The sequence below is a fragment of the Terrabacter terrigena genome, assembly GCF_042676085.1.
Lineage (GTDB): Bacteria > Actinomycetota > Actinomycetes > Actinomycetales > Dermatophilaceae > Terrabacter > Terrabacter terrigena.
On the sequence record NZ_JBHTKH010000003.1, the window covers coordinates 1 to 55,477 of the forward strand.

General features: G+C 71.6%; 56 protein-coding genes, 1 pseudogene and 1 riboswitch (1 of these 58 cut by a window edge). Of the genes and pseudogenes, 29 read left to right on the plus strand and 28 right to left on the minus strand.

What is annotated here, in order from left to right; translation table 11 throughout:
* Positions 1-275: 275 nt before the first annotated feature.
* Both ACFQ2V_RS05885 and ACFQ2V_RS05890 read right to left on the minus strand, forming a co-directional pair.
* A complete protein-coding gene (locus tag ACFQ2V_RS05885; RefSeq protein WP_386051631.1) occupies positions 276-1,508 on the minus strand; it encodes a hypothetical protein in 1,233 nt (410 codons plus the stop codon).
* Positions 1,509-1,710: 202 nt separating this feature from the next.
* Positions 1,711-1,974 (minus strand): annotated as a pseudogene (locus ACFQ2V_RS05890) (ABC transporter permease subunit); the annotation flags it as partial.
* Positions 1,975-2,141: 167 nt separating this feature from the next.
* Between ACFQ2V_RS05890 and ACFQ2V_RS05895 the strand changes: the two are divergent.
* The 5 genes from ACFQ2V_RS05895 to ACFQ2V_RS05915 all read left to right on the plus strand — a co-directional run bounded on the left by ACFQ2V_RS05895 (position 2,142) and on the right by ACFQ2V_RS05915 (position 5,585).
* Complete coding sequence (locus tag ACFQ2V_RS05895) at positions 2,142-2,288, plus strand: hypothetical protein (protein WP_386051632.1); 147 nt, start codon at positions 2,142-2,144, stop codon at positions 2,286-2,288.
* Positions 2,282-2,539, plus strand: coding sequence for a hypothetical protein (locus ACFQ2V_RS05900; protein WP_386051634.1), 258 nt, complete (start codon positions 2,282-2,284; stop codon positions 2,537-2,539). Before ACFQ2V_RS05895 ends, ACFQ2V_RS05900 begins: the two co-directional genes overlap by 7 nt.
* A 59-nt stretch (positions 2,540-2,598) precedes the next feature.
* A complete protein-coding gene (gene pafA / locus ACFQ2V_RS05905; RefSeq protein ID WP_386051636.1) occupies positions 2,599-3,990 on the plus strand; it encodes a Pup--protein ligase in 1,392 nt (463 codons plus the stop codon).
* Positions 3,991-4,107: 117 nt separating this feature from the next.
* Positions 4,108-5,100, plus strand: coding sequence for an FKBP-type peptidyl-prolyl cis-trans isomerase (locus ACFQ2V_RS05910; RefSeq protein ID WP_386051638.1), 993 nt, complete (start codon positions 4,108-4,110; stop codon positions 5,098-5,100).
* Between the two features lie 98 nt (positions 5,101-5,198).
* Positions 5,199-5,585 carry an FKBP-type peptidyl-prolyl cis-trans isomerase gene (locus tag ACFQ2V_RS05915; protein WP_386051640.1) on the plus strand — a complete coding sequence of 129 codons (387 nt, stop codon included), beginning with the start codon at positions 5,199-5,201 and terminating at the stop codon, positions 5,583-5,585.
* Between the two features lie 5 nt (positions 5,586-5,590).
* On the opposite strand, the gene ACFQ2V_RS05920 is transcribed toward ACFQ2V_RS05915, so the two are convergent.
* Positions 5,591-6,700, minus strand: coding sequence for a DUF3866 family protein (locus ACFQ2V_RS05920; RefSeq protein WP_386051643.1), 1,110 nt, complete (start codon positions 6,698-6,700; stop codon positions 5,591-5,593).
* A gap of 76 nt (positions 6,701-6,776) precedes the next feature.
* Between ACFQ2V_RS05920 and ACFQ2V_RS05925 the strand changes: the two genes are divergently transcribed.
* From ACFQ2V_RS05925 to ACFQ2V_RS05955, 7 genes are all read left to right on the plus strand, one after another.
* The gene (locus tag ACFQ2V_RS05925; RefSeq protein ID WP_386051644.1) at positions 6,777-7,796 is read left to right on the plus strand and encodes a helix-turn-helix transcriptional regulator; all 1,020 of its coding nucleotides are present in this window, start codon (positions 6,777-6,779) and stop codon (positions 7,794-7,796) included.
* A complete protein-coding gene (locus ACFQ2V_RS05930) occupies positions 7,793-8,785 on the plus strand; it encodes a helix-turn-helix transcriptional regulator (protein WP_386051645.1) in 993 nt (330 codons plus the stop codon). The genes ACFQ2V_RS05925 and ACFQ2V_RS05930 overlap by 4 nt, the downstream gene beginning before the upstream one ends.
* A gap of 133 nt (positions 8,786-8,918) precedes the next feature.
* Positions 8,919-9,293: a Sec-independent protein translocase subunit TatA gene (gene tatA, locus ACFQ2V_RS05935; RefSeq protein ID WP_386051648.1), complete on the plus strand. Its 375-nt coding sequence runs from the start codon at positions 8,919-8,921 to the stop codon at positions 9,291-9,293.
* A gap of 56 nt (positions 9,294-9,349) precedes the next feature.
* Positions 9,350-10,156: a twin-arginine translocase subunit TatC gene (gene tatC / locus ACFQ2V_RS05940; RefSeq protein WP_386051649.1), complete on the plus strand. Its 807-nt coding sequence runs from the start codon at positions 9,350-9,352 to the stop codon at positions 10,154-10,156.
* Positions 10,157-10,165: 9 nt separating this feature from the next.
* Positions 10,166-11,071 (plus strand): diacylglycerol/lipid kinase family protein, encoded by a 906-nt coding sequence (locus ACFQ2V_RS05945; RefSeq protein WP_386051651.1) that lies wholly within the window; start codon positions 10,166-10,168, stop codon positions 11,069-11,071.
* Positions 11,068-13,932, plus strand: a complete 2,865-nt coding sequence (locus ACFQ2V_RS05950) for a DEAD/DEAH box helicase (RefSeq protein WP_386051653.1) — start codon at positions 11,068-11,070, stop codon at positions 13,930-13,932. The genes ACFQ2V_RS05945 and ACFQ2V_RS05950 overlap by 4 nt, the downstream gene beginning before the upstream one ends.
* Before the next feature lie 247 nt (positions 13,933-14,179).
* The gene (locus tag ACFQ2V_RS05955; protein WP_020144233.1) at positions 14,180-14,380 is read left to right on the plus strand and encodes a cold-shock protein; all 201 of its coding nucleotides are present in this window, start codon (positions 14,180-14,182) and stop codon (positions 14,378-14,380) included.
* Positions 14,381-14,555: 175 nt separating this feature from the next.
* Here ACFQ2V_RS05955 and ACFQ2V_RS05960 read toward each other — a convergent pair whose 3' ends face one another.
* Positions 14,556-14,780: a hypothetical protein gene (locus ACFQ2V_RS05960; protein WP_386051654.1), complete on the minus strand. Its 225-nt coding sequence runs from the start codon at positions 14,778-14,780 to the stop codon at positions 14,556-14,558.
* Positions 14,781-14,882: 102 nt separating this feature from the next.
* Complete coding sequence (locus tag ACFQ2V_RS05965) at positions 14,883-15,824, minus strand: 5'-3' exonuclease (RefSeq protein ID WP_386051656.1); 942 nt, start codon at positions 15,822-15,824, stop codon at positions 14,883-14,885.
* Between the two features lie 116 nt (positions 15,825-15,940).
* On the opposite strand from ACFQ2V_RS05965, the gene ACFQ2V_RS05970 reads away from it, so the two are divergent.
* Entirely contained in the window at positions 15,941-16,399 is a 459-nt protein-coding gene (locus ACFQ2V_RS05970) for an Lrp/AsnC family transcriptional regulator (RefSeq protein ID WP_386051659.1), read from the plus strand.
* 30 nt (positions 16,400-16,429) lie between these two features.
* Here the strand turns inward: ACFQ2V_RS05970 and ACFQ2V_RS05975 are convergent, their stop codons facing one another.
* The 5 genes from ACFQ2V_RS05975 to ACFQ2V_RS05995 form a co-directional block, all read right to left on the minus strand.
* Positions 16,430-17,365, minus strand: coding sequence for a threonine/serine dehydratase (locus ACFQ2V_RS05975; protein WP_386051661.1), 936 nt, complete (start codon positions 17,363-17,365; stop codon positions 16,430-16,432).
* 116 nt (positions 17,366-17,481) lie between these two features.
* A complete protein-coding gene (locus tag ACFQ2V_RS05980; RefSeq protein ID WP_386051663.1) occupies positions 17,482-18,774 on the minus strand; it encodes a multidrug effflux MFS transporter in 1,293 nt (430 codons plus the stop codon).
* Positions 18,771-19,265 carry a Cys-tRNA(Pro) deacylase gene (gene ybaK / locus ACFQ2V_RS05985; RefSeq protein ID WP_386051664.1) on the minus strand — a complete coding sequence of 165 codons (495 nt, stop codon included), beginning with the start codon at positions 19,263-19,265 and terminating at the stop codon, positions 18,771-18,773. The genes ACFQ2V_RS05980 and ybaK overlap by 4 nt, the downstream gene beginning before the upstream one ends.
* Positions 19,265-19,885, minus strand: coding sequence for a TetR/AcrR family transcriptional regulator (locus tag ACFQ2V_RS05990; RefSeq protein WP_386051667.1), 621 nt, complete (start codon positions 19,883-19,885; stop codon positions 19,265-19,267). The genes ybaK and ACFQ2V_RS05990 overlap by 1 nt, the downstream gene beginning before the upstream one ends.
* 80 nt (positions 19,886-19,965) lie before the next feature.
* Complete coding sequence (locus ACFQ2V_RS05995) at positions 19,966-21,408, minus strand: KamA family radical SAM protein (RefSeq protein WP_386051670.1); 1,443 nt, start codon at positions 21,406-21,408, stop codon at positions 19,966-19,968.
* A gap of 90 nt (positions 21,409-21,498) precedes the next feature.
* Here ACFQ2V_RS05995 and kdd point away from each other — a divergent pair, with 90 nt between their 5' ends.
* Genes kdd through ACFQ2V_RS06030 form a run of 7 tightly spaced genes read left to right on the plus strand, consistent with a single transcriptional unit; the run spans position 21,499 to position 28,310 of the window.
* Positions 21,499-22,611, plus strand: coding sequence for an L-erythro-3,5-diaminohexanoate dehydrogenase (gene kdd / locus ACFQ2V_RS06000; RefSeq protein ID WP_386051672.1), 1,113 nt, complete (start codon positions 21,499-21,501; stop codon positions 22,609-22,611).
* Positions 22,608-24,221, plus strand: coding sequence for a lysine 5,6-aminomutase subunit alpha (kamD, locus tag ACFQ2V_RS06005; RefSeq protein ID WP_386051674.1), 1,614 nt, complete (start codon positions 22,608-22,610; stop codon positions 24,219-24,221). The genes kdd and kamD overlap by 4 nt, the downstream gene beginning before the upstream one ends.
* Positions 24,218-25,009 (plus strand): lysine 5,6-aminomutase subunit beta, encoded by a 792-nt coding sequence (gene kamE, locus ACFQ2V_RS06010; RefSeq protein WP_386051676.1) that lies wholly within the window; start codon positions 24,218-24,220, stop codon positions 25,007-25,009. The genes kamD and kamE overlap by 4 nt, the downstream gene beginning before the upstream one ends.
* Entirely contained in the window at positions 25,006-25,401 is a 396-nt protein-coding gene (kal, locus tag ACFQ2V_RS06015; RefSeq protein WP_386051678.1) for a 3-aminobutyryl-CoA ammonia lyase, read from the plus strand. The genes kamE and kal overlap by 4 nt, the downstream gene beginning before the upstream one ends.
* 38 nt (positions 25,402-25,439) lie before the next feature.
* Positions 25,440-27,005 (plus strand): apolipoprotein N-acyltransferase, encoded by a 1,566-nt coding sequence (gene lnt, locus ACFQ2V_RS06020; protein WP_386051680.1) that lies wholly within the window; start codon positions 25,440-25,442, stop codon positions 27,003-27,005.
* Complete coding sequence (locus ACFQ2V_RS06025; RefSeq protein WP_386051682.1) at positions 26,986-27,777, plus strand: polyprenol monophosphomannose synthase; 792 nt, start codon at positions 26,986-26,988, stop codon at positions 27,775-27,777. The genes lnt and ACFQ2V_RS06025 overlap by 20 nt, the downstream gene beginning before the upstream one ends.
* Complete coding sequence (locus tag ACFQ2V_RS06030) at positions 27,774-28,310, plus strand: FxsA family protein (protein WP_386051684.1); 537 nt, start codon at positions 27,774-27,776, stop codon at positions 28,308-28,310. The genes ACFQ2V_RS06025 and ACFQ2V_RS06030 overlap by 4 nt, the downstream gene beginning before the upstream one ends.
* 177 nt (positions 28,311-28,487) lie before the next feature.
* Here the strand turns inward: ACFQ2V_RS06030 and ACFQ2V_RS06035 are convergent, their stop codons facing one another.
* Together ACFQ2V_RS06035 and ACFQ2V_RS06040 are read right to left on the minus strand one after the other, a co-directional pair.
* Positions 28,488-28,847, minus strand: coding sequence for an RNA polymerase-binding protein RbpA (locus tag ACFQ2V_RS06035; protein ID WP_386051686.1), 360 nt, complete (start codon positions 28,845-28,847; stop codon positions 28,488-28,490).
* Positions 28,848-28,965: 118 nt separating this feature from the next.
* On the minus strand, positions 28,966-30,342 hold the full coding sequence (locus ACFQ2V_RS06040) for an MFS transporter (RefSeq protein ID WP_386051688.1): 1,377 nt from the start codon (positions 30,340-30,342) through the stop codon (positions 28,966-28,968).
* 223 nt (positions 30,343-30,565) lie between these two features.
* Between ACFQ2V_RS06040 and ACFQ2V_RS06045 the strand changes: the two genes are divergently transcribed.
* From ACFQ2V_RS06045 to ACFQ2V_RS06065, 5 genes are all read left to right on the plus strand, one after another.
* Entirely contained in the window at positions 30,566-31,066 is a 501-nt protein-coding gene (locus tag ACFQ2V_RS06045) for a MarR family winged helix-turn-helix transcriptional regulator (protein WP_386051689.1), read from the plus strand.
* A 99-nt stretch (positions 31,067-31,165) separates the two neighbouring features.
* On the plus strand, positions 31,166-32,038 hold the full coding sequence (locus ACFQ2V_RS06050; protein WP_386051691.1) for a phosphotransferase: 873 nt from the start codon (positions 31,166-31,168) through the stop codon (positions 32,036-32,038).
* Between the two features lie 100 nt (positions 32,039-32,138).
* Positions 32,139-33,350, plus strand: coding sequence for a methyltransferase domain-containing protein (locus ACFQ2V_RS06055; protein ID WP_386051692.1), 1,212 nt, complete (start codon positions 32,139-32,141; stop codon positions 33,348-33,350).
* Complete coding sequence (locus tag ACFQ2V_RS06060; protein ID WP_386051694.1) at positions 33,347-33,478, plus strand: mycothiol transferase; 132 nt, start codon at positions 33,347-33,349, stop codon at positions 33,476-33,478. Before ACFQ2V_RS06055 ends, ACFQ2V_RS06060 begins: the two co-directional genes overlap by 4 nt.
* A complete protein-coding gene (locus ACFQ2V_RS06065) occupies positions 33,471-34,628 on the plus strand; it encodes a DUF2332 domain-containing protein (protein ID WP_386051695.1) in 1,158 nt (385 codons plus the stop codon). The genes ACFQ2V_RS06060 and ACFQ2V_RS06065 overlap by 8 nt, the downstream gene beginning before the upstream one ends.
* Before the next feature lie 82 nt (positions 34,629-34,710).
* Here ACFQ2V_RS06065 and ACFQ2V_RS06070 read toward each other — a convergent pair whose 3' ends face one another.
* From ACFQ2V_RS06070 to ACFQ2V_RS06080, 3 genes are read right to left on the minus strand one after another with little or no spacing between them, the layout of a single operon-like run.
* Positions 34,711-35,898, minus strand: coding sequence for a Fic family protein (locus ACFQ2V_RS06070; protein WP_386051697.1), 1,188 nt, complete (start codon positions 35,896-35,898; stop codon positions 34,711-34,713).
* A gap of 60 nt (positions 35,899-35,958) precedes the next feature.
* Positions 35,959-37,971 carry an alpha-amylase family protein gene (locus ACFQ2V_RS06075; RefSeq protein ID WP_386051699.1) on the minus strand — a complete coding sequence of 671 codons (2,013 nt, stop codon included), beginning with the start codon at positions 37,969-37,971 and terminating at the stop codon, positions 35,959-35,961.
* 57 nt (positions 37,972-38,028) lie between these two features.
* Positions 38,029-38,649: an L-threonylcarbamoyladenylate synthase gene (locus ACFQ2V_RS06080; protein WP_386051701.1), complete on the minus strand. Its 621-nt coding sequence runs from the start codon at positions 38,647-38,649 to the stop codon at positions 38,029-38,031.
* Between the two features lie 25 nt (positions 38,650-38,674).
* On the opposite strand from ACFQ2V_RS06080, the gene ACFQ2V_RS06085 reads away from it, so the two are divergent.
* On the plus strand, positions 38,675-39,091 hold the full coding sequence (locus tag ACFQ2V_RS06085; RefSeq protein ID WP_386051703.1) for a GNAT family N-acetyltransferase: 417 nt from the start codon (positions 38,675-38,677) through the stop codon (positions 39,089-39,091).
* The gene (gene lhgO / locus ACFQ2V_RS06090; protein WP_386051704.1) at positions 39,088-40,287 is read left to right on the plus strand and encodes an L-2-hydroxyglutarate oxidase; all 1,200 of its coding nucleotides are present in this window, start codon (positions 39,088-39,090) and stop codon (positions 40,285-40,287) included. Before ACFQ2V_RS06085 ends, lhgO begins: the two co-directional genes overlap by 4 nt.
* 59 nt (positions 40,288-40,346) lie before the next feature.
* Here the strand turns inward: lhgO and ACFQ2V_RS06095 are convergent, their stop codons facing one another.
* From ACFQ2V_RS06095 to ACFQ2V_RS06110, 4 genes are all read right to left on the minus strand, one after another.
* Complete coding sequence (locus tag ACFQ2V_RS06095; protein WP_386051705.1) at positions 40,347-41,546, minus strand: Mbeg1-like protein; 1,200 nt, start codon at positions 41,544-41,546, stop codon at positions 40,347-40,349.
* A gap of 30 nt (positions 41,547-41,576) precedes the next feature.
* Complete coding sequence (locus ACFQ2V_RS06100; protein WP_386051707.1) at positions 41,577-42,905, minus strand: APC family permease; 1,329 nt, start codon at positions 42,903-42,905, stop codon at positions 41,577-41,579.
* An 85-nt stretch (positions 42,906-42,990) separates the two neighbouring features.
* On the minus strand, positions 42,991-43,620 hold the full coding sequence (locus ACFQ2V_RS06105; RefSeq protein WP_386051709.1) for a CE1759 family FMN reductase: 630 nt from the start codon (positions 43,618-43,620) through the stop codon (positions 42,991-42,993).
* Complete coding sequence (locus ACFQ2V_RS06110; RefSeq protein ID WP_386051711.1) at positions 43,617-44,789, minus strand: LLM class flavin-dependent oxidoreductase; 1,173 nt, start codon at positions 44,787-44,789, stop codon at positions 43,617-43,619. Before ACFQ2V_RS06110 ends, ACFQ2V_RS06105 begins: the two co-directional genes overlap by 4 nt.
* 86 nt (positions 44,790-44,875) lie before the next feature.
* Between ACFQ2V_RS06110 and ACFQ2V_RS06115 the strand changes: the two genes are divergently transcribed.
* On the plus strand, positions 44,876-45,646 hold the full coding sequence (locus tag ACFQ2V_RS06115; RefSeq protein WP_386051713.1) for a TrmH family RNA methyltransferase: 771 nt from the start codon (positions 44,876-44,878) through the stop codon (positions 45,644-45,646).
* A 116-nt stretch (positions 45,647-45,762) separates the two neighbouring features.
* Here ACFQ2V_RS06115 and ACFQ2V_RS06120 read toward each other — a convergent pair whose 3' ends face one another.
* Both ACFQ2V_RS06120 and ACFQ2V_RS06125 read right to left on the minus strand, forming a co-directional pair.
* Positions 45,763-46,305, minus strand: coding sequence for a DUF1697 domain-containing protein (locus ACFQ2V_RS06120; RefSeq protein ID WP_386051715.1), 543 nt, complete (start codon positions 46,303-46,305; stop codon positions 45,763-45,765).
* A 34-nt stretch (positions 46,306-46,339) separates the two neighbouring features.
* The gene (locus ACFQ2V_RS06125) at positions 46,340-47,224 is read right to left on the minus strand and encodes a PhzF family phenazine biosynthesis protein (protein ID WP_386051716.1); all 885 of its coding nucleotides are present in this window, start codon (positions 47,222-47,224) and stop codon (positions 46,340-46,342) included.
* Between the two features lie 65 nt (positions 47,225-47,289).
* Here ACFQ2V_RS06125 and ACFQ2V_RS06130 point away from each other — a divergent pair, with 65 nt between their 5' ends.
* The gene (locus ACFQ2V_RS06130; RefSeq protein WP_386052040.1) at positions 47,290-47,916 is read left to right on the plus strand and encodes a histidine phosphatase family protein; all 627 of its coding nucleotides are present in this window, start codon (positions 47,290-47,292) and stop codon (positions 47,914-47,916) included.
* A gap of 98 nt (positions 47,917-48,014) precedes the next feature.
* Here the strand turns inward: ACFQ2V_RS06130 and ACFQ2V_RS06135 are convergent, their stop codons facing one another.
* The 7 genes from ACFQ2V_RS06135 to gcvH all read right to left on the minus strand — a co-directional run.
* Positions 48,015-49,502, minus strand: coding sequence for a glutamate--cysteine ligase (locus ACFQ2V_RS06135; RefSeq protein ID WP_386051718.1), 1,488 nt, complete (start codon positions 49,500-49,502; stop codon positions 48,015-48,017).
* Positions 49,503-49,556: 54 nt separating this feature from the next.
* Complete coding sequence (gene gcvP / locus ACFQ2V_RS06140) at positions 49,557-52,484, minus strand: aminomethyl-transferring glycine dehydrogenase (RefSeq protein ID WP_386051720.1); 2,928 nt, start codon at positions 52,482-52,484, stop codon at positions 49,557-49,559.
* 77 nt (positions 52,485-52,561) lie between these two features.
* Positions 52,562-52,661: riboswitch (glycine riboswitch) on the minus strand.
* Positions 52,662-52,782: 121 nt separating this feature from the next.
* Positions 52,783-53,364: a MerR family transcriptional regulator gene (locus ACFQ2V_RS06145; RefSeq protein WP_386051722.1), complete on the minus strand. Its 582-nt coding sequence runs from the start codon at positions 53,362-53,364 to the stop codon at positions 52,783-52,785.
* Between the two features lie 206 nt (positions 53,365-53,570).
* Positions 53,571-54,092 carry a bifunctional nuclease family protein gene (locus tag ACFQ2V_RS06150; RefSeq protein ID WP_386051724.1) on the minus strand — a complete coding sequence of 174 codons (522 nt, stop codon included), beginning with the start codon at positions 54,090-54,092 and terminating at the stop codon, positions 53,571-53,573.
* A 41-nt stretch (positions 54,093-54,133) separates the two neighbouring features.
* Positions 54,134-54,883: a transcriptional regulator FtsR gene (gene ftsR, locus ACFQ2V_RS06155; RefSeq protein ID WP_386051725.1), complete on the minus strand. Its 750-nt coding sequence runs from the start codon at positions 54,881-54,883 to the stop codon at positions 54,134-54,136.
* Complete coding sequence (locus tag ACFQ2V_RS06160; protein ID WP_386051726.1) at positions 54,880-55,344, minus strand: FHA domain-containing protein; 465 nt, start codon at positions 55,342-55,344, stop codon at positions 54,880-54,882. Before ACFQ2V_RS06160 ends, ftsR begins: the two co-directional genes overlap by 4 nt.
* A gap of 104 nt (positions 55,345-55,448) precedes the next feature.
* Positions 55,449-55,477, minus strand: partial view of a glycine cleavage system protein GcvH gene (gcvH, locus tag ACFQ2V_RS06165; RefSeq protein WP_386051727.1) — the 3' end only. It continues 361 nt past the right edge of the window; only the last 29 of its 390 coding nucleotides appear in the window; its start codon lies beyond the right edge, outside the window; the stop codon is at positions 55,449-55,451.

The following is a 55,477-nucleotide window of genomic DNA, read 5'->3' on the forward strand; positions in this document are numbered from 1 at the left end:
CAACCACCACCGGCCCCACTCAGCGATCGGGAAAGTCGCACCCATCACCAGGCTGGACAACCTGGCTGGACATCACACCTAGGCGTACGCCGCTGGGACGTTCCCCGCAGGGGTGGGCGCCACCGTCAGCCCGACGTGGTGCAGCACCACGCGCCGGTGACGGGAAGCCCCACCTGTGACGGAGCGCGTCACGCCGGAGCACGACGGAGGCCGCCCACCTCTTCAGGTGGGCGGCCTCCGTCGTGCGGTTCGGCTGCTCGGTGGTCGAAGGCTTCTCAGCGGCGCGTCGAGCCGACCTTGTCGTCGGCCGGCTTGCGCTGGTAGTAGGACGAGCCGTTCGAGCGTGCGTCGGACGCCTCGTCGTCGGAGGTGTCGTCAGCACCCTCGCCGGTGTCGCCGACCTCGTCGGCTACCTCGTTGCGATGGTGGGCGTCCGCGTCGTCGGCACCGGACTCGTCGTCGGCGGTGTCCGCCTCGTCGCCGGTGGCCCCACCGGACGCCTGGGCGGGAGCGCCGTCAGCCCCGACCGCCGGGAGCGTCTGGGTCGCGTCGGCCGCCGGTGCGGGCTGGGCCGGCTTGTCGGGGGCGCCGAGGGACTCCATGAGCGCTCCGCCGCCGAGCGTGGCGAGCATCTGGCGGACGTTGCCGAGCTGGGCCGTGATGGCGTCACGCTGGGCCGAGGCGGCCGCGAGCTCGCGGTCGGACTCCTCGCGCAGGCGCGAGGCGTGGTCGCGGGCCTCGGAGATGATCTGGTCGGCCTGCGTCTGCGCGTTCTCGAGCAGGCGCTCGGCCCGGGCCCGCATCTCGTGGGCGTCGTGCTCGGCCCGCTCGGTCAGCTGGCGCAGACGCGACTCGCCCTCACCGAGGGCGGCCTCCTGCTGCTGCCGACGAACCTCGAACTCCAGGTCGGCGGCCTCGCGCCGGGCGGCGAGCTTCACCTCGAGCTCCGCGGAGGCGGTGGAGGCCTTGAGACGGTGTGCCTCGAACTCGGCGGCGGCCTCCTGGCGCTGGGCAGCGGTGACGCTCTGCGCCTCGGCGACGATGGCCTGGGCCTCACGGTTGGCCTGGGCGATGATCCGCACGGACTCCTCGTCGGCACGGGAGCGGGCCTGCTCCGCGTAGGTGCCGGTGGTCGCCTTGAGCTCGTTGGCGGCACGGTGGGCGCGCTCGCGGATCTCGTCGGCGTCGGCGCTCGCCCGTTGGCGCATGTCGGCGGCCTCCTCGTCGGCGAGCGAGAGGATCTGGCCGATGCGCTCACCGAGGTCGGTGAACGTCTGCGCGGCGGTCGGGCTGCTGTTCTTCTTGAGGTCGGCCATCACGCGCGACTGCTGCCCCAGCTGGCCCCGCAGGTCGGTCAGGGCGGCATTGAGCTTGGTCAGCTCGACGCTGCGCTCGGCGGCATCCTTCTTGGCTGCCTGGAGGATGCGGTTCTGCGACTCGATGAAGGCGTCGACCTCCTCGGGCTCGTAGCCGCGGCGGGAGGACTTGAAGTGCGGTCTGTCGATCATTTCCGTCCAATGCAGGGGAGGGTGTGGGGGCCAGCCGTGAGGGATCAGCAGCAACCATTGTGGCAGCCACATTCTCGTGCCACACCGGTGCGTCGGGCCAGTCCGAAGCGCGAGACCCTCCGTGCGCAGAGGCCGTCTCCGGACCCGCACCCCGCCGCCGCCCACCTCGGCGCAGGGACGCTCCGTGCAGTCGCACGCGCGGGTCGAGGACGGCATACGCGATGTCGACCACGATGTTCGCCGCCACGACGGCAGAGGACGCGAAGAGCACGATCCCGATGATGACGGGCAGGTCCTGCTGGTTGATCGCGTCGATGGCGGTCTTGCCGAACCCGGGGAGCGAGAACACGGTCTCGGTGACCACGACCCCGCCGAGGAGGGCGCCTACGTCGATGCCGAACTGGGTGACGACCGGCGTCAGGGCGGCCCTCTGCGCGTGCCGAAGGATGACCCGGCGCTCGCTGATCCCCTTCGCCCGTCACGAACGACTGGCCGGGGTCGTCGGCGAGGGCGGCGTAGCCGCCCGCCGGGAAGACGGCGACGCCGGCCAGGGTCAGCCGGAAGTAGAGGAAGTAGAGGAGCAGCAGGCCCAGCAGGAAGGTGGGCATCGAGTTGAAGAACAGGCTGGCTGCCGTGAGGGTCCGGTCGACGACCGACCGCGGACGGACGGCCGACACCACGCCGAGCAGGAGCCAGATGATCGCGCCACCGACGACGACCGACAGCGTGATCGGCAGGGCCGAGCCCATGATCGTGGTCACCGGCACCTTGTGGTGGTAGTCGAGCCCGAGGTCGACACGCAGGCCGGCACCGCCCGGGTGGCGGTGCCACCCGGCTTCGACCGGCTCTCGATGGCGGTGCGGCAGCTGGCCATGGCGCAGCTCGTCTTCACCATCACCGCCGACACGCTGGCCGACGAGGTGCAGCTGGTGAGCGGGGGCCGGGTCGTCGCCGTGCCCGACGCCCACGGTGAGCTCGTCACGCATCCGGTGAGCCGCCAGGACTACGCCGACCTCGCGCCGTCGGGATGACACGCGCGACCTGGTGGGCGACTCCGACCAGATGCGGACCGGCCGCCTAGAGTTGTTTCATGGAGCGGCGGATCTTCGGGATCGAGAACGAGTACGGCGTCACCTGCACCACGCAGGGCCAGCGGCGCCTCACTCCTGACGAGGTCGCCCGCTACCTCTTCCGCCGGGTCGTGGCGTGGGGCCGCTCGAGCAACGTCTTCCTCGGCAACGGCGCGCGGCTCTACCTCGACGTGGGCTCGCACCCCGAGTACGCCACTGCCGAGTGCGACTCGGTGCGCGAGCTGGTGATCCAGGACAAGGCGGGCGAGCGCATCCTCGAGGGGCTCGTCGAGGACGCACAGGGCCGGCTGCGCGACGACGGGGTGGAGGGCGAGATCTTCGTGTTCAAGAACAACACCGACTCCGCCGGCAACTCCTACGGCTGCCACGAGAACTACCTCTACGGCCGCACGGGTGACTTCCAGCGCGTGTCGGACATGTTCATCCCGTTCCTCATCAGCCGCCAGATCACCTGCGGTGCGGGCAAGGTCGTCGCGACCGCGCACGGTGCGAGCTTCGCCGTGAGCCAGCGCGCCGACCACATCTGGGAGGGCGTGTCGTCGGCGACGACCCGCAGCCGACCGATCATCAACACCCGCGACGAGCCGCACGCCGACGCCGAGAAGTACCGCAGGCTGCACGTCATCGTGGGCGACTCCAACATGTCCGAGACGACCAACCTCCTCAAGGTCGGCAGCGCCGACCTCGTGCTGCGCATGATCGAGGCCGGCGTCGTGATGCGCGACCTGTCGATGGAGAACCCCATCCGCGCCATCCGCACGATGAGCCACGACCCGTCGGGGCGGGCGACGGTGCGGCTCAACAACGGCCGCGAGATCTCGGCCCTCGAGATGCAGCGCGAGTACCTCGACAAGGCCATCGAGTTCGTCGACCGCGAGGGCGTGAACAGCCCCGACACCAAGCAGGTCATCGACCTGTGGGGCCGCGCCCTCGACGCCATCGGCAGCGGAGACCTCGACGCCATCGACACCGAGATCGACTGGGTGATCAAGTACCGGCTCATCGAGCGCTACCGCGAGCGCCACGGCCTCGCCCTCACCGATGCGCGGGTGCAGCAGCTCGACCTCGCCTACCACGACATCAACCGGCGTCGAGGTCTCTTCTACCTGCTGCAGCGCCACGCTCGCACAGCGCGTGTGGCGTCCGACGTCGAGATCTTCGAGGCGAAGGTGCGTCCGCCCCAGACGACCCGCGCGAAGCTTCGCGGTGACTTCGTCCGGGCCGCGCAGGCGCACGGTCGCGACTTCACGGTCGACTGGGTGCACCTCAAGCTCAACGACCAGGCCCAGCGCACGGTGCTGTGCAAGGACCCCTTCCGGGCCGTCGACGAGCGCGTCGAGCGCCTGATGGAGACCATCGACCGCTCGCCGACCGTGCAGCGACCCCTCTGACCGAGGGCACCCGACCTGTCAGTGCGCTGTGAACCGTCCACAAGGGCGGGCGTTACAGTGGCCGGGATTTGCCCAGCGGGACCTCCACACCCGCCCCCCCGACCGAAAGTCTCCCCTGTGCGTCCCAACCGTCCGGCCGCCCGCACGGCCGCTGCCCTGATCGCTGCCCTCGGGCTGACCACCGTCGCCGCCTGCGGCTCGAGCTCGACCGGCTCCAGCGGCTCGGCGACCACCGCTCCCGCCGCGGCCGCGCTTGCGGGAGTGACCGCCACCGGCGCGGTCGACCTCCAGACCGGGCCCAAGGTGGTGCTCGGCAAGACACCGATCAGCTCCAAGACGGTCGAGCACAAGGTGCTGACGCCCGGCACGGGCAAGGCGGCCACGAAGGCCGACACGGTGAGCCTGCGCGCCCGCATCTACAACGGCACGAGCGGCAAGCTCCTCGACGACGGCTACGCCGCCGGCCGCAAGGCGGAGGGTTACCGCCTGGGTCGCGCCGACCTCATCGCCGGCTTCACGGAGGGGCTCGTCGGCGCCACCAAGGGCGGACGCATCGCCTTCACCATCCCGCCCGACAAGGGCTTCGGCTCGGCCGGCAACCAGCAGCTCGGCGTCAAGGGCACCGACACGATCGTGGTCGTCGCCGACATCGCCGACGTGCACACCCCGCTGGCCAGGATCGACGGCACGCAGACCGCCGCGCCCGCCGGGCTCCCGACGGTCGAGTTCAAGAACGGCCCGACGAAGGAGCCGACCGTCACGGTGCCGAAGTCCGCGGCCCCGACGACGACGCGGCAGGCGACCCTCATCCAGGGCACCGGGGCGACGGTCCAGCAGGGCCAGACGATCAGCGCGCAGTACCACGGCGTCCTCTGGAAGGACGGCAGCGTCTTCGACTCGTCCTGGAAGCGTGGCGCCTCCGCCGACTTCCCCATCGGGGTCGGCGGCGTCATCCCGGGCTGGGACAAGACGCTCGTGGGCAAGAAGGTCGGCAGCCGCGTGCTGCTCGTCATCCCGCCCAAGGACGGCTACGGCACGGCCGGCAGCCCGCCCAAGATCTCGGGCAAGGACACCCTGGTCTTCGTCGTCGACATCCTCGACGCCTACTGACCGACCGCACGGTAGCTGCCAGGCCGAACCCGTGCCCGGCCGCTGGTACGCAGCAGTAGCACGCACACGAACCACCCACCAACGAAGGGACACGCAGCATGGCACTCGACCCGGACCGCACGAAGCCCGAGATCGACTTCCCGGAGGGCGACGCCCCCGCAGACCTCGTCGTCGAGGACCTCATCGAGGGTGACGGCCGTGAGGCGAAGGCGGGCGACACGGTCAGCGCCCACTACGTTGGTGTCGCGCACTCGACCGGTGAGGAGTTCGACTCGTCGTGGAACCGCGGGGCGCCGCTCGACTTCCGCCTCGGCGTCGGCATGGTCATCTCCGGCTGGGACAAGGGCATCGAGGGCATGAAGGTCGGTGGCCGGCGCAAGCTGACCATCCCGTCACACCTCGCGTACGGCGAGCGCGGCGCCGGTGGCGCCATCAAGCCCGGCGAGACGCTCATCTTCGTCGTGGACCTCGACGACGTCCGATAAGGACGTCAGGCTGGACGGACGAGCCCGGCGGCATACCGCCCCGCGACGGCCGCGCCGAGGAAACCGGCGCGGTCGTCGTCGTATCCGCGGCCCATCGTGCGCAGTGGCACCGGGCTGGTGCGCAGTGCGGGCTCGAGCCCTTCGCACGACACCTCGTGCAGGCGCAGCCGGCCGCCGCTCGACGTGCACAGCTCGCGGGCCTGCATGAGGACCCGGGCCCCGATCTCCGCGAGCTCGCCCTCGAGGAGCGGAACCGGCACGTCCGCCGGCACGAGCGACACCCGGCCGTATGCCGTGAGGCTGTGGTGCGAGACGCCGTAGTGGCGTTCGCGGGGGTCGGCCTGCGAGATGCGCAGCGAGCAGACGGCGCGGCCGCCGAGCGTCGCGGCGGCGTTGACCGCCTCACCGGCCGACGTGCCGGAGAAGCCCCAGCGGGTGCCGGTGCCGAGGTTGCCCGGCCCCTGCGCCACGACCACGACGTCGGCCCCGACGACGTGGTGGGCGGCGAGCAGCCCGGTGTGGACGTTGACGGCCTCGAGGTCGCCGCCGAAGGCCTGGCCCACCGTGATCGAGGCGGCCAGCCATCCCGCTTCGCGCAGGCGCGCCACCGTGCGGGAGAAGTCGATGGGCAGGGCGCCGCCGTCGGTCATGACGTAGCCGACACGGAGAGCCGGGTCGGTCTCGCGGATGCCGGCGAGGATCGCGGGGAGGGCCGAGTGCAGGTCGGCGACAACGACCGGCAGTGCGGCCAGGTCGTCCGCTTCGGCGAGCACCGCGTGGTGCGCGCTGTCCTGCTCGTCGACGCCGAGCACCATGGTCTGGCTCGGCGTGTAGCGGGCCTTGACGACGTGGCCGGGCACGCGGCTCACGTCGTCGACCGGGTCGGGGAGGGCCTCGGGCGCCGCGACCACGATCGCGAGGCCACCGGTGCCCAGCCCCCGCTCGAGCGCGGTCGTGTTGAGCAGCACCTCGGTGCCGACCTCCAGGGCACCGACGACGTCGACGTAGCCGAGCGCGCGCACGACGTCGGCGGAGGCGAGCCGCACGGCGTACTCGACGGCACCCGCCCAGCGTGACCGCACCTCGACGACGACACCCCGGCGCCACTGGATCATGTCGTGACCCTATCGATCGCATGTTCGGGTAGCGTCGGACTGCCCGCCCGCGCCGCCGCCTCCCAGGAAGGTCTCGATGAGTCCTGCGTCTGCCTCGGCCGACAAGACCGAACGGCTGCTGAACCTCATCCTCGCGCTCAAGTCGGCGCGACGACCGGTCTCGAAGCAGAAGATCCGCGAGTCGCTGCCCGCCTACGCCGCGGCCACCTCCGACGAGGCGTTCGACCGGATGTTCGAGCGCGACAAGGACGAGCTGCGCGAGATGGGGATCCCGATCTCGACGACCGTCATCGACGTACTCTTCGACGACGAGGTCGGCTACCGCATCGACTCGAGCGAGACCACTCTGCCCGCCATCAGCTTCGAGCCCGACGAGGTCGCGGCGCTGGCCCTCGCGGCCCGGGCCTGGTCTACGGCGAGCATCTCCGGTGCCGCGTCGGCCGGCCTGCGCAAGCTGCGTCTCGCGGGCGTCGAGATCGACGAGTCCGTCGCGGCCGGTGCCGAGCCCCGCATCCGCACCAAGGAGCCGGCGTTCGAGGCCGTGCACGCCGCCGTTTCGGCCCTGCAGCCGATCACCTTCGACTACCGCAGGAACGACGGCGAGCTGTCCACGCGCCACGTCCAGCCGTGGGCCCTGAAGAACTGGCACGGGCGCTGGTACCTCACGGCGTTCGACGTCGACCGCGGCGACGAGCGCGCCTTCCGCCTCAGCCGCTTCGAGGGCACGGTCCGTCGCAAGGGGCGGCCGGGGTCGTACGCCGTCCCGTCAGACCACGTGCCGGAGGTCGCCCTCGAGGCCCAGCCGCCCGAGCCCGTCGGCACCGCGGTGATCAGGGTGCGCCACGGCCGCGGCCACACCCTGCGCCGCAACGCGAGCCGCACGACCGAGCTCGACGAGCGCTGGGCCGAGATCGAGGTGCCCTACCAGCGCGGCACCACCGAGCGCGACGTCGTCGCCCTGGGCACCCACGCCGTGGCGGTCTCGCCTGCCGAGCTCGTCACCGGGGTGCGCGCTGCACTGCAGGCCGTCGCCGACGCGCACGGCGGCAACGCCGACGCCGCGACCCACAGCGATGCGACCGGAGGGCCCGCATGAGCGACACCCGACGGCCGGCCCCGCGCCGCGCACCCGAGACCGCGACGCAGCGCCTCGGACGCCTGCTCGACATGGTGCCCTGGCTGCTGCAGCACCGGGGCGTGCCGATTGCCGACGCGGCGAGCGAGTTCGGCGTCAGCGAGGACCAGGTGGTCGAGGACCTCGAGCTGCTCTTCGTGTGCGGCACGCCCGGCTACGGGCACGCCGAGCTCATCGACGCGCAGTGGGACAGCGGGCACATCTACCTCGACAACGCCGACGACATCGCCGCACCCATGCGCCTGTCCCGCGACGAGGCCGTCACGCTCACCGCCGGGCTCCAGGCGCTCGGGTCGACCCTCGTCGGGTCCGACGTCGCCGAGCGCACGCTCCAGAAGATCCGCGACGCCGCGGGCGGCGCGGTCGACGAGCCGACGGGGCGCATCGACCTCGACCTCGACGACGGCAGCCAGCATCCCGCCATGGCCCCGCTCAAGGACGCCTTCTCGCGTGGCCGCCGCGTGCACCTGCGCTACTACGTGGCGACCCGTGACGAGTCGACCGAGCGCGACGTCGACATCATGCGCATCCTCAACCTCGACTCGCAGTGGTACGTCGAGGGCTACTGCCACCGCGCCCGGGGCGTCCGGCTGTTCCGGCTCGACCGCATCGAGGAGGTGAGCGTGCTCGACGCCGACGGCACTCCGCCGGCCGGAGCCACGCCACGTGACCTCGACGACGTCTTCGTGCCTGGGGAGAACGACCTCACGGTGGTGCTCGACGCCAGTCGGTGGGCCGCCTGGATCGCCGACTACTACCCCAACGAGGGCGTCGAACGGCGGTCCGACGGCTCGCTGCGGGTCACCCTCAAGGTCGCCGACCCGGCGCTCGTGCGCCGCCTCGTGCTGCGCCTCGGGGGAGAGGTCCGCGTCGTGGAGCCGCGAGAGCTGGCCGACGCGGTGGTCGATGAGGCCCGGTCGGCCCTCGCCGCGTACGACTCCGTCCACTGACTGGGCACAGGTAGTCCCGTCCGGGCGTCCCGGGGGTGACGTTCATCCCACGCACGTATGCTGGACACCTGCAGCACCGAGGCTGCAACCAGACGGTCCGTCCCGGGCCGGCTTTCGACGAGGAGACATCACCATGCCCAACCTGGGTGCCCCCGAACTCATCATCATCGCGGTCGTGCTCATCGCCCTGTTCGGCTGGAAGAAGCTCCCCGACATGGCTCGTAGCCTCGGCCGCTCCGCGCGCGTCTTCAAGTCCGAGGTCGACGAGCTGAAGAAGGACGGCAAGCCCGCTTCGAGCGACGCCTCCCAGAGCACGGTCCAGGGCCAGGCCTACGACGCCGACGCCGAGCGCCGGGCCGCTGACCGCCGCGAGGCCGACGCCCGTCTCGCCGACGCCGAGCGCCGGGCCGCGGAGGCCCGCGCCGAGGCCGACCGGCTGCGCGCCGCCGGCCCCTCCGGCAGCGCGGGCGGCACCGAGAGCGACGTCCGTCGCGACACGACGCTCTGATCGTCGGCATCGCCACCCGCGCCACCTTGCTCGACCTCGTGCACGGACTCATCTGAATGCCCTCACTCCGACGCCAGCGTGATCCCGAAGGCCGGATGTCGCTCGGCGACCACCTCCGCGAGCTGCGCAACCGCATCACCATCAGCGCGATCGCCATCGTCATCGGTGGTGTCGTGGGGTGGGTCAACTACAACCGCGTCATCGACGCGCTCACGCGGCCCCTCAAGGAGCTCCAGAAGGGGCGCGAGGGCGTCGTCAACATCAACTTCAACGGGATGACCGACGCGTTCGCGCTGCAGCTGACGACCTCGCTCTTCGTGGGGCTGATCCTCGCCTCGCCGGTCTGGCTCTCGCAGATCTGGGGCTTCATCGTCCCCGGCCTGACGAAGAAGGAGAAGCTCGTCGCGCGGCTCTTCGTCGTGGCGGCGGTGCCGCTGTTCCTCGCCGGGTGCTTCTTCGCCTTCATCATGGTGCCGAAGGCGGTCGCGGTGCTCCTCGGCTTCACCCCCGAGGGCGCGTACAACCTCCAGGACGGCGCCCAGTACCTCAACTTCGTCCTCAAGTTCATCGTCGCGTTCGGCTGCGCGTTCCTGCTGCCGGTCTTCCTCGTCGCGCTCAACCTGGTGGGCGTCCTGTCGGGCCAGGCGATGCTCAAGGGCTGGCGACCGGCCGTCATGATCATCCTGGTGTTCGCGGCGATCATGACGCCGACCCCCGACGCCTACACGATGCTCTTCCTCGCGAGCCCGATGGTGCTGCTCTACTTCGCGTCGGTCGGCCTGGCGTTCATCTTCGACCGCCGCAAGGAGGAGCACAAGCCCGACTGGCTGGACGTCCCCGACGACCGGCCGTCCCCCCTGTAGGTTTCGGGTGTGCCCCAACGCGTCGCCCTGATCGTCAACCCCACGTCGGGCAAGGGCGTCGGGCGCGAGCTGGGCGCGCAGACGCGACGGCTGCTGCGCGACGCGGGCCACGACGTCGTCGACGTCTCGGGCGACACCTACCGGCAGGCTCGTTCGCAGGCACTGACGGCCGTCGCCGAGGGCGTCGACACCGTGCTGGTCGTCGGCGGCGACGGCATGGTCCACCTGGGCGTCAACGTGTGCGCCGGCTCGGCCTCGCGCCTCGCAGTGGTGGCGGCGGGAACGGGCAACGACTTCGCCCGCAACCTCGGCCTGCCGGTGCGTGACGCGAGGGCCGCCGTCGCCCTGCTCGACGTGGGGTGCACCCGCGCGGTCGACCTCGGGCGGGTGAGCCACGGCGTCGCGGGCGAGAAATGGTTCGGGGGCGTGCTCGGTGCCGGGTTCGATGCCGTCGTCAACGCGCGGGCCCAGCGCATGACATGGCCGCGGGGCCAGATGCGCTACAACCTCGCGGTGCTTCGCGAGCTGCCCGTCTTCCGGCCCATCCCGTACGCCATCGAGCTCGACGGGCACCGCATCGAGACCCGCGCCATGCTGGTCGCCGTGGCCAACACGACGTCGTTCGGTGGTGGCATGCGGGTCTGTCCCGACGCCGACGTGGCCGACGGGCTCTTCGACGTCATGATCGTCCACGCGCTGTCGGTCGTGGCCTTCCTGCGGGTCTTCCCGAAGGTCTACTCCGGCTCGCACACCACCCATCCGGCCGTCGAGATCCATCGCGCACGGCGAGTTCGCTTGGAGGCGAGCGGTATCCACTCACAAGCCGATGGCGAGTCGTTCGCCGAGCTGCCCATCGACGCCGAGGTCGTTCCCGGTGCCCTCCGTGTCGTGACGCCCTTCGAGGTGCTCACATGATGCCCTCGTGGCCGCGCCTGTCCGAGTTCGCGGGTCAGTTCGACTTCCCCCTCGACGACTTCCAGACCGAGGCCTGCCGGGCCGTCGAGGAGGGGCGCGGTGTCCTGGTGGCCGCGCCGACCGGCGCGGGCAAGACCATCGTCGGCGAGTTCGCCGTGCACATGGCCATCGCCACCGGCCGCAAGGCCTTCTACACGACGCCGATCAAGGCGTTGTCCAACCAGAAGTACACCGACCTGGTGCGCAGGCACGGCGCGGACCAGGTCGGTCTGCTGACGGGTGACGCCTCCATCAACGGGGAGGCGCCGATCGTCGTCATGACGACCGAGGTCCTCCGCAACATGATGTATGCCGGCTCGACGACGTTGCGCGGCCTCGGCTGGGTCGTCATGGACGAGGTCCACTACCTTGCCGACCGGTTCCGCGGCGCCGTGTGGGAGGAGGTCATCATCCACCTGCCGCCCGACGTCAGCGTCGTCTCGCTGTCTGCCACGGTGAGCAACGCGGAGGAGTTCGGTGCGTGGCTCGGCGAGGTGCGTGGTGACACCGAGGTCATCGTCTCCGAGCACCGACCCGTGCCTCTCTGGCAGCACATGATGGTCGGGCAGACCCTCTTCGACCTGTTCGTCGAGGAGCGTGACGCCGACGCGGCAGACGAGCACTTCCGGGCGAGCCCGTCGCACTACTCCGTCAGCGTGAACCCCGATCTCGTGCACGCCATCCGTGGCACGGAGGGCCGGGGGGCGTGGGACTCGCACTGGGTGAGCAACCGGGGTGGCCGCGACAAGGGCCGGCCCAAGGGCAAGGGCGGACGTGGTGGTGGCCGTGGCCGCGACGACTGGTCCGGCCGGGGTCGGCGGGGGAGCGACGCCTCAGGAGGCCGTGGCCCCGGGGGCGGCGACGGTGGCCGTGGCTTCGCCCGTGGGGGGCGGCCCGGCGGCGGAGCGACCCGCGCCGAGGTCATCGAGCGGCTCGAGCGCGAGGGGCTGCTGCCGGCGATCACCTTCATCTTCAGTCGTGCCGGCTGTGATGCAGCGGTGGGCCAGCTGCTCTCGAGCGGCATGCGGCTGGTGCCGGAGGCCGACGGCGAGGCGAACCGCCGCGTCGTCGAGGAGCGCATCCAAGGGCTCGCCGAGGAGGACCTCTCGGTGCTCGGTTACTGGGACTTCGTCGACGGCATCTCGCGTGGCTTCGCCGCGCACCACGCCGGCATGCTGCCGACGTTCCGCGAGATCGTCGAAGAGCTCTTCACGGCTGGGCGCATCCGCGCCGTCTTCGCCACCGAGACGCTGGCGCTGGGCATCAACATGCCGGCCCGCACCGTCGTGCTGGAGAAGCTGGTCAAGTTCAACGGCGAGAACCACGTCGACATCTCGCCTGCCGAGTACACCCAGCTGACCGGGCGCGCCGGGCGCCGTGGCATCGACGTCGAGGGCCACGCCGTCGTCATCTGGAACCGCGGGCTCGACCCGGCGGGCGTCGCCGGCCTGGCCTCGACACGCACCTACCCGCTGCGCTCCAGCTTCCGCCCGACCTACAACATGGCGGTCAACCTGGTGCGCCAGTTCGGCCGCGAGAGCGCGCGCGAGATCCTCGAGACGTCGTTCGCCCAGTTCCAGGCCGACCGCGCGGTCGTCGGCTTCGTCCGCACCGTGCGGCGCAACGAGGAGGCCCTCGCCGGCTACGCCGAGCAGATGAGCTGCCACCTCGGCGACTTCTCCGAGTACGCCGCCATCCGCGACGAGATCCGGCACATCGAGAAGGAGGGCGCCAAGGCGCGCTCCGCGTCGGCCCGCGCCGCGGCGGCGATCTCACTGGAATCGCTGCGGATCGGCGACATCGTGCGCATCCCGGCCGGACGGCACAGCGGGCTCGCCGTCGTCGTCATGCCGAACCGGGGCGGCAAGGGTGAGGCAGCCTCACCGGCCGTCGTCACCGAGGACCACCAGCTGCGCCGCCTGACCCTCCACGACGTTCCGACGGCGATCGAGCCGCTGGGGTCGATGCGCGTGCCGAAGCAGTTCAACGCCCGCAACCCCAAGGCCCGTCGCGACCTCGCGGCCACCCTGCGGGCCACGATGCCGCACGACCCGCCGCCCCGGCACCGCACGGCCGAGCCCGACCCGTCGGACGCTCACCTCGACGAGCTGCGGCGGCGGATGAAGGCGCACCCGTGCCACCGCTGCCCCGACCGAGAGAACCACGCGCGCTGGGCCGAGCGCTGGTGGCGGCTGCGGCGCGAGACCGACGGCCTCCAGCGCAAGATCGACGGGCGCACCAACTCCGTCGCCAAGACCTTCGACCGCATCTGCGACCTGCTCGTCGAGATGGGCTACCTCGGCGACGGCGGCGAGTCGGTCACGCCACACGGCGACCGTCTGCGCCAGCTCTACACCGAGAAGGACCTCCTGGCAGCCGAGTGCCTGCGTGAGGGCACGTGGCGGCGCCTCGACGGCCCGTCGCTCGCGGCGGTCGTCTCGACGCTCGTGCACGAGCCGAGGCGCGAGGAGGGGGGCCTGACTCCCCGGTGGCCCAACGACGACGTGCGCGAGGCGTACGACCGGATGGTCACGATCTGGTCCGACCTCGAGGACGCCGAGGGCGCCCTCGCGCTTCCCCGCACCGGTATGCCGGACGGCGGGATCGCCTGGGCGATGCACCGTTGGGCGAGCGGGCAGCGGCTCGAGGACGTCCTGCGCGGCACCGACCTGGCGGCGGGTGACTTCGTGCGGCGGTGCAAGCAGGTCATCGACCTGCTCGGGCAGCTGACCGACGCGGCCGACCCCGACCTCGCGTCGACGGCACGGAAGGCGAGCGACGGGGTGCTGCGCGGCGTCGTCGCGGCCGACCGGCTCGACTAGACGGCCGCCCGGACGGTGGCTGCGTGGGCTCGGCGCCGGCGCGATGCCGGTCGGGCTGGGACGCGAATCGTCGTTCGTGGGGGCGGTCGGCTAGTCTTGGGGGACCGTCGACGTTTTGGTGCTCGTGTTCGCACGCTCGCAGGAACGACCAGCGAGCGCAGTTTCTTCAGGTTTGAAGGGTTGCGTCCTTTTCGACACGGGGTCGCCCGACCGGGTGGCCTCAATCCCCAACCTGAAGGAGCCAGTCATGGCGCAGGGTACTGTCAAGTGGTTCAACTCGGAGAAGGGCTTCGGCTTCATCGCCCCCACCGAGGGTCCGGACGTGTTCGTCCACTACTCGGAGATCACGGGCAACGGCTACCGCAGCCTCGAGGAGAACCAGGCCGTCGAGTTCGACGTCGAGCAGGGCCCCAAGGGCCCGCAGGCGATGCGCGTTCGCGCACTCTGACCTCCCCGGACCTCGGTCCGCGCACGAAGGCCGGCCCCCAGCTGGGGGCCGGCCTTCGTCGTGTTCGGGCGGCTGTCGCGACGGGCGGTGGGCGGGCCGTTCCCAGGCCGGCAGCGGCCATCAGAGGCCGACCGGAGCAGTCGGAGCAGTCAGCAGTCAGAGCCGTCAGAGCAGGTCAGAGGCGCGTCAGGCGCTCGAACGGGCTGTTGACCCGGACGACACCGGACTCGAACTTCAGCGTCACGGTCGAGGCGCTCGATGCGACGACGACCCCGAGGCCGTGTCGCAGGTGGGAGACACGGTCACCGACGGCGAACTCCTCGATGTCGGGCGCGGGAGCCGGTCTGAACGGGCTGCTCGCGAGATGGCGACGGCGGTCGGGGGTTCCGTGGGTGGGCACCCTCCAGTATGCGCCCTCGCCGGGCCCTCGCGGCGCGCGGGTGGGCCCGAGCCCCCGGCCGGGCGGCTCCTCCAGCCGTGCTGAGCCGTCTCCGGTGGTCGTTCAGTCGATGCCGAGGGCCGAGATCACCCGGTCGAACGACGACGTGAGCCCGTGCTCGACGGCGAGCTTCGACATGAGCGCCGGGTCGGCGACCGTCGACGGGACCGCCACGTCGACGTCGGGCAGGGGCGCGTCCTTGACCACGGCCACGACCCGGGGCGCCGCGTCGAGGTAGTCGGCGGCGGCCTCCAGCCGGGCCCGCTGGGCGCCCTTGAGGGCCGGATCGCCTCCGTCGATCGCCGAGCGCAGCGCCTCGAGCGTGCCGTAGGTCGTGATGAGCTTGGCCGCCGTCTTCTCACCGATGCCCGCGACGCCGGGCAGACCGTCGCTCGTGTCACCGCGCAGGACCGCCATGTCCGCGTAGGCCGAGCCGGTCGGCACGCCGTACTTCTCGGCGATGAAGGACTGGTCGACGAAGTCGGGGGAGCGCACTCCGCCCCGCGCCGTGTAGACGACCCGGACCTCGTTGGCGTCGTCGACGAGCTGGAAGAGGTCACGGTCGCCGGTGACGATGTCGACCGGCATACGGCCGGTCCAGGCTGTGGCGTAGGTGCCGATGACGTCGTCGGCCTCGTGCCCGTCGACGCCGACGCGCGCGATGCCCAGCGCGCGCAGTGCGTCCTCGATGATCGGCACCTGGACGCCGAGAGCCTCCGGCACCTGCTCGCCGGCGAGCTCGTCGTCGCCCGGCTCGGCGACCCGGTGCGCCTTGTACGACGGGATGGCCTCGACCCGGAAGGCCGGCCTCCAGTCGTTGTCCCAGCAGGCCACCAGGTGCGTCGGGTGGGCGCGCTCGACGAGCGAGGCGATCATGTCGAGCAGCCCGCGCACCGCGTTGGTCGGGACGCCACTGGGCCCGATGACCTCCGGCACGCCGAAGAACGCCCGGAAGTAGAGGGACGCGGAGTCGAGCAGCAACAACCGGGGCGCGTGGGACGGCATAGGCGAGAGGCTACCGTCGGGGGCCCACCACCTCATGCCCGCGTACGCGCTCGACGTCGCGTACCGGCATGAGGAATGGACCACCCTGCGTGCAACCCCTGGTCTACCCTTCGGCCATGGAAGATCTCGACCGCCGCCTCGTCGGACTGCTGCTCGCCGACGGGCGGATGAGCTACACCGACCTCGGCAAGGCCACCGGGCTGTCGACGTCGGCGGTGCACCAGCGCGTCAGGCGGCTCGAGGAGCGCGGGGTCGTCACCGGCTACACCGCCCAGGTCTCTCCGGAGGCGCTCGGCCTCCCTCTCACGGCACTCATCTCCGTGACGCCCTTCGACCCCAGTGCTCCTGACGACGTGCCGGAGCGTCTCCGGCACATCGGCGAGATCGAGGACTGCCACTCGGTCGCCGGCGTCGAGAGCTACATCCTCAAGGTCCGTGTGGGCACCCCGGGCAACCTCGAGGACCTTCTCGCGCGAATTCGCTCTGCGGCCAACGTCTCTACGCGCACGACCGTCGTGCTCTCCACCCCGTGGGAGGCGCGCAGCGCCTCGGCCGAGCCGCGCGACGAAGCCTGAGCCGTCTGCTCGTCGACGGCGTCCCCCGGATCAGAGGCCCGTCGGGTCGGTGTTCGCGCCGCAGAGCACGATGGCGACCGTCTCGTCGGGCTCCGGCACGTAGGCCCCCGACGTCAGGCCCGCCAGGGCCGTGGCGGCGCCATGCTCGACGACGACCCGCCAGCGCTCCCACAGCACCGAACGCGCGGCCACGATGTCGTCGTCGGTGACCACGACGCTCTGCACGGGCAGCCGCGACGTGACGTCGAAGGCGATGTCGCCGAGCCGGCGTGCGCCCAGCGAGTCGGCCGCGACCCCCGAGACCGGGACGTCGACGGGTCGACCCGCCTCGAGGGCGGAACGCAGCGTCTGTGCACCGGTCGGCTCGACGCCGACGACCCGGACGGACCCGTCGAGCGCCGCCGTGACACCGGCCAGCAGTCCGCCGCCGCCGACGGCCACGACCACGGTGTCGACTGCGGATGGCACCTGTTCCCGGAGTTCGAGCGCGAGCGTGCCTGCGCCAGCAGCGATCTCGGGTTGGTCGTAGGCATGGCAGTAGAGTGCGCCCGAGCGCGCCACCTCGTGCTGGGCCGCCTCGTAGGCGACCGCGTACTCCGTGCCCGACAGCACGACGCGGGCCCCGTACGCCTTCAACCGGGCGACCTTCACCGCGGGCGCCGTCTCGGGCACGAAGACGGTAGCCGGGACGCCCAGGCGCGAAGCGGCATAGGCGTTGGCCATTCCGGCGTTGCCTCCGGACGCGACGACGATCCCGACGTCGGGGTCGAGCAGGTTCTTCTCCCGCGCGCCGAGGATGCGGTTGAAGGCGCCGCGCGCCTTGAACGACCCCGTGTGCTGCAGGTACTCGAGCTTGAAGACGGCGCGTACCCCCAAGGCCTCTCGCTCCACCGCCAGAAGGGGGGTGGTCCGGATGTGGCCTCGGACGCGGTCGCGGGCCTCGTCGACGTCGGGACGCTGGATCACGCCCCGAGCCTACGGGCGCCGTGGATCCGACCTGCTTCGTCCCGGCGGTCGCCGAGGTGCTCGCGCCGGCCTGGCCGCGTGGACTGACCGTGTCTGACGGGTGGTGTGGTGGGCGGTCAGAGCTGGTCGGTCGGCTCGGGGGCCAGTCCCTCGATGCTCACGTGGTCGTCACGCTGGAGCGCCCTGGCACGCGTGCGGCTGCGGTGCCACCACCACAACGCCGACGCGCCGAGGGTCATGGCGCCGGCGACCAGTGCGAGCGTCGACAACGAGCCGCTGACGAGGGGCGACACGGCGCCGGCCACGACGGCGTTGATGCAGGTGCTGAGGAACGACTGGAACGACGACACCGCGCCGCGCTCTCGCGGCCTGAGGTCGAGCAGGGCGATCGTGAGGATCGGGAAGACCAGCGAGACCCCGAGCGACGCCGCGGCGGCCGGGAGCACGGTCCAGGCGACAGCCGGGACCTCGACGACGGACTGGTAGGCGACGGAGAAGATCCCACCGGCCAGCGCCACGAGGAAGCCCGCGAGCACGAAGACTCCCTGCCGCACGCGCCCTGCCAGTCGGCCGGTGAGGAACGACCCGAGCATCATCGCCACGACGAGCGGCACGAAGAGCACCCCGAAGTCGCGCTCACCCAGCTGCAGGTGGTCGACGACGATGGCCGGCGCCGAGGAGATGTAGAGGAAGAGCGCCCCGAAGTTCAGCCCGATCGCAGCGCTGAGGCGCAGGACCCCTCCGTCGCCGGCCGCCGACAGGAACGACGCCAGGAGCGGGCAGGGGTGGAACGCCACGCGCCGGTCGGCCGGGTGCGTCTCGGGGAGCGACGTGAGAGTGAGCACGACCAGCACGACGCCGTAGGCCGCGAGCACCCAGAAGATCGTGCGCCAGGACCCCCAGCCGAGGATCCACCCGCCCACGATCGGGGCGAGCGCCGGCGCTATCGCGAAGATCATCGAGATGTGGCTCATGAAGCGCTGGGCGTTGGCGCCGTCGAACAGGTCTCGCACGACGGTCCGCCCGACGATCATGCCGGCCCCGGCGACGAGTCCCTGTGCGGCTCGGGCGACGAGGAGCATCTGGAGGCTGGGCGTCAGCGCGCAGACCGCGCTCGTGACGGCATACAGGAGGGAGCCCGCGATGATGACCGGACGGCGCCCCAGTGCGTCCGACAGGGAGCCGTGGAAGAGGCTCGCGACCGCGAACGCGACGAGGTAGACGCTCATCGTCTGCTGCATCGCGACCTTGTCGGCCCCGAGCTCGCGGGTCATCACCTCGAACGCGGGGAAGATCGCGTCGATGGTGAACGGCCCGACCATCGTGAGGGCCGCCAGGATGAGGACGAGACGCAGCTGCGAGAGGCGTGATCCTGCGTGGGTCGGCCGGGCGTCGCGCGTCGTCGTCATGCTCGACCGATCCGGGCCCGCACGGCGCCGGTCACCGTCGCGAGGTCGGCGGGGGAGAGCCCGATGTCGAAGCCGCGTCGCCCACCGGAGACGAAGACGACGTCGAAGCCGTATGCCGTCTCGTCGAGGACCGTGGGGAGCGCGCGCTTCTGCCCCACCGGGGAGATCCCGCCCACGACGTAGCCGGTGCTGCGTTCGGCGGCCGCAGGGTCGGCCATCGTGACGCTCTTCGCCCCGAGCGCGGCGGCCACGGCCTTGAGGTCGAGCTGCCCGTCGACCGGGACGACGCCGACGCCGAGACCCGTGCCGGTGTCGACGAGGAGCGTCTTGAAGACCTGCGCCGGCTCCGCCCCGAGCGCCTCGGCTGCCTCGAGGCCGTAGCTCGGGGCGGACGGGTCGTGGTCGTAGGGGTGCTTAGTGTAGGCGATGCCCGCACGGTCGAGGGCGACCGTCGCCGGGGTGGACGGCCCGGGCTGGCGCTGTCGGCCCATCAGGCGCCGGACACGGACGCGAGCCCGTCCCAGATCGTCGTGACGACGAGGATCGTGGCCTCGTCGGCGCTCGTGCCCGGGTGGGTGGTGCGCCAGACCGCCAGTCGCTCGCAGCCGCCGATGAGGATCTCGGCCATGACGGTCACGCGCCGGGGCTCCAGGCTGGCGAACGCGGGCAGGGTGCGCAGGCCCTCCGCGAAGGCCTTCGCGGTCTGCTGCCGGATCCGCTCGACGGAGGCCGACGCCTCACCGATGAGGGCACCCTCGGTGCGCAGCAGCGTGAAGGCCTGCTCGTGCGCGTCGATGAACGAGAAGAAGGCGTGGACCACGCCGGCGACCCGGTCGCGGGCCGGCGCGAGCGGCTGCGCCACCCAGGCGTCGATGAGCGCCGTGAGCAGCTGTCCGCGCGCCCGCTCGATCGTGGCGGCGAGCAGGCCCTCCTTGGAGCCGAAGTAGTCGTAGATGAGCGGCTTGGTCACCCCGACGAGCTCGGCGATCTCGTCCATGGTTGCGGCCTGGATCCCGCGGCTCGAGAAGACCTGCTCGGCGACCGCGAGCATCTGCGCCTCTCGTTCGGCTCTGGGCATGCGCACGCGGGTGCCGGGGGAGCGGGAGGTCACCGCGGCAGTCTACGTGGGGGACCGCACGGCCCCGCCCCCACGGGGGACCGGGCCACACGGCATACAGGAGCGGGTGCGTCTCAGACGAGCTGCGACTCGGCGGCGGCACGGCTGGTGGCCGCCTTCTCGACCGCCTCGGCGATGACCGACTCGTGGTCGACGGAGTCGTGCCACCACTTCTGGCCCGACTCGGGCAGCGTGTAGATCGGGTCGTAGTAGACGTACTCGCGCGAGAGGGCCTCGGTGTCGGCGCCCTCGATGGAGGTGCGGTAGTTCTTGCGCCAGTAGGAGATCCCGCGCTCGGTGTCGTACTCCTCGACCTGGTGGACCCATCGCTTGCCGACGAACGGCACGTCGCAGACGATGCGCGGCGTCGAGAAGCCGGGGAGGTAGCCCATCATCGAGTGCTGCAGGTGCTGGGCCTCGGCGAGCGACAGGCGCCAGTGCTCGGCGAACGGGATCATGTCGCACATGTAGAAGTAGTACGGCGTGATCGAGGCGCCGTCAGCGAGCGCGAAGCAGAGGTCGAGCAGCTGCTCGGTCGTGTCGTTGACACCGCGCATGAGCACCCCCTGGTTGCGGACGTCACGCACTCCGGCCTCGAGCATCGCCTTCGACGCGCGGGCCACCGACGGGGTGACCGACTGCGCGTTGTTGACGTGCGTGTGGATCGCGAGCGAGACGCCCCGCGAACGGGCCTTGGTGGCGACCCGGCCGACGCCCTCGACGACGTCGTCGGCGAACCAGTGCTGCGGCAGGCCCATGAGGGCCTTCGTCGCGAGCCGGATGTCGCGGATGTTGGCGATCTCGAGCAGCTGGTCGAGGAAGGCCTCCAGGTTCTTCCACGGCATGTTCGCGACGTCGCCACCCGACACGACGACGTCGCGCACGGCGGGCGTCTCGCGGAGGTAGTCGAGCATGGCGGAGTATCGGTCGACCGGCTTGAGGTCGAACTTGAGCTTGGCGACCTGCGGCGTCGAGTTGCCGACGAGGTCCATGCGCGTGCAGTGGCCGCAGTACTGCGGGCACGTCGGCAGCAGCTCGGCGAGCACCTTGGTGGGGTAGCGGTGCGTGAGGCCCTCGGCGACCCACATGTCGTGCTCGTGCAGGGAGTCGCGCGAGGCGTGCGGGTGCGACGGCCAGTCGGTGCGGCGGTCGGAGAAGACCGGCAGCATGTAGCGGCGGATCGGGTCGGCGTAGAACGCCTCGGTGAAGTCGTGGCCTGCCGGAGGCAGCGGAGCCTCCGTGGCGGGGACCATCGTGTTGAGCATCTGCGGCGGCACGAGCATCGACATCGTGGCGCGCTCGGACTGGTCCTTGGCGAGGTCGTCGTAGAAGCGGTCGTCGAGCAGGTCGCCCATCAGCGCGCGCAGCTGCTTGATGTTCCTGACACAGTTGACGCGCTGCCACTGGGCGCTGTCCCAGTCCTCCTGCGTGACGTCCCGCCACCCGGGGAAGCGCGTCCAGTCGGGCTCGACGAGCTCTCGGCGCCGGTAGGCGTAGGGCTGCTCAACCTTGATCATGAGGCGAGGATAACCGAAGCATCACCGTCCATCCCCATATGATGCAGAAGGATCTTCTGCCAGACACCTCTCGAACCGAAGGATCTCTAGGTGACCGACCAGACCCGACCGTCTCCCGTGGGCCTGCACCGCGTCCTCGAACCCACCGGCGACGCGATCACGCTGCCGCAGGCCGCGCGCCGGCTCGACGCCCGGCCGGAGCTGTGGCCCGACGAGGTCCGGGTCGCGGTGGAGACGCTGAACCTCGACGCGGCCTCCTACCGCCAGCTCGCCGAGAAGCACACCACCGACGGGCGCGTCGACGGGGCCGCCGTGCGCGCCGAGGTGCTCGACATCGTCGCGACCCGGGGCAAGATGCAGAACCCTGTCACCGGCTCGGGCGGCATGCTCATCGGCACGGTCGACGAGGTCGGTCCCGAGAGCACCCTGGGCCTCGCCGTGGGCGACCGCGTCGCGACCCTCGTCTCGCTCTCGCTGACCCCGCTCGCCATCACCGACGGGCTTGCGCGGTGGGACGGCCTCTCCGAGCAGGTGCCCGCCACCGGCCACGCGATCCTCTTCGGCCGCAGCATCGCGGCCACCCTGCCCGACGACCTGGACCCCCACCTCGCCCTCATGGTCATGGACGTCTGCGGCGCGCCAGCGCTGGTCGAGCGCGTCGTGGGGGAGTACGTCGCCCAAGGCCTCGCACCGACGGTGGCGGTCCTCGGTGGGGCCGGCAAGTCGGGCTCGCTCTCCCTCGCCGCAGCCCGCGCCGCCGGAGCCGGCCGCACCATCGGCGTCGTCCCGGTCGAACGCGAGCGGTCGCTGCTCGAGCAGAGCGGTCTCGCCGACGCCGTGGTGCTCGCCGACGCCCGATCGCCGCTCGGGCTGGCGGCCGCCGTCGAGTCCGCCGGCGGACCGGCCGACGTCACCGTCGTGTGCGTCGACGTGCCCGGGTGCGAGCAGCCGGCCATCCTCGCGACCGCGCAGGGCGGCACGATCATCTTCTTCAGCATGGCGACGAACTTCGCAGCCGCCGCGCTCGGTGCCGAGGGGCTCGCGGCAGACGTGCGCATGCTGGTCGGCAACGGCTACGTGCCGGGCCACGCGGACACGGCACTGCGCCTCCTTCGCGAGGCGCCGGCGGTGCGCGCCCTCTTCGAGGGGCGGCTCGCAGCCGAGAGCGCCAGGGCTGCCGAGACCGCGGGAGCCGGCGCATGAGCCGCCCGAACGCCATGCTCGAGCTCGACCCGGTCGTGGTGCGCAAGGCGCGCTCGCTCGCCCGCAAGGCAGCGGCCCCGGTCGTGAAGATCGCCAGGAACCACACGACCGTCTCGGTAGAGCGCGCCACCCTGCGCCTCGCAGGCCTCGCCGGCGCCGACCACGAGCGGGTGCCGTGGGTCAACCACCTCGTCACCGCCGTCCGCGACGAGGTGGGCCTCGAGCACGGCGTGACCACCCCGGTCTACGACGCGCTGCTGCGCGGCGAGGCACCCGACCTCACGACGCTCGCGCAGAAGGCCGCGAGCGGCAACGTCTCGTTCCGGCTCCCCACGGGGCGCGAGGCCGCGGCCGCGCAGCGGGCGGCGGCCAAGGGGGTCGGGGTCGGCCTCAAGGCCGTCGACCGCTCCCGCGCCACCCGCGGCCGGCTCATCAAGCGGCACGGCAACCCGAAGACCAAGCCGTGGATCTACCTCATCGTCGCGACCGGCGACATCTACGAGGACATCCCGCAGGCCCAGGCCGCCGCCCGCGAGGGCGCCGACATCATCGCCGTCATCCGCTCCACCGGGCAGTCGCTGCTCGACTACGTGCCCGAGGGCGCCACCCGCGAGGGCTTCGCGGGCACGTACGCGACGCAGGAGAACTTCCGTCTCATGCGCGCGGCCCTCGACGACGTGAGCAAGGAGCTCGGGCGCTACGTCCGGCTGACGAACTACGCGTCGGGGCTCTGCATGCCCGAGATCGCGGCGCTCGCGGGCATGGAGCGTCTCGACATGATGCTCAACGACTCGATGTACGGCATCCTCTTCCGGGACATCAACCCGATCAGAACCTTCGTGGACCAACGGTTCTCGCGGCAGGTCCATGCCCGGGCCGGCATCATCATCAACACCGGCGAGGACAACTACCTCACGACCGCCGACGCCGTCGAGGCCGCGCACACCGTCACCGTGAGCCAGCTGCTCAACGAGCGGTTCGCCAAGGAGGCCGGCCTCGAGGACTGGCAGCTCGGCCTCGGGCACGCCTTCGAGATCAACCCGGAGATACCCGACAGCTTCCGCATGGAGCTCGCCCACGCGATGCTCGCGCGTCAGCTCTTCCCCGACGCCCCGCTCAAGTGGATGCCGCCGACGAAGCACATGACGGGCGACGTGTTCCGGGGCTACCTGCTCGACGGCTTCTTCAACCTCGTCGGCGCGATGACCGGCCAGGGCATCCTGCTCGTCGGGATGATGACCGAGGCCGTCGTGACTCCGTTCCTCTCCGACCGCGACCTCGCCCTCCAGAACGTCCGCTACGTCATGAACGCGGCCAGCGGGCTCACGGAGGACTTCCACCCGCCGCGCGACGGCTACATCCAGACCCGCGCGCGCCAGGTGCTCTCCGAGGCCGTCGACCTGCTCGAGCGCATCGTCGGCGACAAGGACGCTGCGGGAGACGCCCCGCTGCTCGCGGCCATCGCCGACGGCACCTTCGGGCTGATGAAGCGCCCGGCCACCGGTGGCAAGGGGCTCGACGGCGTGTTCGAGCGGGCTGCGGCCTACGACAACCCAGCGACCACGTCGCTCGACGCGTGGACCCCACCGGCGAACGGAGGCCGTCGATGAGCGCGCACGCGAACCCCAAGGAGCGCCCTGACGCACCCGCGCAGGGGAACATCATCCGTCCCTACGGCGACACGACGGGTGACGGCATGGTGCAGATGTCGTTCACCCTGCCGATCCCGCACGACAAGAAGGCCGAGGGCGCGGCGCTGCAGCTGGCCCGCAAGATGGGCCTCGACCCGGCGCTGCTGGTCCACGCGAAGGCGATGGGGCCCGACTTCACCTTCTTCGTGGTCTACGGCAGCTCGACGCACCTGGTGAACCTCGACGACGTGCACGTCGTAGAGCGCGAGTACCCCCTGCTGTCGGCCAAGGACGCCAACCTGGCGATCAAGAAGCACCTGCGCCGCCAGCTCGTCGTCGTCGGCGCGTGCATCGGCACCGACGCCCACACGGTCGGTATCGACGCGATCCTCAACATCAAGGGGTTCGCCGGGGAGAAGGGCCTTGAGTACTACCGCGAGATCAAGGTCGTGAACCTCGGCGCGCAGGTGCTCGTGCCCGACCTCGTGGCCCGTGCGCGTGCCGAGAAGGTTGACGCCGTGCTCGTGAGCCAGGTCGTCACGCAGAAGGACGCCCACATCCACAACACGACGCAGATGTCCGCGGCGTTCCGGGAGGCCTATCCGGCGGGCCAGGTTCCCGTGCTCATCGCGGGCGGGCCGCGCTTCGAGGACGGCTCGGAGAAGGCACTCGGCGTCGACCGCATCTTCGGGCGCGGCACCACCCCCGGCGAGGTCGCCAGCTACCTCGTCCACGAGATGACCCAGCGGAAGGCGAGGAAGTCATGACCGAGCGCACCACCACCGCGAGCGTCGGCCAGCGGGTGACGCACCGCCGCTACGTCCCGTACAGCCATGCGCACTACGCCGGCAACCTCGTCGACGGCGCGTACTCCCTGGCGGCGTTCGGCGACGTCGCGACCGAGATGTGCATCGTCACCGACGGCGACGAGGGCCTCTTCGCCTCCTACAGCGACGTGCAGTTCAAGGCGCCCGTGCGTGCTGGGGACGTCATCGAGATCTCGGCCGAGCTGGTCCGCGTGGGGTCGCGGTCGCGCGAGATGGAGTTCGAGGTGCGCGTCGTCGGACGCGGCACGCCCGAACGTGGCGCGTCCGCCGCGGAGGTGCTCGACCCGCCGGTCGTCGCCACCACGGCTCGCGGTGTCGTCGTCGTCCCCTGAGGACTGACGACCCGACCGCACGGCATACGGTGAACCCCGTGCGGCGTCTCCTCGTGTCCCTGCTCGCGGGCGGGCTCCTCTGCTTCGCGTTCCCGACGTTCGACGTGTGGGTTGCCGCGCCGCTCGCGCTCGGTCTGTGGTCGTGGGCCTGGTCGGGGGCAGGGGCGCGCCGCGGGTTCGGGCTCGGGTTCGGCGGCGGCCTCGTCTTCTTCGTGCCGACCCTCAGCTGGTCGGGCATCTACGTCGGTGCGGTGCCGTGGGTCGCGCTGGCCACGCTGGAGTCGCTGTTCCTCGGGCTTGCAGGCTCGCTCGTCGGGTGGCTCTGCCGCGACGGTCGGGTGCGTCCGCTCGCGTTCGCCCTCGTCTGGGTCGTGACCGAGGGTTTCCGGGCGCGGGCCCCCTACGGCGGGTTCCCCTGGTTGAAGATCGCCTTCGGACAGGCCGACTCACCGTTCGGGCGTCTCGTCGCGCTCGGGGGCGCCCCCTTCGTGGGCTTCGTCGTCGCCCTCGCCGGAGCGCTCCTCGCCCTCGCGGTGCACCGGGCTCTCGCCTCCCGTCCACACCCATCGCGTGTGCCGTCACGCACCGTCACGCTGCCCGTGGCCGCTGCGGTGGTGCTCGGTCTTGCCGGACTCGCCGTGCCGCTGCCCACCGACGGTCCGACCGCACAGTTCCTCGGGGTGCAGGGCAACGTCGCGCGGCCGGGGCTGGACTTCAACGCGGAGCGTCGCCAGGTCCTCGACAACCACGTCGCCGCGACGCTCAGGGCGCAGCAGGACGTGACCGCCGGCCGGGCGCCGGCGCCCGACCTCGTCGTGTGGCCCGAGAACGCCTCGGACATCGACCCGCTGCGCAACGCCGACGCGAAGGCGCTGATCCTCCAGACGGTCGAGGCGCTCCAGCGTCCGCTCATCGTCGGCGGCCTGCTCGAGGAACCCGTGGGGTTCGTGTCGAACGTCGCACTGCTCTTCGAGCCGGGCAAGGGCAACACCGACCGCTACGTGAAGCGCCACCCGGTGCCGTTCGCCGAGTACATCCCGAACCGGTCCTTCTGGCGCAGCTTCAGCAAGGAGGTCGACCTCGTCCGCAACGACTTCGTGCCCGGGCCCGCCGCGGGCGTCTTCCGCGTGTCGACGCCGAGCGGGCAGTCGATCCGGGCGGGTCTGGCGATCTGCTTCGAGGTCGCCTACGACGACATCATGCGCGACGCCGTGCAGACCGGCGCCAACGTGCTGGTCGTGCAGACGAACAACGCGACGTTCGGCTTCACCGCCGAGTCGCCCCAGCAGCTCGCCATCAGCCGGCTGCGCGCCATCGAGTTCGGCCGCTCGGTGGTGCACGTCTCGACGGTGGGCCAGAGCGCCCTCATCACGCCTGATGGAACCGCCCACCAGGTCACGTCGTTGTTCACGCAGGCGGTCGTTCGTGGGGCCCTACCATTGCGGGACGCCACGACACCGGCGACCCGGGTCGGTGAGGCCCCCGAATGGGTCGCCGCCGCCGCACTGCTGGCGATGCTGGCCCTCGGCGTCCGCCGCGGACGCCCCGAGCAGCGACCGGTGCGACACACGACGAAGGAAGAGGATGACGACGACGCAGCGTGAGCCGGTGAGCAGGGTGGCCGTGCTCATCCCGACGTACAACGAGCGGGACAACCTGCCGGGAATCGTCACCCGGGTGCGTGCGAGCGCCCCGTCGGTCGACGTCTTCGTGCTCGACGACGCCTCTCCCGACGGCACCGGCCAGGTCGCCGACGCCGTCGCCGCCGCCGACCCCCAGGTGCACGTCGTGCACCGGGCCGGCAAGGAGGGCCTCGGCAAGGCGTACCTCGCAGGCTTCGCGATCGTGCTCGAGCGTGGCTACGACGCCGCGGTCGAGATGGACGCCGACGGCTCGCACCTGCCCGAACAGCTCCCGTCGCTGCTGGCGGCCCTCGGCGAGGCCGACGTCGTCATCGGGGCGCGCTGGGTGCGCGGGGGAGAGGTGCACAACTGGCCGGTCCACCGCAAGGTGCTCTCGGTCGGGGCCAACATCTACACCAAGGTCATGCTCGGGATGGCAGTGAACGACGCCACGGCCGGATACCGCGTCTACCGGGCCAGCGCCCTGCGCACCATGGGCCTGCAGGGTGTCGAGTCGCAGGGCTACTGCTTCCAGATCGACCTGACCCTCCGCGCGATCCGAGCGGGCCTGACAGTCGTCGAGGTGCCGATCACGTTCGTCGAGCGTGAGGTGGGGGTGTCGAAGATGGGCAAAGACATCGTCCGCGAGGCCCTGACGAGCGTGACCCGTTGGGGTGTCGAGCACCGCGTCGGCCAGCTGCGCTCCGCAGCGCAGAAGGCGCGTCGCCGCGAACCCGTCGGTGACCGCTCATGACCACGGCTCCCGGGTCCCCCCGAGCGCGACGGGTGCGGCTCACGCGGCTCGCGCTCGTGGCCCTGCTGGTGCTGCCGATCATCGAGATCGTGGTGGTCGTCGCGGTCGGGCAGGCCATCGGTGGGTGGCCCACGTTCCTGCTCCTCGTGGCGACGTCGCTGCTCGGCGCGTGGCTGATCCGCCGCGAGGGCGGCCGCGCCTGGCGTGCGCTGGAGCAGGCCGTGCGCAGCGGCCGCATGCCCGCCCGCGAGATCGCCGACGGCGTGGTGGTGCTCGTCGGCGGCAGCCTCCTGCTCGCCCCGGGCTTCGTCACCGACGTGCTGGGCCTGCTGCTCGTGCTGCCGTTCACGCGGCCCGTCGCCCGCAGCATGCTCGCAGCGGTCATCTCGCGCCGCCTCCTCGCCCAGACCGAGCGCTTCACCGGACCGGCAGTGACCGGTCAGCCCGGCTGGGAGTCGCAGACCCCCCGGGGCCCGCGCCGGTCGACCTCGAGCGACGAGGTCGTCGAGGGCGAGATCATCGACGAGGACTGACCCGCACCCGGCGCCGCTGTGCCGCGCCCCACCCCCACCCCTCCTTCGACCGGGAGAACGCTCCGTACGCATACGGAGCGTTCCCTCGAACGTGGAGGCGGCGGTGGGGGGAGAGGCCCGCGGGTAGACGAGAAGCCCGCCCCCACGAACGGGACGGGCTTCTCGGTGGTACGTCTGTCAGGCGCTCTTGCGGCGGCGCGGCTTCTCGCCACGCGACTCGCGCAGGAGCGTCAGGCGCTCCTCCAGAAGCTCCTCGAGCTCGGGGATGGACCGGCGCTCGAGCAGCATGTCCCAGTGGGTGCGCTGGTGCTTGACGGCCTTGGCCTCCGGCTCGGGGCCACCCTGCAGCCTGGCGTCGAGGCCGCAACGGCACTCCCAGGTGGCGGGCACGTCGGCCTCGATGGAGAAGGGAAGCTCCGTGCGGTGGCCGTCAGGGCAGACGTACACGGTGAGCTGGCGCTCACTCGGGACGACGTTCTCGTCGGATTCCATGCTCCTCGCGCCGAGGTTGGAACCGCGTAGTGCTCGATCGGCCATGTGGACCCCTCCAGGACTTCTGCCGCTGTGACACCCGTTGGTGTCATACCCTCACAGACGCTTGAACGAGCGAAACGGTTGACTTGTTCCCCGGACCGCGCCGGATTGTAGGTGAGTCTCAGATGACGGCCGGGACCGGGTTGCCGGCCTGTTCGATGCCCTCGCGCATGCGCACCCGGGAGAGCAGCAGGCCCCCGATGGCGAAGAAGATGATCAGCGCGATGATGGCCCAGCGGTAGCTGAGGGTGACCTGGTAGACCAGCCCGAAGATGAGCGTCCCGAACCAGCTCGTGCCGCGTTCCATCGCCTGGTAGAGGCTGAAGTACTCCGCCTCGCGACCACGCGGGATCAGCTGGCTGTAGAGCGAGCGCGACAGGGCCTGGGTGCCGCCGAGGACGATGCCGATGAGCAGCGCCAGGGCCAGGAAGATGACGAGCGACTTCGACGGCACGAGGAAGGCGAAGACGACGACGACGGTCCACAGGCCGATCCCGTAGAGCACGGTGCGCCACGCGCCGACCGACGCGGCCACGCGACCGAAGAGCCGTGCGCCGAAGAACGCGACGAACTGGACGAAGAGGAAGACCCCGAGCACGGTCGTCTCGGAGAAGCCGAGCTCCTTCGACCCGTAGATGCTCGAGCTGCCGATGACGGTCTGGATGCCGTCGTTGAAGAAGAGGTAGGCGAGCAGGAACAGCTTCGTCTGCGGGTAGTTCGCGAGGTCGCGGAAGGTGCTCCGCAGCTGCGCGATGCTGCCGCCGAGGACGCCGGCCGAGCGCTCGACGGGCGTCTCCACCGTGCCGGTGAGGTGGCGCAGCCCGAGGTAGGGGATGAGCGTGAAGCCGGCCCACCACAGACCCGCGGAGAGGATGCTGATGCGGGTGCTCATCGCACGGTCGAGGCCCAGGTCCTCGTGGAAGAAGTCGAGTGCGAAGTTGAGTGCCAGCAGGATGCCGCCGCCCAGGTAGCCGAAGGCCCATCCCTTAGACGAGACCCGGTCGCGTTCGTTCTCGTTGGCGATGCGCACGAGGATCGAGTCGTAGATGACGAGCGAGGCGCCGAGACAGATGCCCGCCACGACGACGAGGGCCGCGCCGAGCTGCCAGTTCGTGCCCGCGACGAGGAACATGAGGCTCGCCGCCGCGGCGCCCACCCAGGCGAACGCACCGAACAGCCGGGTCGGGCGGGGGCTGCGGTCGGCGATGGCCCCGATGAAGATGAGCACGATCGCCGACAGGATGGTCGTGAACGTCACCGTGAAGAACCACAGCGAGCCCGGCGCGACGGGGATGCCGAGGACCGACAGCGTCGTGGTGCAGTCCTGGCCATCGGGCAGCCCGGGGCACGCGGCCTCCTCGGCGACCGACGTCAGGTAGGGGCTCATGAGCACCGTCGCGGTGGTCGTGACGTAGGCCGAGTTGGCCCAGTCGTACCAGTACCAGGCGCGCTGCTCCCGCGTCTCCGGGCGGGCTGCGTTGACGACGGCGTGCGACATGGCGCAACCGTCCCACAACGTGTCTGCGACGGCACCGGGGAGCGGCTCCAACACGCCGCGTCCACGCGTCATCGGGTGGCATACCGGCGCTCAGCCGACGCCCGGAGAGCCGTCGGGACGTGCGAACCCGCGGCCAAGGGTTCGTAGGGTGCACGGCCGGGGGAGTGGCGCGTGGGGGCGGAGTGCTTCCCACCGAGCGTGCTTTAGCGCTAAAATATGTGTCGTGACCGAGGTGCCGGGGGAGCGGGTGGCAGAGATCGTCGAGGCCTGGCAGCGTGAACGGCCCGACGTCGACGTCTCGTCCATCGCGGTGCTGACACCGCTGCGGCGCCTGGCGGCCCGCGCCACCGACAACCGGGCCCGCGTCCTGGCCGAGCTCGGGATCGACCAGAGCCATCTCGACGTCCTCGGGACGCTGCGTCGCGCCGGGTCGCCGCACCGGCTCACGGCCGGCGAGCTCACGCGACGGTGCCGGGTCACGGCCGGCGCGACGACGCAGCGGGTCCAGGCCATGGAGCGGCTCGGGCTGGTCCACCGCGTGCGCGAGGAACCCGACAAGCGCACGGTCCACGTGCAGCTCACGCCCAACGGGCTCGCTGCCGTCGACCGCGTGCTGGGCGACGTGATGGCGGGCGACGAGCGGATGCTGGCAGGACTGACGCCGGCCGAGCGCTCGATGCTGGAGCGCGTGCTGGGCGACTGGCTCGCACGGCTCGAGCCCTAGCGGAACAGGCAGCGCGACGTGGCCCTCGACGGTTGGGCGGGGGGACTAGGACGAAGGTCTGATGGCGGGTGGCGCGCGGCACGAGCGAGGCTGGTTCCCGTGGAACACGTGTTCAACCCCACCCATCCGGAGCGAGTGGTTGCGCGGCGCCGTGTCGAGGGACGCGACGTCGTCGTCAAGCGGTACGCCCGTGGTGGGGCGGACGAGGTGCGCGCGGCGATGGAGGCCCTCTGGGCGTCACCGTTCGGTGCCTCGAGGCCCGCACGGGCCATGCCAGAGCCCGTCGCGCGGCCCGTTGCAGAGGCGCCGCGCGACGAGGTCTGGATGTCGTTCGTCGCGGGTGAGCAGCTGGCCACGCTCACCGACGTGGACGACACGCTGTCGCGACTGGCCGACGTGGCGTGCCTGCTGGCGGATCTCAACGGCAGCGGCGTCGTCGTGCCACGCCGGCGCACCGCGGCCAAGCTGCTGCTGTCGCTGCGTCGCAAGGGTGACGTCGTCGGCGGCAGGCTCGGCGCCGACGTCGAGTCGGTGGTGGCCCGTCTCGAGCTCTCGATGCCGCAGGACGAGCACCTCGTCGTCAACCACGGCGACTTCTCACCGCGCAACCTCATCGCGCACGGGGCCGACCTGGTGCTCATCGACTTCGACCGGTTGCAGATGGCGGATCCTCTGCACGACGTGGCGTACTTCGGCGCCTGGCTGTGGGCCGTCGACCGGGTGCTGGGACGTGACGGCAGCTGGGGTCCCGGTGACGAGCTGGCGCGCCGGCACGCGGCACGGCTGTTCGACGACCGTCCCGACGACGAACGGCGCCACGCGCTGGCTTTCCACCGCGCCGTCGGGCTCGTGCGCATCGCGACCAGCTGGACGTGGATGCGTGAACACCCCGACATCGCCGCCGACGTCCTCGCCGAGGGGCGGAGGGTCGCATCAGGCCTCCCGGTGCACGAGCCCCGGGTGACCGCATAACGCCGATAATCGACATTATGTCACTTCGACGTTCGGACGGGCTCCCCTCGGCGCTCTACCCCTGGTCCTAGATGCGCCTGCCGAGCCGTAGCCTTGCCCGGTGCAGTGCGACTACTACGACGCCGGACGCTGCCGCTCCTGCGCCCTGATGGGCGTGCCGTATGCCGTCCAGCTCGCGGAGAAGGTCGAGCGCTGTCAGCGGGCGCTGACGTCCGTCGCCCCTGACCTCACCTGGCTCGAGCCGTTCGCCAGCCGCGAGTCCGCCTTCCGCAACAAGGCGAAGCTCGTCGTCGGCGGCCGCGCCGGCGCGGTCACCCTCGGAATCCTCGACCCGCAGTCGCACGGCGTCGACCTGCGGGCCTGCGGTCTTCACGAGGAACCGCTCCAGCGGCTGATCCCCCGGCTGGCTGACGTCGTCGACGAGATCGGGCTGGAGCCCTACGACGTGGCGGCCCGACGCGGCGAGCTCAAGCACCTCATCCTCACCCTCTCCCCCACCGGTGAGGTCATGCTGCGCCTCGTGCTCCGTTCGAAGAAGCACCTGGCCCTGCTGGAGTCGCGGCTCCCGCGGCTGCTCGAACACCTGTCCGAGGTGCGCGTCGTCTCGGTCAACCTCCAGCCCGAGCACAAGGCCGTCCTCGAGGGCGACACCGAGATCGTGCTCACCGAGCAGGGTCTGCTCGAGATGCCCGTCAACGAGATCACCCTCAACCTGCGACCCAACAGCTTCTTCCAGACGAACACCGCGGTCGCTGCGGGCCTCTACCGCCAGGCCCGGGACTGGGCCCACGAGGTGCACCCCGACGCTGTGCTCGACCTCTACTGCGGTGTGGGCGGGTTCGCGCTGCACCTCGCCGACGGCGTCTCCTGCCCACCCCGCCGGGTTCTCGGCGTCGAGGTGTCGCCCGAGGCGGTGCGCAGTGCCGAGCTGAGCGCTCAGGGGCTCCGAACGACGTCGCCGGGCGGCGCGGACGTTCGGTTCCGCGCCGGCGACGCGACCGACGTGGCAGCGCTCGATCCGGACGTGCTCGGAGCCGGCACCTCCATGGTCGTCGTCAACCCGCCACGTCGCGGCATCGGGCCCGAGCTCGCGGCCTGGATCGAGTGCTCGGGCACCGACCACGTGACCTACTCCAGCTGCAACGTCGACAGCCTCGCCCGTGACCTCGCCAGACTGCCGTCCTACACCGCGCGCCGCGCCCGGCTCTTCGACATGTTCCCGCAGACCTCGCACCACGAGGTGATCATGCTGCTCGAGCGCGAACCGGCCTCTGCCACGCACCAGCCCGTCACCGGAGGAGCTCGCCGATGAGCGAGAGCACCGCAGCCGGCAGCACCTCGCTGTGTCTCCCCTGCCACCACCTCATCGGCGAGTACGCCCGCCACAACAGGCACGCCGACCTCGTGCGTGAGAGCCTCGACGGGGTCACGGGTGCCTGACCGCGCGGCGGGCGACGCCGAGCGGCTCGCCCGGATCCAGCAGCGGTTCTCCGCGTTCGCCGCCGAGTATGCCGCCCTGCCGCTCTACTCGAGCCTCTGCCGCCACCTCGCCGACGACGGCGACCTCGCCTCGCTGCTGCTCGTCGCGAGACCCGGTCAGGCCCGACCCGTGCTGTGGCTGGCCGCCCTCCACGACCTGGTGCTCCGCCGTCCCGATGTCCCTGCCGCACAGTGGTATCCAAGCGTCGTCGGTCCGGACCACACGCCGACCGGGGACCCGTGGAGCGACGTGCGACGCACCGTCGTCGAGAATCGCGACGAGGTGTTGCAGCAGATCGCGACCCACGGCACCCAGACCAACGAGGTCAACCGAGCCGTGTACGTCGCCCTCGGCCTGGTCGCGGCCTCGCTCGACAGCCACGGTCGACCGCTGGCCCTCGTCGAGCTCGGCGCCAGCGCGGGCCTGCTCCTCGCCGTCGACCGCTACGACGTGCGGGTCGACTCGTCCTCGGGGCCGTCGCTCGCACTGGGAGACCGGGGCTCGACGGTCCACTGCGTGGGCCACGACCGGTCCGGCGTCACCGCGGCGCACAGGACCAGTGCTCTCGAGCTGCCCCCGGTGCGCGGGCGCGTGGGTGTCGACCTCGAGCCCGTGGACCTGTCCGACGACGAGGCGGTCCGGTGGCTCGAGGCATGTCTCTGGCCCGAGGTGCCGGGCCGGATCGAGCGCTTCCGGGCCGCGCGTGACCTGCTCCGCGGGCAACAGCCGACGGTGCTGCGCGACGACCTGGTCGACGGGCTGCGGCGAGCTGTCGACCTGACCCGGGAGCAGGCCGGAGCGGAGTCGCACGTGCTCGTCCACAGCTCGTGGGCGCTCACCTATGTCGACGCCTCGCGCCGGTCCGACCTCGAGGCCGAGGTGCGCGCGCTCGCGGGCGACTGCGAGGTGCTGTCGTGGCTCTCCGCCGAGCCACCCGGCTGCGCGCCCGGCATCGAGCCACCGGCTGGAGTCGACGGTGGCGGGACGGTGCTCGGGCTGCGTCGCTGGCGGGAGGGCCGGGAGCTCGAACCGGTGACGCTCGGGACCTGCCACCCGCACGGCGCCTGGGTGGACCTGACGTTCGAGGGGCTCGAAGAGCAAACATCATAATGTCGATTACCGGCGAATTCCATTGTGAGACAAGGGGATTCGTGACCATTGTAATCCGTGGCGCACTCCCCCGCCCCGGCCGTCAGCGTGCGCGCCTGCCCAGCCCGGCGGCATACGCGTCGAGGGCCCGCAGCGCCGCGGGGGCACGGTAGACGCGGTTGCGCCGGTGGCCGGTGGACTCGAGCAGGATGCCGTCGTCGACGAGGCGCTGGAGGGCCGACTGGGCGGTGGGGGCGGAGACCTCGAGCTCGCGCATGACGACGCGAGCCGTGACCACAGGCTGTCGCAGCAGGAGGTCGAGCATCGACCACGACGTGGATCCGACTCGCGCAGTAAGGCGCTCGGCCCATTCGGCCCGCACCTCACGCAGCGCTGCCACGAGGCGTTCACCGATGTGGGTGCCGCTGCGCGCGGCCTCGGCGACACAGCGCAGGATCGGCTCGGCGTCCCCCCGGCGGTAGGCCGTGAGGGCGTCGACGTAGTCGTCGCGGATGGCCAGCAGGCCCGCCGAGATCGGGACGGTGACCCGGTGGATCACCCCGGTGTGCAGCAGCACCGAGTGCAGCAGGGCCCGTCCGGTGCGCCCGTTGCCGTCGGTGAACGGGTGGATCGTCTCGAACTGGGCATGGGCCAGGGCCGCGTGGGCGAGGGGTGGCAGGTCGTCTCGGTCCATGAAGGCGACGAGGTCGGCCATCAGGGCCGGGACGTCGTCGGCGACCGGTGGCACGTAGTGCGCGTCGCCGGGGTGCAGCGCGGAGCCGCCGACCCAGACCTGCTGGTCGCGCCACCTTCCGGCCGGGTGCTGCGTCTGCTGGGCCATCAGGGCCCGGTGCATGGAGAGCACGGCGTCCTCGTCGAGACGGCCGGCGAGGTCGAGGGCCGCCTGCATGGTGCGGACGTTGCCGAGGATGACGGCGGCGTTCGCGCGGTTGCCCTCGCCGATCTCGGCCTCGGCCAGCGCGCGTGCCGACGACGTGAGGTTCTCGATCTGCGAGCTCGCAGCGCTCTCGGACCGCAGCAGCACGGAGGCGAACGGTGCGATCTCCCCCGCTCCCCCGGCGTCGAAGGACGCGAGCAGGCGGGTGGCCTCGTCGAGGTCGGCCGCGAGGTCCCCGTCGAGCACGAGGCTGCTGTCCGCGATGGGCGGCACGACGGCCGCCTCGTAGCTGCGCGGGTTGGCGCGCTGGGCCCGGCGGGACACCTCGAGAAGTCCCTCCACGGGTCGCCACGGCACCGTGCGCGACTCGAGAGCGGGCCATTCCGGAGCCATGCGTTGTCCACCTCCTTGCTAAAGGTTATCGCACAACCTTTACCAAGGAGCGTCGGAAGGTCAGGCGCGTGAGACGTCAGCGGGCGCCTCGACGACCCACCAGGCGGCATACGGACTCAGCGACGCGAGCCCGCGCGCGTCACCGAAGACCGGGTGGCCGCCCAGCGCGTCGTGGGCATGCGTGATGCCGGCGTCGCTGAACAGGTGCACCGGCACGGTCTGCCACGACGGCGTCACGTTGTAGACGCAGACGATGGAGCCGCTCGGGTGCGTGCGGACGATCGCCAGCACACCGTCGTCGGTGTCGAGCACCACCCGGGTCTGCGCCGACGCGTGCAGCTGCGGAAGCGTGCGGCGCACCGCAGCCAGGTGCCGCAGGCCCTGGAACACCTTCCCTGCCGTGGTGCCGAGGTCGGCCCGGTGCGACGCGAGGGCCCAGTCGATGCGCCCACGGTGCGCCCAGCGGTTGTCGTCCTCGTGGCCCGGCTCCTGCGCCCAGTGCGGGTCGTTGGGCATCCCGAGCTCGTCACCGCTCCACACCACGGGTATGCCGCCCCAACCTGCCACGACCGCGTGCGCCAGGAAGACGCGGGCCAGTCCGAGCCCGACGCCGGTCGCATCGCCTCGCTCGGCGGCGTCGGAGAGGCCCGCCAGGGATGCCGCGGTGCCGCTGATGCGTTTGTCGCCGGTCGCCGGGTTGTGCTGGAAGACGAGCCCGTGCGCCCACGACCCGGGGTGGTCGCCGGCGTACCAGTCGGAGAGGAAGCGCCGGTGGGCGTAGCCGTCGAGACCGGCGGCAGCGGCGTCGCCGTCGTCGATCGCCCATCCGATGTCGTCGTGACAGCGGACGTAGCAGATCCAGGTTCCGCTCGGCGGGGTCGGCGGCAGCGCCGTCAGGGCCCGCTTCGTCAGGCCCGTGCTTCCCGTCGCCAGCATCGACCAGACCTGCACCATGAGGCTGTTGTGGTACGCGATGTCGCTGACCCGGCCGGCGTGCTCGCCCTGCCCGAGGTACTGCACGAGATCGCGGGGGCCGACGATCGCCTCGGCCTTGAAGGCGAGGGCCGGGCAGGCGATGCGTGCGACCGTGCGCAGCGCCTGCGTGACGGCGTGCACCTCTGGCTGGTTCTGGCAGTTCGTCCCGAGCCGCTTCCACGTGAAGGCGATGGCGTCGAGCCGCAGCACCTCGACGCCGAGGTTCGCGAGGTAGAGGACGATGTCGGCGTACTCGACGAGCACGTCGGGGTTGGACCAGTTGACGTCCCACTGCCACTCGTTGAACGTCGTCCAGACCCAGCCGGCCAGCTCGTCGTCCCAGGTGAAGTTGCCGGGGGCGAAGTCGGGGAAGATCTCGGGCAGCGTGCGTTCGTAGGCGTCGGGCATGACGCGGTCGGGGTAGACGTGGAAGTAGTCCCGGTAGCGCGACTCCCCCGCCCGGGCCCGTCGCGCCCACTCGTGCTCGCGGGCCACGTGGTTGAGCACGAGGTCGAGCACGAGCGAGATGCCGTTTGCCCGAAGGTCGCTCGCGAGCGCGCGCAGGTCGTCGACGTCGCCGAGGTCCGGGCGCACGGTGCGGTAGTCCTGCACGGCGTAGCCGCCGTCGTTGTCGCCCTCACGCGGCTGCAGCAGCGGCATGAGGTGCAGGTAGGTGACGCCGAGGTCGCGCAGGTGGTCGAGGCGCTCGCCGAAGCTCCTGAGGTCACCGGCGAACCGGTCGGCGTAGCAGGCGTACCCGAACATCTCCGGCTGCTGGAGCCAGTCCGGGCGCAGCAGCCGCCGCTGGTCGAGGCGGCGCAGCTCGTGAGGTCTCGCGGAGTGCGCCTCGACGGCCCGTTCGAGGAGGCGCACGGCGATGGCGGAGACGTCCTGCTCGGGATAGAGCACCCTCAGCGCCGCCACGAGGTCGTCCGACCAACGCTCGAGCCGCAGCTCCAGGGTCTCGCGGTCGGCCTGGTCCAGCCCGGCCAGCAGCGAGCCCAGGGACTCGGCAGTCGGCGGCTCGGATGGTGACTCCGAGGTGGGCTCTGAGGTCGGCTCGGAGGTCGGCATCACGTCACGGGCGCCTTGGCTCATGGCCCGATTGAACAGCACCACGCCCCGGCGCGACAGGGGCGCGACGGGGCTGTGCGCTCACTCGAAGGGGCTGGGGTCGCCGGCGCCGACCCGGGTCACGACGGGGTAGCCGTCGGACCAGTCCACCACCGTGGTCGGCTCGAGACCGCACTCCCCCGAGTCGATGACGGCGTCGACGACGTGGTCGAGGCGGTCCTTGATCTCCCAGCCCTCGGTCATCGGCTCATCGTCGTCGGGCATGAGCAGCGTGCTCGACAGGATCGGCTCGCCCACGGCCTTGAGCAGCTCGCGCACGACGGGGTGCTCTGGGATGCGGACGCCCACCGTCTTCTTCTTCGCGTGCAGCAGGCGCCGGGGCACCTCCTTCGTCGCCGGCAGGATGAACGTGTAGGGCCCCGGCGTCGCCGCCTTGATGGCGCGGAACACCGAGTTGTCCAGGTGCACGAACTGGCCGAGCTGTGCGAAGTCCGAGCACACGAGCGTGAAGTGGTGCTTGTCGTCGAGGTGGCGGATGCGCAGGATGCGCTCCTTGCCCTCCGGGTTGTCGAGCGAGCAGCCCAGGGCGAAGCAGGAGTCGGTCGGGTAGGCGATGAGGCCTCCGCTCCGCAGGATCTCGACCGCCTGGCCGATGGCTCGGGGCTGGGGGTCCACCGGGTGGACGTCGAAGTACTTCGCCATGCCCTCACCCTGCCATGCTGGGGCGATGACGGAGCGCACGGGTGAGGGCGACAACGATCCGACCGACGACGGGGCAGCCGCGACAGAGGTGCTCGACAACCCCGAGCGCAGCCGCTTCGAGCTGCGTGACGGCGACCGCGTCATCGGCATCGCCAGCTACGCGGTCGTCCCGGGCGACGGCCCCGAAGGTGATGAGGCCGACCGCGTCGTCTTCTTTCACACCGAGGTCGACCCGGAGTACGAGGGACGGGGCCTCGCCGGCCGGCTCGCCGACTTCGCGCTGTCTGCGACCGTCGCCTCGGGCCGGCGCATCGTCGCGCTCTGCCCGTACATCAAGGTCTACCTCCGCCGGCACCCCGAGCCGTATGCCGCGCACGTCGTGAGGCCCACCGACGCCGACGTCGAGGCGGCCGACGAGGCCGCTCGCGCGGCCGCAGGGTGACGCGCCGGCACGTCGTCGTCGTGGGCGGGGGCATCGTCGGGTCGGCGGTGGCCCGTCGGCTCACGCTGTCCGACCCGCGTCCCGCTGTCACGGTCGTCGAGAAGGAGGCGGCGCCGGCCCGGCACCAGACGTCGCGCAACAGCGGCGTCGTGCACGCCGGCATCTACTACGCGCCGGGTTCGGCGAAGGCGACGCTCTCGCGGGAGGGGGTGCGCCGCCTTCGCGCGTACTGCCGTGACCGGGGACTTCCCTACGACGAGGTCGGGAAGGTCGTGGTCGCGCTCGGCGACGTCGAGGTCGACCGGCTGCGCGCCATCGAGGCGCGGGCGCAGGCGAACGGGGTGCCCGGTCTGCGCTGGCTCGACCCGGACGCCCTGCGCGAGGTGGAGCCCCACGCGGTCGGCCAGGCCGCGCTGCACTCGCCCACGACGGCGATCACCGACTTCTCGCGCGTCGCTGCAGCGATGCTCGAGGACGCCGTGGCCCGCGACGCCCGGGTCGTCACCCACTTCGAGGTGACCGGTCTCGACCAGACGGGTGGGCAGGTCGAGGTGCGAGCCGCCGACGGCCGCCACCTCAGGGCCGACCACGTCGTCATCGCGGGAGGCCTGCACGCCGACCGGCTCGCCGTCCTCGCCGGTGACGGGCCCAGCCCAGCGATCGTGCCCTTCCGGGGCGAGTACCACGCGCTGGCGCCGTCGGCCACCCACCTCGTGCGCGGCCTGGTCTACCCGGTACCCGACCCGCGCTACCCGTTCCTCGGGGTGCACCTGACGCGCCGGGTCGGGGGCGGCGTGCTGCTCGGGCCGAATGCCGTGCTCGCGACCGCGAGGGAGGGATACCGCCGCCGCGACGTCGACCTGCGGGTGGTCAGCGCGCTCGCGACCTCGCCCGGCTTCCGCAGGTTCGCGCGGGCCAACCTCCGCACCGGCGTGCACGAGGCCGTGGGGTCGGTCAGCAAGCACGCCTTCGTCGCCCGCGCGAGGCGCTACGTGCCCGCGATCACCGACGCCGACGTCGTGCCCGCCGGGTCGGGCGTGCGGGCGCAGGCGATGGACCCGGACGGCTCCCTCGTGGAGGACTTCCGCTTCAGTCGGGTCGGGTCCGTGCTGTGCATCCGCAACGCCCCGTCGCCGGCGGCGACGGCGTCGCTCGCCATCGCCGACCTCGTGGTCGACCGCCTCGACCTCGGGTGACACCCGGGGCTGCCGGCCTTCGGCCCTTCGGGCTCGCACGCTCCCCTGTCTCGTGCGGGTCAGCTCTTGCCGAAGTACTCGCTGGCCTCCATCGCCTCGACGACCGACGGCGCCTGGTGCTGGCCGATCGCGTAGCCGCCGAGGTCGACGGCCGTGTCGACGACACCGGCGATCGGGCTGACCAGGGACCACGGGGACGGGTGCAGATCGGGTCCCTTCGCCGGGTTGAGGGCGATCTGGGTGCCGAGGGCGTTGGGCAGGACGCTGTCACCGATGAAGGGCGCGTGGTCGACGAAGGAGCCGAGCGGGTTCTGCACCGTCGTGAGGATCTCGCCGCGCACGTGGTAGTTGCGCACCTGGCCCTGGTCGAGGCCGGGGGTCTGGTGCCCGAGGGCAGCGGCCGCGATCACGGTGTTGGGGTGCACCCCGGCCGCGTTGAACGTGACGGCCGGGACGTCGGTCGCGACCGACGCCGCGCTCGCGAGACCGCCGCCCAGAGAGTGCCCGGTCAGGACCATGTCGTCACTGCCGACCGCAGCGGCCAGGTGCTGCGCGAGCCCGATGGCCTGGAGGTGCTGGCTGCTGAGGCCACCCAGACCTTGCTGCGCGTTGGTCCCCCAGTCGCTCACGCTCTTCGGGTCGGTGCCCGCGAAGGCGAGGACGTAGCGGCCGTCGTCGTCGCGGTAGACGTTCGCCTGGAAGCCGCCGGGTCCGGTGAGGGACGCGGGGTCGATCCCGAGCTGCCGGAGCTCGTCACCGCTGACGGGGTCGAAGTTCCGCGTGCCCTCGCCGTCGTACACCCCCTTGGCCAGCTCGGCGAGCTCGAGGTCGATGTCGTGCGGCTCGGTTCCGCGCACGTCGTCCGCGAAGTCGGGCTCGTCAGACTCGTCGACGGGCCCTCCACCGGCGACGGACGACCCCCCGAACGGGGACGGAAGCCACGGGGGCGGGCCCGGCTGGAAGGGCGCCCCGGGGGCACCGACGTGACCCTCGCCGCTGGCACCCCGTTGGCCGCGGGCGTTCTCGGTGAGTCGCCTCGACATCGAGTCGAGGGTGGCCCCGAGGGCGAGGAGCGCGGACGCCGTGGAACGCCACGCCTCCTGCGCGGCCCGGGCGTCGTCACCGCCCCATGACCGGCCGATCACGGCGAGCGCCTGCGTGCCGGTGGCGCGGATGCCGTCGACCTCGTCGGCGCACGCGGTCAGCTCTCGCGCGGTGCGCTCGAGGGCCTCGGGGTCAGCACCCTTGCGGTAGAGCACGTGGGCCTCCTGTCGACGGTGCGGCTCACGCTAGGTCGCCGTCGACCCGCCGTCCATGGGGAGCACTCCCCGCGTGTCGCCGCCGCCGTCGCTGCCCGGGCCGACCCGTCGGCGGGTGACCACGAGACGACCCCCGAGGCCCCCCGCGAGCACGACGACACCCGCCACGAGCGAGCCGGACGGCACGGCGAACACCAGGGCCACGCAGCCGACCAGGCCGATGACCGCGAGGACTCTCGGGTAGCGGCGGTGGCCGGCGTCCTGCGTGAGTGCCGCGGCGTTGGCCACCGCGTAGTACGTCAGCACCCCGAACGAGGAGAAGCCGATGACGCCGCGCAGGTCGGTGAGGAGCACGAGCACGCACACGACGGCGGCGACACCGACCTCGGCGACGTGCGGCACCGCGTACCGCTCGTGCACTGCGGCGAACCGGCGTGGCAGGTCGCCCTCGCGCGCCATGGCCAGGGTGGTCCGACCGACCCCTGCGATGAGCGCGAGGAGGGCGCCCAGTGTCGCTGCCGCGGCAGCGAGTCCCACGAGCGGGGTGAGCCAGGCCGACCACGGCGTCGCCGCGGCGGCCGCCCTCAGGGGCGCGGCGCTCGCCGCCAGCCCTGGGACGCCGAGCGACCGGAGCAGCACCAGGGCGGTGACGGCATACAGCGGCACCACCACCGTGAAGGCGCCGAGCACGGCGCGCGGGATCGTCCGCGAGGGGTCGACGACCTCCTCGCCCAAGGTGGCGATGCGTGCGTAGCCGGCGAAGGCGAAGAAGAGGATCGCCGCCCCCTGGAGCACTCCGCCGACGCCGCTCCCGGCGGCGTCAGCGGACCCGGGACGGGCCGCGGCCGGCGCGAGGGCGACGGCGACCAGCACCACGACGAGCGCAGCAAGCACGCCCGTCACGATGCCCCGGGTGAGCCGCGCCGTACGCGTGATGCCGCGGTAGTTGACGGCGGCCAGGGCGACGACGGCAGCGACAGCCAGGGGACGCTGCCAGCCGGGAGGCGCGACGTAGGCCGCGAAGGCGAGCGCCATCGCCGCGCAGCTCGCCGTCTTGCCGATGACGAAGCCCCAGCCCGCGACGAACCCCCACCACTCGCCCAGGCGCTCTCGGCCGTAGACGTACGTTCCCCCGGATGTCGGGTACTGAGCCGCGAGCTGGGCCGACGAGGTCGCGTTGCAGAAGGCGATCAGGGCAGCGACGGCCAACGCCGGCACGAGCAGGCGACCCGCCGCGGCGGCTGCCGGCGCGAACGCCGTGAAGAGCCCCGCGCCCACCATCGACCCGACGCCGATGACGACGGCGTCCCTCGTGGCGAGTCGACGGGCGAGCGGTGTCGCGGCACCGGGTGTGGTCATGCCCCGAGTCTGCCGTCCGCCGGGCCGCAGGACCCGATCGGTCCTGCGGCCCGGCGTGGTCGGCGGGCCGGGGTGTGGTCTGGGCTCAGGAACGCAGGTCGCTGAGCAGCGACGCGAACGGCGTCACGTCCTCGAAGGGGTCGACCCGCGGCTCGCGCGGGCTGCCGACGACGAGGGAGGCGAACGACCGGCCGGCGCGCTCGATGCGCTCGCCCAGCCGTCCCGCGTCGACGCTGCCCCAGTCCTCGCTGGCCGCGAACACCGCGACGGGGGCGACGAGGGCGCCCAGGTGCGCGAAGAGCGGGCGCAGGGCGTGGTCGATCGCGAGGGAGTGGCGGGCGGTGCCGCCCGTGGCGCCCAGCAGGACCGGCGTGTCGCGCAAGGCGTCCTTCGGCAGCACGTCGACGAGCATCTTGAACAGCCCGCTGTAGGACGCGGCGTACACCGGCGTGGCGACGACGACGGCGTCGGCCTCGCTGATGGCGTCGAGCCGCACCTGCAGGTCGGGCGACGCGAAGCCGGTCAGCACGTTGTTCGTCACGTCGTGGGCGACGTCGCGCACGTCGACGACCTCGACGACGACCTCGCCGACGTCGTGCCCGGCGAGGGCACGCACCGTCGCCTCGCTGAGGCGGTCGGCGAGCAGGCGTGTGGACGACGGCTCGGTCACGCCGGCTGTGATGACGGCGAGGTGGAACGGGGTCTGCGTGGTCACTTGGTCACCTCCAGGGTGGTCGTGTCGTGGGTGGGCTCGGGCGAGGCGCCGGTGACGTCGTCACCGTCGGCGTACACCGTGGTGTCGTGGGCACCGCCGGCGGCGGCCACCCGGCTCGCGTGGGTGGGCGCGTCCGGAACGTGGGCGGGCTTCAGGGCGGCGAACTCCTTGCGGAGCACGGGCACGACCTCCTCGCCGAGGATGTCCAGCTGCTCCAGGACCGTCTTGAGCGGCAGGCCGGCGTGGTCGAGGAGCCACAGCTGGCGCTGGTAGTCACCGACGTAGTCGCGGAAGCCGAGGGTGCGCTCGATGACCTCCTGCGGGCTGCCCACCGTGAGCGGCGTCTGGCTCGTGAACTCCTCGAGCGACGGGCCGTGGCCGTAGACGGGGGCGTTGTCGAAGTAGGGCCGGAACTCGCGCACCGCGTCCTGGCTGTTCTTGCGCATGAACACCTGGCCGCCGAGGCCGACGATGGCCTGGTCGGCCTGGCCGTGGCCGTAGTGCTCGAAGCGGCGGCGGTAGAGGGCCACCATCTGCTTCGTGTGCGTGGCGGGCCAGAAGATGTGGTTCGAGAAGAAGCCGTCGCCGTAGTAGGCGGCCTGCTCGGCGATCTCGGGGCTGCGGATCGAGCCGTGCCACACGAACGGTGGCACACCGTCGAGCGGACGAGGCGTCGAGGTGAAGCCCTGCAGCGGCGTGCGGTACTTGCCCTGCCAGTCGACGACGTCCTCTCGCCACAGCCGGTGCAGCAGCGCGTAGTTCTCGACGGCGAGCGGGATGCCCTCACGGATGTCCTTGCCGAACCACGGGTAGACGGGGCCGGTGTTGCCGCGGCCGAGCATGAGGTCCATGCGTCCGTCGCTCAGGTGCTGGAGGTACGCGTAGTCCTGCGCCAGACGCACGGGGTCGTTCGTCGTGATGAGGGTGGTCGACGTCGACAGCACGATCCGCTCGGTCTGCGCGGCGATCGCGGCGAGCAGGACCGGCGGGCTCGCCGGTGCGGCGAACGGCGGGTTGTGGTGCTCACCGGTCGCGAAGACGTCGAGCCCGACCTCCTCCGCCTTCCTCGCGATGGCGACGGTGGCCTTGATGCGCTCGTTCTCGGTCGGCGTACGGCCCGTGGTCGGGTCGGTGGTCACGTCGCCGACGGTGAAGATCCCGAACTGCATGTGTCCCAACTCCTCAGTGATTGACGATTCAATCATACCGAACGCATCGTGCCGCCCCGCCATTCCCGCTGTGACATCCTGACCGCGTGACCGACGAGATCTCCCCCAAGGACCGCTTCATCACGGTCTACGGCCGCAACCCGGTCCACGAGGTGCTCCTCGACGACGACCTCCACGTCGACAAGGTCGTCATCGCCGAGGGCGCCCGCGGCTCGGGCCTGCGCGAGATCCAGCAGGCGGCCCGGCGCCGGCGCGTGGACGTGCAGTACGCGAGCGCCGAGCGCGTCAAGAAGCTCGCGGGCAACGGTCGCCAGGACCAGGGCGTGTTCGCCGACGTCGTGGCCCCGCGGATGCGTCCCCTCGAGGCCGCGCTGGCCGGGGTCCGGGCCGGGGCGGGCGCGCTGCGCACGGTGCTCGTGCTCGACGGCGTCACGACCCCCGCCAACGTGGGGATGATCCTCCGTTCGGCGACCGCGGCGGGCGTGGACGGCATCGTCGTGCCACGCAAGGGCGTCGCGTCCATCGACCCGCTCGTCGTCAAGGCGTCGGCGGGGATCGCGTTCCGCGCACCGATCCTCAAGTCGGTCACCGCCGTCGAGTCCGTCCGCGCGCTCAAGGACGCCGGCTTCCACGTCGTGGGGCTCGACGCGGGCGGCGACGCCGACCTCTTCTCCGCGCACCTGCCCGAGCCGGTCGCGTTCGTGCTGGGCAGCGAGACCGCCGGCGTGTCCCCCGACGTCGCCGCGCTGGTCGACGCGTGGGTGTCGATCCCGATGGCGGCCGGTGTCGAGTCGCTCAACGTGTCGGCGGCTGCCGCCGTCGTCTCGTTCGAGCTCGTCCGCCGCGCCCGCCTGTGAACGAGCGGTCGACCGACCGCCACGAAGGTATGCCGTCCCGCCGGCTCCCGTACGAGTGCGGACTCTCGTGGCGGTCCGTCGGTCGGTCCGCCCATCGACGCCGGGTTCGCCAGCGGTCAGCCGCCCCACTTGTCGGCGAGCGCCCGAACGACGGTGATGTTGCGGGCCGTGCCCACGGCTCCGGTGAGCTTCTCGATACGGGCGTTGGTCAGCTTGGCGCCCTGTACGCCGTCGGAGAGGAAGAGCACGATGTCGTTTCCGACGACCCGCGCGCCCTCGGTCGCGGCGTCCCAGTCGTGCAACGCCTTGACGCCTGCAGGTGCGAGGTCGCCGGTCATGAAGGTGACGTAGCGCCTGGCGTCGGAGGCGATCGGTGACTCGAGCGCCTCTGCCTCGTCGGCGAGCTTCCTCAGCTGGCTCGGTGTGCGCACCACCACGGGCACGTCGAAGCCGAACTCCGCGCTGATCGCCTTCCTCAGGTCGGTCTCGACCTTGGCGGCACTGCGCGTGGCCGAGCGCACCTTGAGGTTGCCGCTCTGGATGTGGGTCTCGACGTCCTCGTAACCCTCTGCCTCGAGCAGCTCGCGCAAGGCGGCCATCTTCACCCGGCGCTTGCCGCCGAGGTTGACGGCGCGGAGGAACCCTATGTAGGTCGGCACGAGCCGATGGTCGCACAGCTGGGCCGGCGACGGCTCAGCCTCGTGACACGGTGCCGGAACCGACGCCGGCCACCCTGCCGGCGACACGGATCGTCGCGTCGGGGTCGACCGTGAGCACGAGCCGCGACGGTCGGCCGGTCTGCGCCCCCTGCGACACGACGACCTCGAAGCCGGTGCGGCCCTGTGCGACGAACCAACCGCCGAGGTTGCTGCACGCCGACCCCGTCGCGGGGTCCTCCTCGAGGGTGGTGCCGGCTGCCGCGAACATCCGTGCCTCGACGGTGTCGGCCCCGGTCCACGCCCATAGGTAGACGTGCGGTGGACGCTCGGGCATGGCTAGGTGCTCCAGCATGAGGGCCGGGTCGGGGGCGGCCGCCCGGAGGGCCTCGAGGTCGTCCACCTGTACGACGAGCGACTCGGCGCCACAGCTGACCCACTGCGTCGCGCCGTCGACGAGTGCGCCGACGGGCACGCCGAGCGCCGCCGCCACCTGCTGCGGCACGGCGGACGCCTCACGGTGCTGTGGCGGGTTGGCCCTCAGCTGCCACCCGTCGGAGGTGCGGCGCACCGGGATCTCGCCGGCGGGCATGGTCAGGAGCACCTCGTCCACGGGGACTCCTGCACGCGCTGCAGCGCGGTCGGCGACGACCTCTGCCGTGCCGAGGGTCGGGTGGCCGGCGAAGGGCATCTCGTACGTCGCGGTGAAGATCCGCACCGCCGCTCGCGTGGGAGGCCCCGCGGCCGCGGTCGTCGGGTCGTCGTCGACGAAGGTCACCTCGCTGAGGTTGAACTGCCGGGCCCACGCCTGCATCTCGGCGTCGTCCAGCCCCGATGCCTCCTCGAAGACCCCGAGGGCGTTGCCCGAGAAGGGGTTCCCCTCGATGCCGAACACGTTGACGATGCGGAAGGGCAGCTCCATGCGGGGGAGTCTCGCAGGGTCGTCGGCGAGGGACCGCGCCGGGTGCAGGTGGTTTGATGACCGGTATGGCCTCCCCCGACGGCATCTACCCGGGCAACATCTACCTCTTCCGGCACGGCGAGACCGAGTGGTCGCTGAGCGGCCAGCACACCGGCACCACCGACCTGCCGCTGCTTCCCGAGGGCGAGGCCGCGGCGCGCGAGCTGGCTGACGTGCTGCGCAAGCACCGCTTCCAGCGCGTTCTCGTCTCTCCCCTGCAGCGGGCCAGGCGCACGGCCGAGCTGGCCGGGCTCGGCGACTTCGAGGTCGAGCCGCTGCTGCGCGAGTGGGACTACGGCGCGTACGAGGGGATCACGACGAAGCAGATCAGTGCCGAGATCGGCCACCCGTGGGAGGTCTTCGTCGACGGCGTGAAGCCGGGCGTCACCCCGGGCGAGACCGTCGAGGAGGTGTCGGCGCGCGCCCAGCAGGTCATCGACAAGGTGTGGCCCGACCTCGAGCACGGCGACGTCGCGCTCTTCGGCCACGGGCACGCGCTGCGCGTCCTCACGGCCACCTACCTCGGCCTCGACCCGCGGTTCGGCCAGAACCTCGTCCTCGACGCCGGCTCGATGAGCGTGCTGACGCACCACCGCTCGACCCGGTGCATCGGGATGTTCAACCTGTCGCCGTGGCGCCTGCTCTCCGACTGAGCCCCACGACCCTCCGAGCCACCCGGCACCCCCCTGCGTATGCCGTCACGCCACCACCCGGCATACGCGGGCTCGGCTGTGGCGCAGTGGCGCCCGCGTCAGTCGCTGGGCAGCTCCCACGTGTGGACGGGCTGGTTCGCGCCCATGCCCTCGATGTAGCGGCTCAACATCTCGCGCAGCGCCTTGTCGCGGGTGAGCCCCTGGCCCTCGAGACGCGCCACGCACTCGGTCTGCCACGAGGCCCCGTTGACGCCGAGGATGCAGCGCTGCTCGATGACCGACAGGAAGCGGTCGCGCACCGCGGCCGACACCCCCCAGCGCTCGAGACCCTCGTGCGCCATCGGCAGCAGCCGGCGCAGCACGAGCTCGGTGGCCGGCACGTCGCCGAAGCCTGGCCAGTAGGTGCGCGCGTCGATGCCGAGCCGCGCCCCCTCCTCGAAGTTCGACTCGGCCGCGGAGAAGCTCATCCGTGTCCAGACGGGGCGGTCCTCCTCGGCGAGCACGCGCATCGTGCCGTAGTAGAAGGCCGCGTTGGCCATGACGTCGATGATGCTCGGGCCCGCGGGCAGCACCCGGTTCTCGACGCGCAGGTGGGGGCGGCCGGCGACGATGTCGTAGATCGGCCGGTTCCAGCGGTAGACGGTGCCGTTGTGGAGGCGCAGCTCCTTGAGCTGGGGCACCTCACCGCGCTCGAAGACCTCCTCGGGCTCCTCGTCGTAGAGCTCGGGAAGCAGCGCCGGGAAGTAGCGGACGTTCTCCTCGAACAGGTCGAAGATCGAGGTGATCCATCGCTCGCCGAACCACACGCGCGGGCGCACGCCCTGGTTCTTCAGCTCGACCGAGCGGGTGTCGGTGGCCTGGGTGAAGAGCGGGATGCGCGTCTCGGCCCAGAGGCGCTGCCCGAGGAAGAACGGCGAGTTCGCGCCGAGGGCGAGCTGCGGGCCGGCCAGCACCTGGGCGGCGTTCCAGTGGTCGGCGAAACGCTCGGGCTGCACCTGCAGGTGCAGCTGGATCGACGTGCAGGCCGACTCGGGCGCGAGGCTGTCGGAGTAGCGGGCGATCCGCTCGCCCGTCGGGCCCTCGAGCTCGAGCCAGACGTCCTCGCCTCGGGCGTCGAGCACGGCGTTGTTGAGGGCGGCGTAGCGGATGTTCTCGCTGATCCAGTCACCCTCGAAGTGCTCGGGCATGACGGTCGGCAGGATGCCGATCGCGACGATGCCCGTGTGCAGCTCCGCCGCCTTCTCGGACGCCCGGTTGAGCGACTCGCGCAGCAGGCCCTCGAGCTCGATCGCGGAGTCGCCCGGAAGCGGCCTCGGGTGCACGTTGAGCTCGATGTTGTAGCGCGCGAGCTCGGTCTGGTAGTCCTCGTCGGCGATCTGCTCGAGCACCGTCTTGTTGTCGAGCTTGGGCCCGAGGTCCTCGTTGACGAGGTTGAGCTCGATCTCGAGCCCCGTCATCGGGCGGTCGAACTCGAACTCGCTCTTGCCCAGCATGCGTTCGAACACGTCGAGGTCGCGGCGCACCTTCTCGCGGTACTGCTGCCGCTGCTCGCGTGTGTACCTGGCCTGTTCGACGTCGGCTCCCACGTGCCGAGACAACCACATCAGGGGGTCTCGGCGCGAGGAAAGCCCTCGGCGAGTTCAGCCCTCGAACGCCTCCGGCGGCGGGCACGAGCAGACGAGGTTGCGGTCGCCGTACGCCCCGTCGATGCGGCTGACCGGCGGCCAGTACTTGTCTGCTGCCTCGATGCCGACCGGGAAGGCGGCCTCGGTGCGCTCGTAGGGGTGGTTCCACTCCCCCGCGACGTTGAGCGCGGTGTGCGGTGCATGGCGCAGCATGCTGTCGCCGACGGCGACCTCACCGGCGCTGATCGCCTCGATCTCGCCGCGGATCGCGATCATCGCGTCGCAGAACCGGTCGAGCTCGTAGAGGTTCTCCGACTCGGTGGGCTCGACCATGAGGGTGCCGGCGACGGGGAAGCTCATCGTCGGCGCGTGGAAGCCGTAGTCGACGAGGCGCTTGGCGATGTCGTCGACCGTCACGCCCGTCTCGGCGGTGATCTGGCGCACGTCGAGGATGCACTCGTGGGCGACGAGACCGTCGTGTCCCGAGTAGAGCACCGGGTAGTGCTCACGGAGCCGGGCCGCGATGTAGTTGGCGCCGAGCACGGCCATCTGGGTGGCGTGGCGCAGCCCGTCGCCGCCCATGAGCCGGACGTACGCCCACGAGATCGGCAGGATGCTCGCCGAGCCGTACGGAGCGGCCGAGACGGGTCCGACACCCGTCTCGGGGCCGGCCTCGGGCGCGAGCGGGTGGTTGGGCAGGTGGGGGGCCAGGTGCGCGCGGACCGCGACCGGGCCGACGCCCGGGCCGCCACCGCCGTGCGGGATGCAGAACGTCTTGTGCAGGTTGAGGTGGCTGACGTCGGCGCCGAACTTGCCCGGCTGGGCGAGACCCACGAGCGCGTTGAGGTTGGCGCCGTCGACGTAGACCTGGCCGCCCGCGTCGTGGACGAGCTCGCACAGCTCGGTGATGGTGTCCTCGTAGACGCCGTGGGTCGACGGGTAGGTCACCATGATCGCGGCGAGGTCGTCACGGTGCGACTCGACCTTTGCGCGCAGGTCGTCCATGTCGACGGTGCCGCCGGCGGCGGTCTTGACGACGACGACCTTGAGGCCGGCCATGACGGCCGACGCGGCGTTGGTGCCGTGCGCGCTGGCGGGGATGAGGCAGACCCGGCGGTGGCCCTCGCCGTTGGCCTGGTGGTAGGCGTGGATGGCGAGCAGACCGGCGAACTCGCCCTGCGAGCCGGCGTTCGGTTGGAGCGAGACGGCGTCGTAGCCGGTGATCTCGCAGAGCCAGGCGGCGAGGTCGTCGATGAGGCTGCGGATGCCCTCGGTCTGCTCGGCCGGCGCGAAGGGGTGCAGGTTCGCGAACTCCGGCCAGGTGACCGCCTCCATCTCGGTGGTGGCGTTGAGCTTCATCGTGCACGAGCCGAGCGGGATCATGCCGCGGTCGAGCGCGAAGTCGCGGTCGGAGAGCCGGCGCAGGTAGCGCAGCATCGCCGTCTCGGAGTGGTGCGCGTGGAAGACCGGGTGGGTGAGGAACTCCGACGTACGCGCAAGCGCCGCAGGCACGCCGTTGCCCGCGGGCGCGCCGAGCTCTGCCTTCGTCTCGTCGGAGACGGCCACGCCGAGCGCGTCGAGGATCGCGAGCACCGTTGCCGGAGAGGAGGTCTCGTCGAGGCTGAGCGACACGCGGTCGGCGTCGACGCGCCGCACGTTCATGCCGCGGTCGGCGAAGGTCGAGATGACCTCGTCGGCGCGGCCGGACACCACCAGCGTGAGGGTGTCGAAGAAGGCCGTCGTCTCGACGTCGACGCCGCCGGCGACGAGCGCCTCGCGAAGGCCGGAAGCGAGACCGGTGACGCGGCGCGCGATGGTCGTGAGACCGACGGGCCCGTGCCAGACGGCATACATGCTCGCCATGACGGCGAGTAGCACCTGGGCGGTGCAGATGTTGGACGTCGCCTTCTCGCGACGGATGTGCTGCTCGCGCGTCTGCAGCGCGAGGCGGTAGGCCTGGCGCCCCTCGGCATCGACGGAGACGCCGACGAGGCGGCCCGGGATCTGGCGCTCGAGTCCGCGGTGCACGGCCATGTAGCCGGCGTGCGGGCCGCCGAAGCCCATCGGGACGCCGAAGCGCTGCGCGCTGCCGACGGCGATGTCGGCGCCCCACTCGCCCGGGGCGGTCGCGAGGGTGAGCGCCAGCAGGTCGGCGCACGCGGTCACCAGGCCCTTGGCCTCGTGGACCGCGGCGGTGAGCGGTGCCCAGTCGACGAGCTGACCCGTGGCGTCGGGGTACTGCACCATGGCACCGACGACGTCCTTGCCACCGGCCGCGGCCGAGAGCGACTCGGCGTTTTTGACGCCGCGCAGGTCGGCCACGACGACGGGCAGGCCGATAGCCTCGGCCCGGGTCCGCATGACGGCGATCGTCTGCGGGAAGAGGCGCTCGTCGACGAGCACGACGGCGTCGCCGGCGGCCCGGCTCGCGCGACGCATCAGCGACATGGCCTCCGCGGCCGCCGTGCCCTCGTCGAGCAGTGACGAGCCCGCGACGTCGAGGCCCGTGAGGTCGGTGACGACGGTCTGGAAGTTGAGCAGCGCCTCGAGGCGGCCCTGCGAGATCTCCGGCTGGTAGGGCGTGTAGGCGGTGTACCAGGCGGGGTTCTCGAGCACGTTGCGGCGCACGACCGGCGGGGTGACGGTGCCGTAGTAGCCGAGGCCGATGAGCGAGGTGAGCACCGTGTTGCGTGAGGCGAACCCGCGCAGCTCCTCGATGACGGCGCTCTCGCTGGGGGCCGCCTGCACCTGCAGCGACGACTCGGAGCGGATGGCCCCGGGGATCGCGCGGTCGCACATGGCATCGAGACTCGGCTGGCCGACCACCTCGAGCATCCGGCGCACGTCGTCGCCGGCGGGGCCGACGTGACGGCTGACGAAGTCGGCCATCGGGGTCTCGGTGGACGCTCCGGTGGTCACGGGGACGAGCTGGTCGATCGACATGCGGGCTCCTGGCGGGATTCGAGCGGACGACACACGCTCCCCGTCTGTCGAGCACCGCGCGGTGCCTTCAGAGTTGCCTCGCCCGCGTGGTCCTGGCGCCTGAGAGGTTCCGGGGATGTTGCCCCTTCGGCGCCTCGCAGGTGCGTGGCACCCCGAGGACTCTCCCACGCAGGGTCGATCGGCACCGCCAAATCTACCAGCAGCGCGACACGGTCGTGGCACGCGAACGGCCCGACCGGATCATTCGGTCGGGCCGTTCGCGACGTTCGTGTGCCGTGCGTGGAGCGGTGTTTGGACCTCAGGCCATGCGGCGAGCCTGCCGGCGCGCGGTGAGCTCGTCGTCGGGGTGATCGGCCGGTGCGTCCTCGGCGCGCTCGCTCGGCAGCTGCGCGAGCTCGCCCTCGACCTCGCGCCAGACTCGACCCACCGCGATGCCGAAGACACCCTGGCCGCCCTGCACGAGGTCGATGACCTCGTCGGCCGACGTGCACTCGTAGACCGAGGCACCGTCGCTCATGAGGGTGATCTGTGCCAGGTCCTCGACCCCCCGCTCGCGCAGGTGCCCGATGGCGACGCGGATCTGCTGGAGGGAGACTCCCGTGTCGAGCAGTCGCTTGACGACCTTGAGCACGAGGATGTCGCGGAAGCCGTAGAGCCGCTGCGTGCCGGAACCGGTGGCGCTGCGGACCGACGGCTCGACGAGGCCGGTGCGGGCCCAGTAGTCGAGCTGGCGGTAGGTGATGCCGGCCGCCTTGCAGGCGGTCGGACCGCGGTAGCCGGAGTCCTCGGCGAGCTCAGGCAGGTCGTCGGTGAACAGCAGGCCCTGAGACCCGGCGGGCAGTGCCCGACCGGCGTCACGCGCGTCCTCGATGGCGGCCATGCCGTCCTCCTCCTGCTCGGGCTGCGTGCCGCGTGGTGCGTGCGCGCAGACGACATGCGGATAACTACAGTCACGTCGTTCTCCGACGGTAGGCCGAGCCCCTCTCCCGGTCAATGACCGAGGGCGTCCGCGCGACGGCGTGTCGGGACTTCACGCCCAACCTTTACCTTCCAGTCGAAGGTCAAGGCTGGGCGTGCGCGGACGCCTCAGTCGGGACGGTCCGGCAGGTCGGGCTGGTCGGGCTGGTCGGGTGCGTCACCGGGCTCACCCTCGAAGTCCTCGGCCGACACGTGGTCGAGGAACTCCTTGAAGCGCTCGACCTCGTCGTCCTCCTCGGAGGAGACGACGATGGCTGCCTCGTCGAGGATCGAGGGCTCGACGAGCACCTTGGCACCCGTGCGCAGGGCCAGCGCGATGGCGTCGCTCGCCCGCGAGCTCACCTCGGACTTGCCGTCGATGATGAGGGCGGCATGGAAGACGGAGTCCTTGAGGGCGACGATGCGCACCTCGGTCAGCTCGTGCCCCAGCACCTTGAGGAGGTCGCGCATCAGGTCGTGCGTCAACGGCCGCGGTGGCACCACGCCCTGCTGGGCGTACGTGATGGCGGCGGCCTCGGCGGCGCCGATCCAGATCGGTAGGTAGCGACCGCCGTCCCTCTCGCGCAGCAGGACGATCGGCTGGTTCGTGGGCATCTCGACGCGGACACCCAGGACATCGACCTCTCTCACTCCTCCACCGTACCCCGCACTCGCAGCGGTCGGGACGGACCTCAGCGGGCGAGGCCCGCCCGGACCAGCGCGACGTGCAGCGCGATGCAGGCAGAGGCGATCTCGGCCGCGCGCTCTTCTCTCGGTCCGCTGCCCCGGCGTGTCGCCAGGACCTGTTCGACGAGCCCGATCTCGCGGTCGGCAGCCGTGCGGAACGGTCTGAGGTGACGGGCCTCGAGGCCGTGCGCGGCCAACGTGTGTGCGGCGGCGGCGACGGCCAGCGACTCGTGCCCGAACCGCCCGTTGGCGTCGGGCTGGAGCAACCCGTAGGTCTCGAGTGCGTTCATCGTGTCGCGGTCGATGCCCGTCGCCTCGCGCAGCTCGGGACCGGTCAGGGAGACGTCGCGTCGACCGACGAGCGCCTCGGGCGCGGGCACGTCGGGATCGGGCTCCGGGGCCGGTGGACGGGGGCGGCCGTCGTGGTCGTGGCCTGGGTCGGAGAGCCCGCGGTCGAGCGCGTCGAGGGCCTCGCGGATGACCTTCAGGGGCCAGTAGCGGTCGCGCTGGGCCGAGAGGACGTAGCGCAGCCGGCGTACGTCGTCATCGGTGTAGGTGCGGTAGCCGGAGGCGGTGCGGTGGGGCAGGACCAGGCCCTCGGACTCGAGGAAACGGATCTTGGACGCCGTGACGTCGGGAAAGTCACCGGACAGGGCGGCCAGGACCTTGCCGATGGTGAGACGCCGCGGGGCGGGCAGGGCGGTCTCGACCTCGCCCGCCGTCGTCGACGGTCCCCCTGCCGTGCCTGCGGTCATGAGGCAGAGTGCTGAGGCGCCCCGGACGAGTAGTAGACGAGACGGAACTTGCCGATCTGGACCTCGTCGCCCTGGTGGAGCGGGGCCTCGTCGATGCGCTCGCGGTTGACGTATGTGCCGTTGAGGGAGCCGGAGTCGCGCACGGTGTAACCGCCGCCCTGGGCCACGAACGTGGCGTGCTTGCGCGAGACCGTGACGTCGTCGAGGAAGATGTCGGAGTCGGGGTGGCGACCCGCCGCCACCTCCTGGTCGTCGAGCAGGAAACGAGCGCCCGTGTTGGGGCCGCGAAGCACGACGAGCAACGCCGTGCCGGGACGGAGGGCCTCGATGGTGGCGGAGTCCTCGGCGCTCAGGCCACGCGGGGCGGCGGTCTCGGCGTTCTCCTGGGCAGGAACGCCTTGGAACCGCATGGTGCGGGGTTCGACGTTCATGTCGTCGGGGTCGGGCAGGTCGCTCGACATGCGGTCCTCCTCTGTGGTGCGGGCGGATCGGGCTCAGACCACTCTAGTTGACCCGGGCAGGACGAGACCCTGCCCGGGCGCCGGTGGGGTGGCCCGTCAGGTGGTCAGGACAGCGACGCGGTGTACGCGGCTG

Bases quoted from the DNA above. Each gene is read 5' to 3' on its own strand.
- ACFQ2V_RS05915 (WP_386051640.1), top strand. From the start codon at position 5,199: ATGGCACTCGACCCGGACCGCACGAAGCCCGAGATCGACTTCCCGGAG.
- ACFQ2V_RS06070 (WP_386051697.1), bottom strand. From the start codon at position 35,898: ATGGCTCCGGAATGGCCCGCTCTCGAGTCGCGCACGGTGCCGTGGCGA.
- ybaK (WP_386051664.1), bottom strand. From the start codon at position 19,265: ATGGGCCGACAGCGCCAGCCCGGGCCGTCCACCCCGGCGACGGTCGCC.
- kamE (WP_386051676.1), top strand. From the start codon at position 24,218: ATGAGCGCGCACGCGAACCCCAAGGAGCGCCCTGACGCACCCGCGCAG.
- ACFQ2V_RS05955 (WP_020144233.1), top strand. From the start codon at position 14,180: ATGGCGCAGGGTACTGTCAAGTGGTTCAACTCGGAGAAGGGCTTCGGC.
- kal (WP_386051678.1), top strand. From the start codon at position 25,006: ATGACCGAGCGCACCACCACCGCGAGCGTCGGCCAGCGGGTGACGCAC.
- ACFQ2V_RS05925 (WP_386051644.1), top strand. From the start codon at position 6,777: ATGAGTCCTGCGTCTGCCTCGGCCGACAAGACCGAACGGCTGCTGAAC.
- ACFQ2V_RS06145 (WP_386051722.1), bottom strand. From the start codon at position 53,364: ATGGCCGCCATCGAGGACGCGCGTGACGCCGGTCGGGCACTGCCCGCC.
- ACFQ2V_RS05885 (WP_386051631.1), bottom strand. From the start codon at position 1,508: ATGATCGACAGACCGCACTTCAAGTCCTCCCGCCGCGGCTACGAGCCC.
- kamD (WP_386051674.1), top strand. From the start codon at position 22,608: ATGAGCCGCCCGAACGCCATGCTCGAGCTCGACCCGGTCGTGGTGCGC.
- ftsR (WP_386051725.1), bottom strand. From the start codon at position 54,883: ATGACCGCAGGCACGGCAGGGGGACCGTCGACGACGGCGGGCGAGGTC.
- tatA (WP_386051648.1), top strand. From the start codon at position 8,919: ATGCCCAACCTGGGTGCCCCCGAACTCATCATCATCGCGGTCGTGCTC.
- ACFQ2V_RS06160 (WP_386051726.1), bottom strand. From the start codon at position 55,344: ATGTCGAGCGACCTGCCCGACCCCGACGACATGAACGTCGAACCCCGC.
- ACFQ2V_RS06075 (WP_386051699.1), bottom strand. From the start codon at position 37,971: ATGAGCCAAGGCGCCCGTGACGTGATGCCGACCTCCGAGCCGACCTCA.
- ACFQ2V_RS05980 (WP_386051663.1), bottom strand. From the start codon at position 18,774: ATGACGACGACGCGCGACGCCCGGCCGACCCACGCAGGATCACGCCTC.
- ACFQ2V_RS06025 (WP_386051682.1), top strand. From the start codon at position 26,986: ATGACGACGACGCAGCGTGAGCCGGTGAGCAGGGTGGCCGTGCTCATC.
- ACFQ2V_RS06030 (WP_386051684.1), top strand. From the start codon at position 27,774: ATGACCACGGCTCCCGGGTCCCCCCGAGCGCGACGGGTGCGGCTCACG.
- ACFQ2V_RS06125 (WP_386051716.1), bottom strand. From the start codon at position 47,224: ATGGAGCTGCCCTTCCGCATCGTCAACGTGTTCGGCATCGAGGGGAAC.
- ACFQ2V_RS05965 (WP_386051656.1), bottom strand. From the start codon at position 15,824: ATGCCGTCCCACGCGCCCCGGTTGTTGCTGCTCGACTCCGCGTCCCTC.
- ACFQ2V_RS05930 (WP_386051645.1), top strand. From the start codon at position 7,793: ATGAGCGACACCCGACGGCCGGCCCCGCGCCGCGCACCCGAGACCGCG.
- ACFQ2V_RS05970 (WP_386051659.1), top strand. From the start codon at position 15,941: ATGGAAGATCTCGACCGCCGCCTCGTCGGACTGCTGCTCGCCGACGGG.
- ACFQ2V_RS06060 (WP_386051694.1), top strand. From the start codon at position 33,347: ATGAGCGAGAGCACCGCAGCCGGCAGCACCTCGCTGTGTCTCCCCTGC.
- ACFQ2V_RS06085 (WP_386051703.1), top strand. From the start codon at position 38,675: ATGACGGAGCGCACGGGTGAGGGCGACAACGATCCGACCGACGACGGG.
- pafA (WP_386051636.1), top strand. From the start codon at position 2,599: ATGGAGCGGCGGATCTTCGGGATCGAGAACGAGTACGGCGTCACCTGC.
- ACFQ2V_RS05950 (WP_386051653.1), top strand. From the start codon at position 11,068: ATGATGCCCTCGTGGCCGCGCCTGTCCGAGTTCGCGGGTCAGTTCGAC.
- ACFQ2V_RS06035 (WP_386051686.1), bottom strand. From the start codon at position 28,847: ATGGCCGATCGAGCACTACGCGGTTCCAACCTCGGCGCGAGGAGCATG.
- ACFQ2V_RS06080 (WP_386051701.1), bottom strand. From the start codon at position 38,649: ATGGCGAAGTACTTCGACGTCCACCCGGTGGACCCCCAGCCCCGAGCC.
- tatC (WP_386051649.1), top strand. From the start codon at position 9,350: ATGCCCTCACTCCGACGCCAGCGTGATCCCGAAGGCCGGATGTCGCTC.
- ACFQ2V_RS05920 (WP_386051643.1), bottom strand. From the start codon at position 6,700: ATGATCCAGTGGCGCCGGGGTGTCGTCGTCGAGGTGCGGTCACGCTGG.
- gcvP (WP_386051720.1), bottom strand. From the start codon at position 52,484: ATGTCGATCGACCAGCTCGTCCCCGTGACCACCGGAGCGTCCACCGAG.
- ACFQ2V_RS06130 (WP_386052040.1), top strand. From the start codon at position 47,290: ATGGCCTCCCCCGACGGCATCTACCCGGGCAACATCTACCTCTTCCGG.
- ACFQ2V_RS06110 (WP_386051711.1), bottom strand. From the start codon at position 44,789: ATGCAGTTCGGGATCTTCACCGTCGGCGACGTGACCACCGACCCGACC.
- ACFQ2V_RS06100 (WP_386051707.1), bottom strand. From the start codon at position 42,905: ATGACCACACCCGGTGCCGCGACACCGCTCGCCCGTCGACTCGCCACG.
- ACFQ2V_RS06040 (WP_386051688.1), bottom strand. From the start codon at position 30,342: ATGTCGCACGCCGTCGTCAACGCAGCCCGCCCGGAGACGCGGGAGCAG.
- ACFQ2V_RS05995 (WP_386051670.1), bottom strand. From the start codon at position 21,408: ATGATCAAGGTTGAGCAGCCCTACGCCTACCGGCGCCGAGAGCTCGTC.